The sequence below is a fragment of the Hymenobacter sp. M1-2 genome, from assembly GCF_057808495.1.
This window is the reverse complement of record NZ_JBTYZO010000005.1, coordinates 1-57671: the sequence shown is the minus strand read 5'-3', so window position 1 is coordinate 57671 and position 57671 is coordinate 1. Positions and strand designations below refer to the sequence as shown.

General features: G+C 56.7%; 43 protein-coding genes and 2 pseudogenes. 27 read left to right on the top strand and 18 right to left on the bottom strand.

The features are described from left to right. Positions 1–48: 48 nt before the first annotated feature. Positions 49–5007 (top strand): anti-phage protein ProA, encoded by a 4959-nt coding sequence (gene proA, locus ACYSMN_RS06450; protein WP_488923036.1) that lies wholly within the window; start codon positions 49–51, stop codon positions 5005–5007. Between the two features lie 426 nt (positions 5008–5433). After that, positions 5434–5889: a transposase gene (locus tag ACYSMN_RS06445; RefSeq protein ID WP_488923035.1), complete on the top strand. Its 456-nt coding sequence runs from the start codon at positions 5434–5436 to the stop codon at positions 5887–5889. A gap of 252 nt (positions 5890–6141) precedes the next feature. On the opposite strand, the gene ACYSMN_RS06440 is transcribed toward ACYSMN_RS06445, so the two are convergent. Further along, entirely contained in the window at positions 6142–6636 is a 495-nt protein-coding gene (locus ACYSMN_RS06440; protein WP_488923034.1) for a GNAT family N-acetyltransferase, read from the bottom strand. 436 nt (positions 6637–7072) lie between these two features. On the opposite strand from ACYSMN_RS06440, the gene ACYSMN_RS06435 reads away from it, so the two are divergent. Continuing rightward, on the top strand, positions 7073–8623 hold the full coding sequence (locus tag ACYSMN_RS06435; protein WP_488923033.1) for a B12-binding domain-containing radical SAM protein: 1551 nt from the start codon (positions 7073–7075) through the stop codon (positions 8621–8623). Positions 8624–9040: 417 nt separating this feature from the next. On the opposite strand, the gene ACYSMN_RS06430 is transcribed toward ACYSMN_RS06435, so the two are convergent. Together ACYSMN_RS06430 and dusB are read right to left on the bottom strand one after the other, a co-directional pair. After that, complete coding sequence (locus ACYSMN_RS06430; RefSeq protein ID WP_488923032.1) at positions 9041–9997, bottom strand: DMT family transporter; 957 nt, start codon at positions 9995–9997, stop codon at positions 9041–9043. A gap of 117 nt (positions 9998–10114) precedes the next feature. Then, positions 10115–11104 carry a tRNA dihydrouridine synthase DusB gene (gene dusB / locus ACYSMN_RS06425; RefSeq protein WP_488923031.1) on the bottom strand — a complete coding sequence of 330 codons (990 nt, stop codon included), beginning with the start codon at positions 11102–11104 and terminating at the stop codon, positions 10115–10117. Positions 11105–11278: 174 nt separating this feature from the next. On the opposite strand from dusB, the gene ACYSMN_RS06420 reads away from it, so the two are divergent. From ACYSMN_RS06420 to ACYSMN_RS06405, 4 genes are all read left to right on the top strand, one after another. Beyond that, positions 11279–12322, top strand: a complete 1044-nt coding sequence (locus ACYSMN_RS06420; protein ID WP_488923030.1) for a CPBP family intramembrane glutamic endopeptidase — start codon at positions 11279–11281, stop codon at positions 12320–12322. Between the two features lie 136 nt (positions 12323–12458). Further along, entirely contained in the window at positions 12459–13400 is a 942-nt protein-coding gene (locus tag ACYSMN_RS06415) for a phosphatidate cytidylyltransferase (protein WP_488923029.1), read from the top strand. Positions 13401–14088: 688 nt separating this feature from the next. Next, complete coding sequence (locus ACYSMN_RS06410; protein ID WP_488923028.1) at positions 14089–15378, top strand: Glu/Leu/Phe/Val family dehydrogenase; 1290 nt, start codon at positions 14089–14091, stop codon at positions 15376–15378. A 235-nt stretch (positions 15379–15613) separates the two neighbouring features. After that, positions 15614–16294 (top strand): phosphatidylserine decarboxylase family protein, encoded by a 681-nt coding sequence (locus ACYSMN_RS06405; protein WP_488923027.1) that lies wholly within the window; start codon positions 15614–15616, stop codon positions 16292–16294. A gap of 133 nt (positions 16295–16427) precedes the next feature. On the opposite strand, the gene ACYSMN_RS06400 is transcribed toward ACYSMN_RS06405, so the two are convergent. From ACYSMN_RS06400 to ribD, 3 genes are all read right to left on the bottom strand, one after another. Continuing rightward, positions 16428–16829 (bottom strand): GxxExxY protein, encoded by a 402-nt coding sequence (locus ACYSMN_RS06400; RefSeq protein ID WP_488923026.1) that lies wholly within the window; start codon positions 16827–16829, stop codon positions 16428–16430. 178 nt (positions 16830–17007) lie between these two features. Next, on the bottom strand, positions 17008–17490 hold the full coding sequence (locus ACYSMN_RS06395) for a GAF domain-containing protein (RefSeq protein ID WP_488923025.1): 483 nt from the start codon (positions 17488–17490) through the stop codon (positions 17008–17010). Positions 17491–17638: 148 nt separating this feature from the next. Further along, a complete protein-coding gene (gene ribD, locus ACYSMN_RS06390) occupies positions 17639–18676 on the bottom strand; it encodes a bifunctional diaminohydroxyphosphoribosylaminopyrimidine deaminase/5-amino-6-(5-phosphoribosylamino)uracil reductase RibD (RefSeq protein WP_488923024.1) in 1038 nt (345 codons plus the stop codon). A 141-nt stretch (positions 18677–18817) separates the two neighbouring features. Here ribD and prmC point away from each other — a divergent pair, with 141 nt between their 5' ends. From prmC to rfbA, 8 genes are all read left to right on the top strand, one after another. Further along, positions 18818–19678 carry a peptide chain release factor N(5)-glutamine methyltransferase gene (gene prmC, locus ACYSMN_RS06385; protein ID WP_488923023.1) on the top strand — a complete coding sequence of 287 codons (861 nt, stop codon included), beginning with the start codon at positions 18818–18820 and terminating at the stop codon, positions 19676–19678. Positions 19679–19913: 235 nt separating this feature from the next. After that, entirely contained in the window at positions 19914–20507 is a 594-nt protein-coding gene (locus tag ACYSMN_RS06380) for an acyltransferase (protein WP_488923022.1), read from the top strand. Positions 20508–20574: 67 nt separating this feature from the next. Next, positions 20575–21870: a nucleotide sugar dehydrogenase gene (locus ACYSMN_RS06375; RefSeq protein ID WP_488923021.1), complete on the top strand. Its 1296-nt coding sequence runs from the start codon at positions 20575–20577 to the stop codon at positions 21868–21870. Between the two features lie 98 nt (positions 21871–21968). Next, positions 21969–22994 carry a UDP-glucose 4-epimerase GalE gene (gene galE, locus ACYSMN_RS06370; RefSeq protein ID WP_488923020.1) on the top strand — a complete coding sequence of 342 codons (1026 nt, stop codon included), beginning with the start codon at positions 21969–21971 and terminating at the stop codon, positions 22992–22994. Positions 22995–23080: 86 nt separating this feature from the next. Continuing rightward, on the top strand, positions 23081–24133 hold the full coding sequence (rfbB, locus tag ACYSMN_RS06365; RefSeq protein WP_488923019.1) for a dTDP-glucose 4,6-dehydratase: 1053 nt from the start codon (positions 23081–23083) through the stop codon (positions 24131–24133). Between the two features lie 108 nt (positions 24134–24241). Continuing rightward, positions 24242–25249 (top strand): SDR family oxidoreductase, encoded by a 1008-nt coding sequence (locus ACYSMN_RS06360; protein WP_488923018.1) that lies wholly within the window; start codon positions 24242–24244, stop codon positions 25247–25249. A gap of 41 nt (positions 25250–25290) precedes the next feature. Beyond that, the gene (locus ACYSMN_RS06355; protein ID WP_488923017.1) at positions 25291–25647 is read left to right on the top strand and encodes a DUF4259 domain-containing protein; all 357 of its coding nucleotides are present in this window, start codon (positions 25291–25293) and stop codon (positions 25645–25647) included. Positions 25648–25709: 62 nt separating this feature from the next. Beyond that, the gene (gene rfbA, locus ACYSMN_RS06350) at positions 25710–26582 is read left to right on the top strand and encodes a glucose-1-phosphate thymidylyltransferase RfbA (RefSeq protein ID WP_488923016.1); all 873 of its coding nucleotides are present in this window, start codon (positions 25710–25712) and stop codon (positions 26580–26582) included. A 90-nt stretch (positions 26583–26672) separates the two neighbouring features. Here the strand turns inward: rfbA and chrA are convergent, their stop codons facing one another. Beyond that, positions 26673–27935: a chromate efflux transporter gene (gene chrA, locus ACYSMN_RS06345; protein ID WP_488923015.1), complete on the bottom strand. Its 1263-nt coding sequence runs from the start codon at positions 27933–27935 to the stop codon at positions 26673–26675. 128 nt (positions 27936–28063) lie between these two features. Beyond that, positions 28064–29041, bottom strand: coding sequence for an isopenicillin N synthase family dioxygenase (locus tag ACYSMN_RS06340; RefSeq protein ID WP_488923014.1), 978 nt, complete (start codon positions 29039–29041; stop codon positions 28064–28066). A gap of 133 nt (positions 29042–29174) precedes the next feature. Between ACYSMN_RS06340 and ACYSMN_RS06335 the strand changes: the two genes are divergently transcribed. Both ACYSMN_RS06335 and ACYSMN_RS06330 read left to right on the top strand, forming a co-directional pair. Further along, positions 29175–29999 (top strand): hypothetical protein, encoded by an 825-nt coding sequence (locus ACYSMN_RS06335; RefSeq protein WP_488923013.1) that lies wholly within the window; start codon positions 29175–29177, stop codon positions 29997–29999. Positions 30000–30376: 377 nt separating this feature from the next. Beyond that, complete coding sequence (locus ACYSMN_RS06330; RefSeq protein WP_488923012.1) at positions 30377–32419, top strand: OmpA family protein; 2043 nt, start codon at positions 30377–30379, stop codon at positions 32417–32419. Between the two features lie 200 nt (positions 32420–32619). Here the strand turns inward: ACYSMN_RS06330 and floA are convergent, their stop codons facing one another. Further along, on the bottom strand, positions 32620–33621 hold the full coding sequence (gene floA / locus ACYSMN_RS06325) for a flotillin-like protein FloA (RefSeq protein WP_488923011.1): 1002 nt from the start codon (positions 33619–33621) through the stop codon (positions 32620–32622). Between the two features lie 255 nt (positions 33622–33876). Further along, positions 33877–34359, bottom strand: a complete 483-nt coding sequence (locus tag ACYSMN_RS06320) for an NfeD family protein (protein ID WP_488923010.1) — start codon at positions 34357–34359, stop codon at positions 33877–33879. Between the two features lie 271 nt (positions 34360–34630). Here ACYSMN_RS06320 and ACYSMN_RS06315 point away from each other — a divergent pair, with 271 nt between their 5' ends. Continuing rightward, the gene (locus ACYSMN_RS06315) at positions 34631–34879 is read left to right on the top strand and encodes a hypothetical protein (protein WP_488923009.1); all 249 of its coding nucleotides are present in this window, start codon (positions 34631–34633) and stop codon (positions 34877–34879) included. A gap of 112 nt (positions 34880–34991) precedes the next feature. On the opposite strand, the gene proS is transcribed toward ACYSMN_RS06315, so the two are convergent. After that, positions 34992–36467, bottom strand: a complete 1476-nt coding sequence (proS, locus tag ACYSMN_RS06310; RefSeq protein ID WP_488923008.1) for a proline--tRNA ligase — start codon at positions 36465–36467, stop codon at positions 34992–34994. Between the two features lie 196 nt (positions 36468–36663). Here proS and ACYSMN_RS06305 point away from each other — a divergent pair, with 196 nt between their 5' ends. Next, positions 36664–38064, top strand: coding sequence for a hypothetical protein (locus ACYSMN_RS06305; protein ID WP_488923007.1), 1401 nt, complete (start codon positions 36664–36666; stop codon positions 38062–38064). A gap of 62 nt (positions 38065–38126) precedes the next feature. Beyond that, positions 38127–39632: an OmpP1/FadL family transporter gene (locus ACYSMN_RS06300; RefSeq protein WP_488923006.1), complete on the top strand. Its 1506-nt coding sequence runs from the start codon at positions 38127–38129 to the stop codon at positions 39630–39632. 114 nt (positions 39633–39746) lie between these two features. Here ACYSMN_RS06300 and ACYSMN_RS06295 read toward each other — a convergent pair whose 3' ends face one another. From ACYSMN_RS06295 to ACYSMN_RS06285, 3 genes are all read right to left on the bottom strand, one after another. Beyond that, positions 39747–40811 (bottom strand): alpha/beta fold hydrolase, encoded by a 1065-nt coding sequence (locus tag ACYSMN_RS06295; RefSeq protein ID WP_488923005.1) that lies wholly within the window; start codon positions 40809–40811, stop codon positions 39747–39749. Positions 40812–40823: 12 nt separating this feature from the next. After that, positions 40824–41774 (bottom strand): AraC family transcriptional regulator ligand-binding domain-containing protein, encoded by a 951-nt coding sequence (locus ACYSMN_RS06290; RefSeq protein WP_488923004.1) that lies wholly within the window; start codon positions 41772–41774, stop codon positions 40824–40826. A 189-nt stretch (positions 41775–41963) separates the two neighbouring features. Beyond that, a complete protein-coding gene (locus ACYSMN_RS06285; protein WP_488923003.1) occupies positions 41964–42923 on the bottom strand; it encodes a hypothetical protein in 960 nt (319 codons plus the stop codon). A gap of 125 nt (positions 42924–43048) precedes the next feature. Here ACYSMN_RS06285 and ACYSMN_RS06280 point away from each other — a divergent pair, with 125 nt between their 5' ends. The 3 genes from ACYSMN_RS06280 (at position 43049) to ACYSMN_RS06270 (ending at position 47689) form a co-directional block, all read left to right on the top strand. After that, positions 43049–45274 carry a S9 family peptidase gene (locus tag ACYSMN_RS06280; RefSeq protein ID WP_488923002.1) on the top strand — a complete coding sequence of 742 codons (2226 nt, stop codon included), beginning with the start codon at positions 43049–43051 and terminating at the stop codon, positions 45272–45274. Positions 45275–45563: 289 nt separating this feature from the next. Next, on the top strand, positions 45564–47066 hold the full coding sequence (locus ACYSMN_RS06275) for an energy transducer TonB (protein ID WP_488923001.1): 1503 nt from the start codon (positions 45564–45566) through the stop codon (positions 47064–47066). A 41-nt stretch (positions 47067–47107) separates the two neighbouring features. Then, positions 47108–47689, top strand: coding sequence for a Uma2 family endonuclease (locus ACYSMN_RS06270; protein ID WP_488923000.1), 582 nt, complete (start codon positions 47108–47110; stop codon positions 47687–47689). Positions 47690–47744: 55 nt separating this feature from the next. Here the strand turns inward: ACYSMN_RS06270 and ACYSMN_RS06265 are convergent, their stop codons facing one another. Beyond that, positions 47745–49187, bottom strand: a complete 1443-nt coding sequence (locus ACYSMN_RS06265) for an aldehyde dehydrogenase (RefSeq protein WP_488922999.1) — start codon at positions 49185–49187, stop codon at positions 47745–47747. 122 nt (positions 49188–49309) lie between these two features. Between ACYSMN_RS06265 and ACYSMN_RS06260 the strand changes: the two genes are divergently transcribed. Then, positions 49310–51058, top strand: a complete 1749-nt coding sequence (locus ACYSMN_RS06260; RefSeq protein WP_488922998.1) for a DUF6311 domain-containing protein — start codon at positions 49310–49312, stop codon at positions 51056–51058. Between the two features lie 28 nt (positions 51059–51086). On the opposite strand, the gene ACYSMN_RS06255 is transcribed toward ACYSMN_RS06260, so the two are convergent. Together ACYSMN_RS06255 and ACYSMN_RS06250 are read right to left on the bottom strand one after the other, a co-directional pair. Beyond that, positions 51087–52043 (bottom strand): glycosyltransferase family 2 protein, encoded by a 957-nt coding sequence (locus ACYSMN_RS06255; RefSeq protein WP_488922997.1) that lies wholly within the window; start codon positions 52041–52043, stop codon positions 51087–51089. Between the two features lie 404 nt (positions 52044–52447). Beyond that, positions 52448–53557 (bottom strand): annotated as a pseudogene (locus ACYSMN_RS06250) (IS3 family transposase). 214 nt (positions 53558–53771) lie between these two features. On the opposite strand from ACYSMN_RS06250, the gene ACYSMN_RS06245 reads away from it, so the two are divergent. The 3 genes from ACYSMN_RS06245 to ACYSMN_RS06235 all read left to right on the top strand — a co-directional run bounded on the left by ACYSMN_RS06245 (position 53772) and on the right by ACYSMN_RS06235 (position 57330). Beyond that, positions 53772–55100 carry a hypothetical protein gene (locus ACYSMN_RS06245; protein ID WP_488922996.1) on the top strand — a complete coding sequence of 443 codons (1329 nt, stop codon included), beginning with the start codon at positions 53772–53774 and terminating at the stop codon, positions 55098–55100. Between the two features lie 45 nt (positions 55101–55145). After that, a complete protein-coding gene (locus ACYSMN_RS06240) occupies positions 55146–55685 on the top strand; it encodes a carbohydrate binding domain-containing protein (protein WP_488922995.1) in 540 nt (179 codons plus the stop codon). A 337-nt stretch (positions 55686–56022) separates the two neighbouring features. Next, positions 56023–57330, top strand: a complete 1308-nt coding sequence (locus ACYSMN_RS06235) for a hypothetical protein (RefSeq protein ID WP_488922994.1) — start codon at positions 56023–56025, stop codon at positions 57328–57330. A 180-nt stretch (positions 57331–57510) separates the two neighbouring features. Here ACYSMN_RS06235 and ACYSMN_RS06230 read toward each other — a convergent pair. Then, positions 57511–57671, bottom strand: a pseudogene (locus ACYSMN_RS06230) (glycosyltransferase family 2 protein); the annotation flags it as partial.

Genomic DNA, 57671 nt, shown 5'->3' with positions numbered 1-57671 from the left:
TTGTCCTTCTATATTCGGGCTACGGACTGAAGTCCGTGCCACACACTCATGCCTACTGACTTAACTGCCCGCCTCGACGCTTCTCGCCAGGAGCTGCTGGATCTGGGCCTGCGCAACCCACTGCTCAACTACCGACCCTCGCCGGCGCGGGGCGTGAGCATCGTGGGAGAGGAGTCGGCGGCGGTGTATGAATTGCTGGTGCGCCAGGGCAAGACCATGTATTTTCTGGCGGCTCCCGAGGCGAAGAAGACAGCAAGAAGCAACCAGAGCATCGTCGCAGAAGCCACCGTTTCGGAAACGGCTACGCCCGCCGCCCAAGCAGACGCGCCATTGCCCGTTCTATCTGCAAAAGAAGGCGAGTCGACGGCACTTGTCGCGTCAGCAGAACCCGCTTCCACGGAGCTTTCGGAGGCGGAGCGCCAGGTCTTGCTCACCGACAACAAGCTGCAAACCGCCGAGCCGCTGGCTAAGCTCGAAAGTCGGCTGCTCAACACCTACTACACCGCCCGCACCAGCTTAGAAGAGCACGGTGTCAATATTCTGTATCTGGCGCTGGGCCAATTGACTTGGTACGAAACGGCCAGCAGCGAAGAGCCGCGCCGGGCGCCGCTAGTGCTGGTGCCGGTGCTGCTGGAGCGCGGCACCGCCGCCGAGCGGTTCAAACTGCGCCACACCGGGGCCGAAGTAGAAGGCAACCTTTCGTTGCAGGCTAAACTACGGGTTAGTTTCGGGCTAAGCCTGCCGCTGCCCGAGCCTGATGAGGAATCTAGTATAGCTGGCTACCTAGCTGCCGTAGCGGCGGCCGTGGCCGGACTGCCGCACTGGGAAGTAGCTCCCAACGCTATTGCGCTGGGCCTCTTTTCCTTCGGTAAGTTCCTGCTCTACCGCGACCTGGACCCCGCGACCTGGCCCGCCGATGCGTCCCTGCTCGACCACCCCGCCATTGCCGCGCTGCTCGGCACCGACACCGGCTTCCAGGACGCTCCGCCCACTATCGGCGACACGGCTTTTCTGGATACCGAAAGCCCCGCCCACGAACTGCACCAGGTGCTCGATGCCGATTCGTCGCAGCTGCTGGCGCTGCTGGCCGTGCACGAGGGGCACAACCTAGTGGTGCAGGGGCCACCCGGTACCGGTAAGTCGCAGACCATTGCTAACCTGCTGGCCGAGGCGATTGGAGCGGGTAAAAAAGTGCTATTCGTGGCCGAGAAGATGGCCGCGCTGGAAGTAGTGAAACGCCGCCTTGACAGCCTAGGCCTGGGGGCGGCCTGCCTAGAACTGCACAGCCACAAAGCCAACAAAAAAGCCCTGCACGACGAGCTAAAAGCCACGCTGAGCTTGGGTAAGCCCGCTCCCGCTACGGCCGTGGAAGACCAAGTGGCCCAACTGCCACGCTACCGCACCGCTCTCAACGCCTATGCTCTGGCGGTAAACGCTCCCATCGCCCGTAGCCGCCGCACAGCCCAGCAGGTGGCAGGAGAACTGCTGCGTCTGCGCACCGAACGGAGCGAGGTAGAGCTGCCGCGCATCCCGTTCCCAGCGCTGGCCACCTGGACCGATGCCGATGCGGCGCATGCCGAAAGTCTGGCCGCCCGACTGCAAGCCACGCTCCAGAAAACCGGCGTGCCGCAACGGCTGCTGTTCTGGGGCAGCGAGTTGCTGGTGCTGCTACCAGCCGAACAAGACGCGCTTCCCGGCCAGCTACGTGCCGCCAGCACGGCCGTAGCCGCGCTGCAAGCTGCCGCCCAGGCGTTGGCTGGTCACCTGGGTTTACCCATTCCGTTGGATCGGGCAGCGGCGGAAAGGCTGCTGCCTGCCGCCCGGCACGCGCAACTGGCCCCGTCTCTGCGCGGTGCGGCCGTGTCGGACGCCAGCTGGCAGCAGGCCGCGCGTCTCACCGAAATCTTGCAGGCGGGCGCCGTGTACAACGCGCTCCATCAGCAACACGATGCGGCGTTGCTGCCCGAAGCATGGAACCAGCAGCTTTTGCCGGAGCGGGCGGCGCTGCTTTCGTACGGCGGCAAGTGGTGGAATTTCCTCATCGGCGACTACCGCCGGGCCCGCCAGCGCCTGCAACGTTTGTGGCGCCACGAGCTGCCCCAAGACGCCGCAGCTCTGGTGCCGGTTATCGACGCCATTCACGAAGTGGCCCGCCACACGCAAACCATAACCGAAGCCGCGCCGCTAGGCCAGCAGTTGTTTAGCGCGGCTTGGCAAGGAGTGCGTTCCGATTGGGCAGTGCTGACCAAGACGCAGGAGTATCTCACGCTCACCCACCAGCGCATAGCCCGCGGCGAGCTGCCCGCCGCGCTGCTGAAGTACCTGGAACAGAGTGCTACTACGGACCAGTCTTCTATATTATCTGGCAGTCCTAGTCAGATGAACGTCAAGCGGACCGGGGCTGATTTTCTGGCGACGGCGAATGATTTTCGCTTGGAAGACAATGAGGATGGAGCGGCTATTTCGGAACAGCGGAGCCTCCCTGAACTGCTAGCGCCGCTTGAAATTGCTCTGACCCAGCAGCGCACCGCCGTGCAAGCCGTGGCGGAGGCGTTGCGCCTGAACGAGCCCCGTCGCTTCGGCCCCGAGGGGCGGCTCCAGTTTCAGTCCTTCGAGCAGCAGCAAGCCATCCTAGCCGCCTGGACTGCCGACATCCCCGCTCTGCGCCTCATCACCGAATGGAACAACGTAGCCGCCACCGTGCAGGCCGATGGACTGCCGGAGCTGCTCACGCTAGCGGAACGCTGGGAGCTGGCCGCTCAGCTCCTGACGGCGGCTGTGCGCCAAACCTGGCTGGAGTTTTTGCAGAAGCAGGCCTATGAGCAGCATCCGGCTCTGCGTCAGTTTGAGCGAGCTAGTCACGAAGAAACCGTCGCCCGTTTCCGTCAGGCCGATCTGGACTCGTTGCGCCTTAACCGGGTGCGGGCCATGCGCCGACACTTCGAGCAATTGCCCAACCCGCAGGCCGGCGGCCAGATGCTGCTGCTGCGCAATGAATTCGCCAAGAAGACCCGCCACTTACCGCTGCGCCGCCTCATGGAACAGGCCGGGCGGGCGGTGCAGGCCATCAAGCCGGTGTTTATGATGTCGCCGCTGTCGGTGGCGAGCTTCCTGCCGCCGGGGGCCGTGGAGTTTGATTTGGTGGTGTTCGATGAGGCCAGCCAGGTGAAGCCCGTAGACGCGCTGGGCGCCATTGCCCGTGGCCGGCAGTTGGTGGTAGTCGGGGATTCCAAGCAGCTGCCGCCCACTTCCTTCTTCGACTCGCTGACCGGCACCGGCGAAGAAGCCGACGAGGAAAACGTAACGGCCGACATCCCAAGCATTCTGGAACTGTGTAAGGCTCGCCAGATGCCCGAGCGGATGTTGCGCTGGCACTACCGTAGTCTGCATCAATCGTTGATTGCGGCGTCCAATCACCTGTTTTACGAAGACAAGCTGGTCATTTTTCCGAGCCCCGGCGGGCAGGGACAGCTGGGATTGGTCTATCATCATCTCCCTGAAACCAATTACGAACGAGGCACCACCCGCACCAACCCGCTAGAAGCACGGGCGGTAGCCGAAGCCGTGCTGCACCACGCCCGCACCAGTCCGCGCCTCACCCTGGGCGTGGTGGCCTTTAGCACGGCACAGCGCCAAGCCATTCAGGACGCGCTGGAAACGCTCCGCAAGCAGCACCCCGAAACCGAAGCCTTTTTCAACCGCCACGCGCACGAGCCGTTCTTCGTGAAAAACCTCGAAAACGTGCAGGGCGACGAGCGCGACGTCATTCTCATCAGCATCGGCTACGGGCGTACCAAGGACGGTTTGCTCACCATGAGCTTCGGGCCGCTGAACGGCGAAGGTGGGGAGCGGCGTCTCAACGTGCTCATCACCCGCGCCAAGCAGCGCTGCGAAATCTTTACCAACCTCACCGCCCCCGACCTCGATCTGAGCCGCACCCGCGCGAAAGGCGTGGCCGCACTCAAAACCTTCCTCGAATTCGCCCAGCACGGCCGTCTAAACCAGGGTGAGCAAACCAGCCTGGCCGTAGAATCGGCGTTTGAAGAAGCAGTGTACCGTGCCCTTACGGCCCGTGGTTACCAAGTGCGCCCGCAAATTGGGAGCCAAGGCTTCTACCTCGATCTGGCCGTAGTAGACCCCGACCAGCCCGGCCGCTACGTGCTCGGCATCGAGTGCGACGGGGCCATGTACCACGCCGCCCGCTCGGCCCGCGACCGGGACCGGCTGCGCCAGCAGGTGCTCGAAGCCGTGGGCTGGCGGCTGCACCGCATCTGGAGCACCGACTGGTTCCGCGACCCCGCCCGCGAGACGGAGCGCGCCGTGCAGGCCATCGAAGAAGCCCGCCGCCGCGCCGCCCTCGATGAGCCCGACGAGCCGGAAGAAGTGGCACTGGCGAAGCCAGAAACGGAACTCGTGGGCATCATGCGGGAGGAAGCATCGGCTACTCCTAGTATGATAGCGGAGCCTTACCAAGTGGCGCAACTGCCGGCTGCCGTGGGGCATAGGGAACTGCATCAGCACAGCTTGGGCCAATTAGCCAACTGGCTCACGGCCGTGGTGCGCATCGAAAGCCCCATTCATATTGAGGAAGCCACGCGCCGGCTGGCCCAGGCCAGCGGGGCCACGCAGATGGGAGCCCGGATCCGCAAAACCGGGCAGGATGCCGCGCTGCTGGCCCAGAACCTGCGCCACCTGCGCCGTCAAGGCGACTTTCTTTGGGAAAACACCATGCAGCAGCCCCCTATCCGGGACCGAAGCAACCTGCCCGCCATTTCCCGCAAGCTCACCTTCATCGCCCCCGAAGAGCTGACCCGCGCCCTGCGCACCGTGGTAGAGCAGAGTTTTGCCCTGCCCCGCGAGGACGCCTATTTGCCCACCGTGCGCCTGCTAGGCTTCAGCCGTCTCTCCGACGACATGCGCCAACAGCTAGACGCAGTACTGGCCGGCTTGCTGGAGCGCAACGAGCTAGAAGAAGTGAATGGGGTTTTGCGGGGCCTCACCCCCTAGCCCCCTTTCCTCGCTTGATGCGCGACATTGTGGAGAGGAGGAACTAGCTGTGGAGTAGCGTATTCTAGCTTTCTCCATAACTACCCTAAGTTGCAAAGAATCAAGCCCCAGCGGGGCGACATATCGGTAGTCAGGATATTTGCGTGCCTTTTTAAAGCCCCAGCGGGGCGACACGTGCGTTGCCGGGTGTCGCCCCGCTGGGGCTTTGTTCGACATTGGAGTTATTTTTTCTACCAATATGTCGCCCCGCTGGGGCTTCGATTCTTCGCCACTTGGGTTAACTCCTGATACATATGCTGCCGGCTGGTGAAACTGTCTTGCTTACTCTACGCCTAGCGGGCTCCATCGGCGCGGGCGGGGCGGGAGCTGCATGCGCGGCGAGTAGCGGATCAGGAGGCCGCCCGCACCACGGAGGCAGATCAGCCCTTGGCGCGGCGTCGCCTTGAAAAGAAGTTCTTCGTGGAGTTCGATGCGCTGCTGGATGCTCGAACGGTGGGGCCAAACTATCTGGAAAAGGAGAAGATTGCCGAGGCCGTGGCCGGGGAGCTGCTGATGCTGGAGGAGCAGGGCTTGCGGGTGCCGTGCTTCGTGCTGCTGCCCAATCACCTGCACGCGGTGGCGCATTTGCCGGCGAGAGCATCGTTGTCGCTCTACAAGGCGCTGGAGCTGCTGCACCAGCGCACCTCCGCACAGGCCCGCCGCATATTGCGGGGCCAGCTCCCACCCGAGACCGATTTCTGGCAAACGGGCTTCCACGAGCTGCCCGTAGTAGATGCCGCTGAGCTAGTCCGCATCCGGGCCTACCTGCTGGCCCACCCCGTCCACCTCAACCTGCCCGAGCGGTTTCACGACTGGCCTTACGTGCACGCTGGCTCGCTGTAGCGCTGCCTCGTAGTAAGTCACCGCAACTGTTAGAACGTCCTGCTTGGTTTAGCGTCCGTCAGATCAAGTAAGACGTCCAATCACAACCCCTAAATAGCCTGAGCTTATTTGTAGTACACCCATCTTTTTTTATTCGAGTGTACTACAACTTTGTAGTACACTCCTAAATAATTTTTGGCAGGTACTACACATGCTGCTTTCTTTGAGTCTAGACGATTGCAAATGCTGGGGCGAGAATAGAGAAAGAGCCTTCTACAACGAATAGTGCATTGTCTCCTCATCGAAATATTGGCCTTCCCATTTGATGGCACAGGGCTCCAAGCCAATAGTTTCGAAGCCTTCGGAGGCGTAGAGGCCGCGGGCGTTAGCGTTGGTAGCTACCACGGTCAGGAGCACGTGTTCCAGGCCGGGCACGGTGCGGGCAAACGTTACGGCAGCTTGCAGCAGTTGCCGACCCATACCTCGGCCGCTGTACTCGGCTGCCACGTACATTCCCCAGATCAAGCCTTTATGCCGCATCTTTTCCCGCTGCTCCCGGTCGAAGCCCACGATGCCTACCAGCCTCGCATTGTCGAAAGCGCCGAATATAGCTTGGTCTGCATGTTGGGCGTAAGCGGGGAGTTGGCGCGGCGCGGCGGCATCGTCGGCGGCCGTGATGCGGAAGCCAGTTGGGACGCGCTGTAGGCCGTCGAGGCGCAGGGCGCGGTAGGCGGCTTCATCAGCGGGAAACTCAAGGCGACGAATCATGGGATGGCAGGGCGAAATTAAGCCCGAAAGGTAGTCGAGAAAACGAGATGGAAGCTTTGCCGCAGCAAGTGCAACTCTAGGCCCAAGAGCAACCCGAAGGCAGCCGGTAGAATGCATGTCGCAAGCTCTGCTGCAAGCTCTACACGCTGCCAGCGAATGACGTGCGCCGCGTGGTACTCCGTGGCACCTTGGGCTTGGGGCTTGAGAGAACACGGTTGAAAATTTCTGGCGTCCGAACATCCCCGAAGTTCTGGGGCGCGCACTCTCAGATGGGCCCAATGGAGAGTGCTGGTTGCTTTTTGAGGATCTGTTGCCTTGTTTGGCATAGACGAGCCTAACAAATATAAAGGCTCCCGGCTTGTCTTCGCGGCCGTTGGCTGCCGTTTAAAAGGTTAGCTTGCCGAACAGGATACTAACCCTTCCCATTCTAAACTACATGGCACGATTGAAAATAGGCGTTATTGATCTGGTTTGTAAAGGACCGACCACAACGCTGTGGGCCCGCACGATGCACGCGAATCTGGCCAGTATTATGCCGCAGGTGGTAGCCACCTGGTGCGAGCAGGAAGGCCACGAGGTAACGCTCGTGTGCTATACCGGACTAGAAGATCTGCGCAAAGAACTGCCCAAGGGCGTCGACCTGGTCTTCATCAGTGCTTTCACCGAAGCCGCGCTGCTGGGCTACGCGCTCAGCAACTACTTCCGCAGCCAAGGCGCCGTTACGGTGCTCGGCGGTCCGCACGCCCGCTGCTACCCCGACGATGCCGTGCAGTACTTCGACTACGTGCTGGGGTTCACCAACCAAGGCACCATCCAGGAGGTGCTGAACAATTGCATGCCGCATCGGCCCGAAGGAAAACAGCTGTCGGCGGGCAAGCAGCCGAGCCACTTGCCGGGCGTGCGGGAGCGGTGGAAGTTCATCGAGCCTACGCTGAAAAAAGCGCCGGTGCTGCAAATGGTGCCCATGATTGGCAGCGTGGGCTGCCCTTACACCTGCGCCTTCTGCATCGATGCCACGGTGGACTACCAGCCCATGAGCGTGGAAATCATCAAGGAAGACCTGCGCTTCCTGCTCACCAAGTTCAAAAGGCCCGTTGTTGGCTGGCACGACCCCAACTTCGGGGTGCGGTTCGGGGAAACCATGGACGCTATTGCGGAAGCGGCCCCGCTCAAAAGCTTCCGCTTCCTGGCCGAAAGCAGCTTGTCCATTCTCACCGAGGAGCACCTGAAAGTGCTGCAACACCACGGCTTCGAGGCTCTGTTGCCGGGTATTGAGTCGTGGTACGAGTTGGGCAATAAGTCCCGCACTTCGCGCTTTGCGGGCGAGGAAAAGGTGAAGCGCATTGCCGAGCACGTGAACCTGATGTTCAAGTACGTGCCCTATGTGCAAACCAACTTCGTGCTGGGCCTCGACAGTGATGCCGGTGATGAGCCGTTCGAACTAACCAAGCGGTTTGTGGACCTGGCGCCGGCGGCTTTCCCCGGCTACTCGCTGCTGAGCGCCTTCGGCCAGGCGGCCCCACTCAACCTAGATTACCAGCGCAACAACCGAGTGCTGCCGTTTCCTTTCCACTTTCTCAACAACCACCTGGCCATGAACGTGAAGCCCGCCAACTACGAGTGGGTGGACTTCTACGACAAGGTCATCGACCTGACCTCGTACACGTTCTCGAAGAAAGCCATTTATCGGCGCTTCATGGCCTCACCCTCACGCGCCTCGAAGTGGATGAACACCATGCGGGCGGTGTCGTCGGAAGGCTACGGACGGATCCGTTTCTTCAAGCAAGTGCGCGAGAATCTGGTCCACGACCGGGCCTTCCGCCAATACTTCGAAGGCGAATCGCAGGAGCTGCCGGCTTTCTACAAGCAAATCGTGCAGAAGGACCTAGGCATGTGGTGGGAGTGGCTGCCGAAGGGCGCCATGGAGCACAACCAGAACGCCTACCTGCACAAAAAAGAAGGCACCCCCACGGCGCTATCAGCGTAGCTTTTGATGTGCTGATGTGCTGATGTGCTGATGTGCTGATGTGCTGATGTTAGCACTTACGCCCACCAGTTCGGTTGAAGCCCCGGAGGGGCGATATATCGGTAGTCATCCGTTGCTGTAACGACCTAAAGCCCCGTAGGGGCGACACTTTCAGACCACCTCAACAGGTGTTGTGTCGCCCCTACGGGGCTTGGTTCTTCAGTGTCAGTGTTTTACTACCGATATGTCGCCCCTCCGGGGCTTTTAATAGCCGTTCCGCTATGTGTATGTGTAAGACCTTGATGTGTTGACGTATTGAAGCGGTATAATATGGATTGATATGCCGTTTGAGCAATTACACTCCAATCAGCCCCTCAACCCATCAGCACATTAAACAATCAGCACATCAGCACATCAACTAATCAGCACATCAAAAAATCACCTAGCCCGGTGAATGATGGCTACGCTGACTAGAATAATAGCCATGCCGAGCAGGTGCCAGAGGTTGAACTCTTCGCCATCGAGCAGTCCCCAACCCAGCGCCACTATGGGCACGAGGTAAGTATTGGAGGCCGCGAAGAGGGCCGTGGAATTTTGGATGAGCTTGTTGAAAAGCACCATCGCCACGGCCGTGCTCATGGTAGCCAGCAGCGCAATGTAGCCGAAGGCCGGCCAAGCGCCGGGCACGGTGGCAAGCTTGTGCACAAACTCGGTACCCAACAGCAAAAACAGCAACGCCGGAACACCCACAAAAAGCAGCAGTAGACTCGTAACGGCCACGGCTTGGATGCCTTGAAAATGGTGCTTGATAATGTTGATGCTCACCCCATATCCCAAAGTAGCGAGCACAATATACAGACCGTACCAAGCATTGCCTTCGCCGGAAGGTGTGGCCTCACCACCGCTGCCGCCTAGCTGCATCAGCACCACCGTGCCTACTAGGCCGAGCGTAATACCAAGCACCCGCAGGCGCGTGAGTTTCTGCCCAAAAAGCGCGGCCCCCACCACCAGCGTAAACACCACCGTAAGCGCGTTGAGCACCCCCGCCAGCCCCGATGCCAGCCGGGTTTCGGCGTAGGCAAACAGAAAGGCTGGGAGCAGGGTACCCACCACGCCGCTCAGCAGCAGCCACTTGAAGCGGCCCCGGTCTACTTTGCCCAGGTGCCGCACCGCAAACGGCAGTAACAGCAGCGCCGCCACGCTCACCCGCGCCGCGCCCAGCTCCAGCGCCGAAAACACCAGCAGCCCCTTCTTCATCAGAATAAAAGACGTGCCCCAAATACTGGCCAGCACCAGCAACAGCACCCAGGCCGAGGCCGGAATACGGTGCGGCGGGGGCGCGACGGTGGAAGGAGCAGGAGCCACGGTAACAGCCGGGGTAGGGGAGGTGGGCATAAAGGAGAGTAGCGCGAAGCTCCGGCTTCGCGCATCGTTGAACGACAAGCGTTGCAGCCTCATGCGAGTCGTTCAACCTCAGCAACGAGGCGCGAAGCTGGAGCTTCGCGCTACAACTTAGCCTACCAGCACGGGCTCGGCGGCAATGATTTCGTTGAGGATGTCGTGCACTTCGTCCACCGAATCAGTTTCGACGAGGCGCATGCGCCAGTTTTTGGCGCCTTCGAGGCCGCGGAAATATTGGGCGTAGTGGCGGCGCATCTCGAAGATGCCCACGCGCTGGCCTTTCCACTCAATGCTCTTCTCGAAGTGCATACGGCACATGTTCACGCGCTCCTCCACGGTGGGCGGGGCCAGCAGCTCGCCGGTCGCCACGTAATGCTTCACCTCTCGGAAAATCCAGGGGTAGCCGATGCTGGCGCGGCCTATCATCACGCCATCCACGCCGTAGCGGTTCTTGTATTCCAGGGCTTTCTGGGGCGTGTCGATGTCGCCGTTGCCGAAGATGGGAATGCGGATGCGCGGGTTTTCCTTGATTTTGGCAATGAGGCGCCAATCGGCGTCGCCCTTGTACATCTGCACGCGGGTGCGGCCGTGTACCGTGAGAGCCTCGATGCCGATGTCTTGCAGGCGCTCGGCCACTTCCTCTACGTTCTTGGTTTCGTCGTCCCAACCGAGGCGAGTTTTGACGGTCACGGGCAAGTGGGTGGCGCGGACTACGGCGCTGGTCATGGCCACCATCTTGGGAATGTCGCGCAGCAGGGCCGCGCCGGCACCGCGGCAGGCCACTTGCTTCACCGGGCAGCCGTAGTTGATGTCGATAAGGTCGGGGCCGGCCAGGGTGCTGATGCGGGCACACTCGCCCATCGTTTCCACGTCGGACCCGAAAAGCTGAATGCCGATGGGCCGCTCGTAGTCGAACACGTCGAGCTTCTTGCGGCTTTTGGCGGCGTCGCGGATGAGGCCTTCCGAGGAGATGAACTCGGTGTACATCAAATCGGCCCCGTTGGCCTTGCACACGGCCCGGAACGGCGGGTCCGACACGTCCTCCATGGGCGCGAGCAGCAACGGGAAATCGGGCAAAGCAATGTCGCGGATGTGTACCACGGATGGGAGGGGTTAGCAGATTTTACGCAAATTTACGTCGCTTACTTAGTATTGAGTAGTTGGTAGTGAGTACTGAGACGAAAGGTTGTCTACGGGATGCCACTTACTCTCATCTGTGGTACTTAGTAGCGCAGTACTCACTACTACATACTCGGTACTCAATACTCAAAAAGCATGAAAGGTTTCGTTTCTAGCCGCTTGCACCCATTTGCCAATTTGCTGCTGCTGGCGGGGCTGCTGCTGCTGGCAATGTGCTTAGCCGGCTTTCTGATGGGCGCGCTCGGCAACCTGTTTTTCGGCGTGGGCCTGCTCGAAATCGGCAACGTGACCAATGAGCCCGCCGCGCATCCCAACGGCTGGGGCGTATCGATGCTGGCGCAGGGCGTGCTGCTGTTCGTGGGCTTTGGTGGCGCGGCGCTGGCGCTACCGCGGCTCACGGGCTACTCCTGGGTCAACTATTTTGCTCCCCGCCGTCCGGTGCCAACGGTATGGCTGCTAGCAGCGGCGGGCCTTATTATTCTCAGCGTCCCGTTTATGTCGGGCTTGATTGAGTGGAACGCCAAGGCACATTTTCCCGGTTTCCTGCAAGGTCTTGAGGCGCAGGCCCGCGAAATGGAAAACCGAGCCCAGGACCTCACCCGCTACCTCACGCAATTCAGCTCGCCGCCGCGGTTTTTGGTGGGGCTGCTCGTCATTGCCGTGGTGCCAGCCATCAGCGAGGAATTGGTGTTCCGGGGCGTAGTGCAGCGCAACCTCGTGCAGTGGACCGGCTCCCGGCACGTGGGGATATGGCTGGCAGCGGCCACGTTCAGTGCTATTCACTTCCAGTTTTTCGGCTTTGTACCGCGCTTTGTGCTGGGTTTGCTGCTGGGCTACTTGTATGAATGGGGCCGTAATATCCTAGTACCGATGGCGGCGCACTTCACCCAAAACGCCTTTCAACTTGGGTTGCTCTACGCGCAGCAGCGGGGTGCTTTTGGCGTGTCCTCCTTCGACCCTGAATCGACGCAGGCCCTGCCGTGGTGGTGGCAGCTTTTCTCGCTGGTCCTGACCGGCGCCGGACTGTGGCTGCTCTACCAACGTACCCAGGCCCCCACCACCGAGCCGCTGCCCACCGAAATACGCATTATTGGGGGCCGTGGCGCAGCTGTTGCGAAAACCATTGCCGCGCGGCGCACGGGCCGGACGCTCAACCACGACGGGATAGATGTGTCGTAATTGCACAGACGGGAACAGTGCATTCACCAATGTGAACGATTCTCGTTAAGTACTTTTTACATTCGTCCAGCGAAGTGGGGGCGTAGTATAGGCCCCTATTCCAACCCCGGACCCGTTCCCAATCTACCGCTCTACTTTGTCTGATACTGCTCCCGCCGCTGCTTCCAAACCCGTCACGCCGGGCAAAAAGCCCATGTCCAACCTCGCGCAGCGCATCATCTTCGCCGTAATTGGTGCGGTGCTGTTGCTGGGCAGCGTGTGGTACAGCGTCTGGACGTTCGCGCTGTTCTTCGGGTTGGTGCAGGCCAAGATGCTGATGGAGTTTTACCGCATGATGCGGACGGTGGGCTATAAGCCCGCAGGACTGCTGGGCGTAGTGATGAGCCTTGTACTGTTTGCCAGCATCCTGGTCCTGATGCACTTCTATAGTCTGGCAACGGAAGCTGTGCCGGTGATGGTGAATACTTTCCGGCAGTTGGGCTTCTCCGCAGTCGGCATTATTATTCTGTTGCCAGTAGTTCTGTTGCTGCGGGAAATGTATGCGTGGCCCCGGAAGAAGCAGCCGTTTTCGCCTTTTGCCAACGTTGGCGTGGCCCTACTTGGGCTCTTCTACATCAGCTTGCCTATGAGCCTGCTCAACGTAGTAGCGTTTAGTGTGCAAGGCTACGACTACCGCCGCGTATTCGCGCTGCTCTTTCTGGTGTGGTGTTCCGATATTGGCGCCTATGCTGCCGGCAAAACTTTCGGTAAGCACAAACTGGCTCCTAGTATTTCGCCCGGCAAAACCTGGGAAGGGGCCATCGGCGGCTTTCTGCTGACGCTCGGTATGGGCTGGGCCCTTGGCTACCTGCTGCCCGATATCCCCCTGAATTACCGCCTCGTAGTAGCCGCCGTGGTAGCCGTGTTTGGCCCGCTCGGCGACCTGGCAGAGTCCATGCTCAAGCGTAGCGTGGGCGTGAAGGATTCTGGCCGCATCATGCCCGGCCACGGCGGCCTGCTCGATAGGTTCGATGCCTTCCTGTTCATTCTGCCGGTGCTGGCGCTACTCAAGCTTCTAGCTAGCTTTCGAGGCTGGTAGTAAAACGGCCGACAGTCTTGCGTTGACCAGCACTGGCGCAGCACTGGCGGCAGTCTTCAGCCGACGCAGTCGGCGCGGACTGCCAGCCACGAAGCCCGGCAAGTCTTCAGACTTGCGAAATCAGACAGCACAAGGGCTATTTACGCTCCTGCGTTCGGCTTGCGAAACCAGGTAGGCTCGTATCGTCAGTCTGAAGACTGACTTGGCTTTTGCGGCTGGCAGTCGCGCCGACTGCGTCGGCTGAAGACTGCCGCCAGGCTGCCTGGCGACAGGTTACACTAGTACACAGTACACAAAGGGCATCCTGCGTGCGGGAAGAGGCTTGCGGATGTCCGCAAAGGCTTCCCCGCGTGCAGGATGCCCTTTGTGCATGTCCGCAAATGCCTCCCCGCGTGCAGGATATGGTTTGCGGACATCCGCAAGCCTTCCCCCGCACGCAGGATGCCGTTTGCGGACATCCGCAGACCTCAAAATGGGAACGGGAGGCAGTTTGCGGAGGTGAAGAGCGGAAAGAAGCGGCTCGTGGCGGCCAGCGTCTGATGGCACGAATAGTACTGCGCATCGGCTGCCTGCTTATTTGCTAAACCCACTACCTTTGGGCCCCCAAGTTCCCTGCGCGCAGTTCTGGCTTCCCCCCGCTGGCGGCTGCGTTTCGTTTCAACTCCCACCCCCCAAACCTCTTACCCGTATGGCTGCTACCACGGTGTACAAAGAACCGGCTCCCCGCGTCGATGCCGAAAATCCCCTGGAATCTATGATGTCGCGCTTCAACGTGGCTACGGAAATCCTGGGCCTCGATGAAGAAACCTACGACGTGCTCAAAGCACCCGACAAGCAGGTTATCGTGCACATTCCCGTTACGATGGACAACGGCAAAGTGCACGTATTCGAAGGCTACCGCGTGGTGCACAACACCATCCTGGGCCCCTCGAAAGGAGGCATTCGCTACGACAAAAACGTGCACCTCGACGAGGTGAAGGCCCTCGCCGCCTGGATGACCTGGAAGTGCGCCGTGGTTGACTTGCCCTACGGAGGAGCCAAAGGTGGTATCATCTGCGACCCAACTTCCATGAGTGCCGGCGAAATAGAGCGTCTCACCCGGGGCTATACCATGGCCCTGAAAGACGTATTCGGCCCTGATAAAGACATTCCGGCCCCCGACATGGGTACCGGTCCGCGCGAAATGGCGTGGCTGATGGACGAATTCTCGAAGACGGTAGGCGCCACCTCCCCGGCCGTCGTGACGGGCAAGCCGCTGGTAATGGGCGGCTCGCTGGGCCGCACCGAAGCTACGGGCCGCGGTGTAATGGTGTCGGCGCTGGCCGCACTGAAGAAGCTTGGGCTGGAGCCTAGCGAAGTATCGGCGGCGGTGCAGGGTTTTGGCAACGTGGGTTCCTGGGCCGCTAAGCTGCTCTCTGAGCAAGGCGTGAAAATCAAAGCCGTGTCCGACGTGAGCGGCGCGTACTGGAACGAGGAAGGCATCAACATCGACGAGGCCATCAGCTACAAAAACGCCCACAAAGGCCGCCTCGACGGATTCCAAGGCGCCAAGCTCATGGACAACGCCAACGACCTGCTGCTGGCCGACGTGGACGTGCTGGTGCCCGCCGCCGTGGAGGACGTTATCACGGAGCACAACGCCCACGACATCAAGGCCAAGCTCATCGTAGAAGGCGCCAACGGCCCTACTTCCGCCTCTGCCGACCCCATCATCAACGAGAAAGGCATCATGGTGGTGCCCGACATTCTGGCCAACTCGGGCGGCGTTACGGTGTCGTACTTCGAGTGGGTGCAAAACCGCCAGGGCTTCAAGTGGACCGAGGAAATGGTGACCGAGCGCGCCGACCGGATCATGTCCGACGCCTTCGAGAAAGTGTACGCCACCAGTCAGAAATACAACGTGCCGATGCGCATCGCTGCCTACGTGGTAGCCATCGACAAAGTGGCCCAGACCTACCGTTTCCGCGGCGGCTTCTAGCAGCTGCGCTGCTCGATTTGCTTTGGCGGCGGCTTGCGGAAGCGAATGTTAATCTGGGCAATGTGCCCGAACTAGCTATATTTGTTGTCGATAGCCCGGGCCGGTGGCTCGGGCTATCTTTGTGTAGTCTGGACAGGCACGTTCTGCTTCTGGAATTACTTGCCTACTGTTCTCTGTTTCTGAAAAAGGTGTCTGAACCCGCGCACACAGCGTAGGCAGCGCAAATCAGTGCTCTATGAAGATCCACAAAGAAGGACGACGTATCCTGTTCTTTACGCTGCTGGCCCTGTTGGCCCTCAATCTGCTGCTGTTTCGCGTGAATGCGCGCAACGTGTTATTCAACCAGATTTTCGCGGGCGCATCGGTCGTTGCGTTTTTGCTGTTGCTGCAATTTTTCCGCAGCCCGGCCCGCCGCCTGTTCACTAATGAAGACCTCTTGGTGGCGCCGGCCGACGGCAAAGTGGTGGTAATCGAGGACGTACACGAGCCGGAGTATTTCGACGATGTACGCAAGCAGATCAGCATTTTCATGTCGCCGATCAACGTGCACATCACTCGCAATCCTATTTCGGGTATCGTGCGCTACTTCAAGTACCATCCTGGCAACTACCTCGTGGCCTGGCACCCCAAAAGCAGCACCAAAAACGAGCGGACTACCGTGGTAGTAGAGTCCGAGGCCGGCCCGTTTGTGCTCTTCCGGCAGATTGCGGGGGCCATGGCCCGCCGCATCGTGTGGTACGTGAACGAAGGCGACGAAGTGAGCCAGGGTGAGGAGTTTGGCTTCATCAAGTTCGGCTCCCGCGTCGACATTTTCGTGCCCGTGGATACAGACGTGAAAGTGCAGATTGGCGAGAAGGTGAAAGGCGGCCAAACCGTCATTGCCCAGCTCAAGACGGAAACGCCTAGTCTTTTCTGAATCGCGGATTTTGCGGAGGATAGGATTACGCGGATTTTGGTGATGAGAGGGCGGCCGAAGGCTGCCTTCTTTATTTTGCCTCCTCCTCTTGAACGAAGTATGTGGGGGAGAAGAATAGCGGGTCCTTTTGTTTTTACTCCGTTTTCTTGCGGCTTTGCTGGCTTTTGACGAATCGTTTTATGCGCAGGCTAGGTTCGCCAAAATTTAGTAGCAAGCCTACTTCAAGCTGATAAGCGTTGAGATAGTTGATGATTTGGGCATGATGACTGCCATTAATTTCTGTTAAAGCTTTTAGCTCAACCAGTACATTATCTTCCACTAGAAAGTCTACCCGCCGTAGGCCAACTTCGTGGCCGTCGTAAAACAACGGCATCTCTATTTCACGGACGAAAAGCAGCCCGCTTTTTTCCATCTCTATAGCTAGGCAACGCTGGTAAATGACTTCCTGAAAACCGCTACCCATGCTTCGATGAACCTGCAAAGCGGCCCCAATAATCTTTTCGGTGATGGGCGTAAATCGACTATCCAGTGGCATAGTATGAGTAGTTTTAAGAATATTATTCAACTAAAATATCATCAATAGGCAATAACCATGCGCTGTCAGGAGAAAAAAATCAAACGGAATATCTAATAGATGAAAAGCAAAAGGCGACCAAAGGCCGCCTTCTCATCACCAAAATCCGCGTAATCCTACCCTCCGCAAAATCCGCGATTCAGAACCAAGTTGCTGCTAACTGCATCAGTTGCTCCAGGGCCTGCTGATCGTCGTGGTCGAAGTCGTTGAGTTGGTCGCTGTCTACGTCGAGTACGGCTACTACTTGGCCTTCTTTCAGCACCGGCACCACTATTTCCGACTTCGATTCAGAGCTGCACGCAATGTGACCGGGAAACTGCTCTACATCGGGCACGAGCAGCGTTTCGGCCCGCTCCCAGCTGCTGCCGCACACGCCCTTGCCGCGCCGGATACGGGTGCAGGCAATAGGCCCCTGGAACGGTCCAAGTACGAGTTCGTCACCTTTCACTAAATAGAAGCCCACCCAAAAAAAGCCGAAGGCTTGACGAAGCGCGGCGGTAGTGTTAGCGAGGTTGGCCGTCAAGTCTGGCTCGCCGGTGGTTAGGGCCTCAATCTGGGGCAAGAGTTGGCGGTATTGCTCTGCTTTCGTGAGCGTAGTGTCAAGGGTGAGTTCTTCGGCCATTTTAGTAAGGTGATGAGGTAACAGGTAACACGTGACAAGTAACAGGTGAGGAGGTGAAAAGGCCAGGATAAGCGAAGATGCCTGCTAGAAACAAGCATACTACCTGCCATTTGGCACGTGTTACCTCCTCACCTGTCACTTGTTACCTCTAATTTATATACACGAATAACTCGTCGTCGCCGAGGCGGGAATGTTCGCGTAGGCCGCTGAGGCCGGGCCGGGGTGCTGCTACGCCGCCGCCTATTCGGTGAGGGCTGCGTAGCACTCGGATTTCGTCCCAGAGGCCATCTTTCAGCAGCGAGTTGAGCACCGTGGGGCCGCCTTCCACCAGCACCGACTGCACGTTACGCAGGTAGAGGTTATTGAAAATCTGCGGAAATAAGTCTTCGGCCTCTGAGAGCATCACGTAGCCTACGTTGTCGCGGGTGGCCCGCTCGCGGTACGTGTACACCACCGTGGGCTGCTTGCCATCGAAGAGGTGATGGGTGGGCGGCAAACTCAGGTTTTTGTCAATGACAATGCGGGTTGGGTTGGGGCCGGGCCACTCGCGTACCGTCAGGTGCGGGTTGTCGTGCAGGGCGGTCCGGGTGCCTACCAGAATGGTCTGCTCCTCGGCGCGCCATTGGTGTACAGCCACGCGGGCCAGCTCCCCGCTGATTGACACCGTCTGAAAGTAAGGACCAGCCAGGTAGCCATCCGCCGTTTCGGCCCACTTGAGCACCACGTAAGGGCGCTTTTTCTCCTGAAACGTGAAGAAGCGCCGGTTCAGCCAACGTCCTTCGGCCTCCAGCACCCCAGTCTCGACTTGCACGCCCGCCGCCCGTAGCTTTTCTAGGCCCCGGCCCGCCACCAGCGGGTTAGGGTCGAGGTTACAGACAACGACTTCGGGAATGCCTTTTTCGATGAGCAAATCGGCGCAGGGCGGCGTTTTACCGTGGTGGGCGCAAGGCTCCAAGGTCACGTAGGCGCGACTGTGGGGCAAAAGCGCCGGATCGGCTACGGCGGCTACGGCATTCACTTCGGCGTGCGGACCGCCGTACTGCCGGTGCCAGCCTTCACCAATAATGCGGCCTTCGTGGGTGATAACGCAGCCGACCAGCGGGTTGGGCCGGGTATAGCCAGTGCCGAGCCGAGCCAGGTCGAGGGCGCGGCGCATCATCAGTAAGTCAAAGTCGGGCGGGAGCATGAGCGAAAGTAATCCGAAAGTCCGTTCCGCGCACATCTTCCCCCAAGCAGATCAAGTATGTAACGACGCACCTAAGGTCTGGCTACGTAGGAATTCATCAGCAGCTCGTAGTAACACTGGTTTCCGCGCTACTTTCGCCCTATGCCTACGCTCCGCCAGCACACCACTAACCTTGCCACCGCTTTGGAAACCGTGTACCCGTCGCCGGAAGCAGCCAGCATAGCCGGGTTGGTACTGGAGCATCTGCTGGGCCTCACGCCGCTGCAACGCCGCATGCAAGCCGCCGAAGAAGTGCCCGCGCCGGTGGCAGCTCGACTCTGCGAAATTCAGGAGCGGCTGCTGCGCCACGAGCCGGTACAATACGTGCTAGGCGTGGCGCACTTTGCCGGAATGGAGCTGGAAGTAACGCCCGCCACGCTCATCCCGCGGCCCGAAACCGAAGAGCTAGTGCAACTCATTGTGCGGGAGCAACGGGCGCGGCCGGCGCTGTCGGTGCTGGATGTGGGCACGGGCAGCGGCTGCATTCCGCTGGCGCTCTGCCAGGAATTGCAGCCCACCCGCGTCATAGCCGTCGACGTTTCGGCAGAGGCGCTGAAAGTAGCGCGGCGCAATGCCATCCGCTACGGCTGCGAAATCGACTTCCAGAGACTCGACATTCTGACGCAGGCTCCATCTGGACTTCTAGCGCAGACTTTGGATGTACTGGTGAGCAATCCGCCCTACGTGTTGGAAAATGAGCGGCCTTTGATGCGCCCCAACGTGCTGAACTACGAGCCCGCCACCGCATTGTTCGTGCCCAACCAGGACCCGCTGCTGTTCTACCGCCGCATTGCCGCGCTAGGCACCACGCTGTTGCGGCCGGGTGGAGCGCTTTACTTTGAAGTCAACGAGCAATACGCGGCCGAAGTGGTAGCGCTGCTGACTGCCCTAGGCTACGCCGGAGCTGCGGCTCAGCAGGATATGTTTGGGAAATACCGCATGGTGCGGGCCACAGCGTCGTAGTTAAGGCACTGCTGACAGTAGCGCGAAGCTCCAGCTTCGCGCCTCGTTGAACGACAAGCGTTAGTGCGGCGCAGTTACGTTCGTTCAACCTCAGCAACGACGCGCGAAGCCAGAGCTTCGCGCTACACTCTGCGCCAGCCGGTGTAACAACCCGAATCTGGCTGGCGACCCTGGCTGAAGCATATGCTACATAGGCCAAAAGCCCTACCTTTGCCGCCTGAACTGCCTGCCCTTCATGATTGACGCTCCTGCCTACTTCGCGCACCCAACCGCCGTCCTCGACGAAGGGTGCCGCATCGGCGCCGGCTGCCGGATCTGGCACTTCAGCCACCTCAGCCCCAGCTGCGAGCTAGGCGAAGGCTGTAGTCTGGGCCAGAACGTATTTGTGGCCGATGGCGTCCGGCTGGGCTGCAACGTGAAGGTGCAAAACAACGTGAGTCTCTACAGCGGTGTGGAATGCCACGACGACGTCTTCATCGGGCCGTCGGCGGTGTTTACCAACGTGCTCAATCCCCGCTCGGCCGTAATGCGCCGCCACGAATACCAGCCTACGGTGCTGGAGCGTGGCGTCAGTATCGGAGCCAACGCGACTATTGTGTGCGGCGTGCGGCTCGGCGAGTATGCCTTCGTGGGAGCCGGCTCCGTCGTCACGAAAGACGTGCTGCCGTACGCGCTGGTGTACGGTAATCCGGCCCGCCAACAGGGTTGGATGAGTGCCCACGGCCACCGGCTGGCTTTTGATGAAGCCGGCCGGGCCGCTTGTGTTGAGAGCGGCGTGCAGTATCAGTTAACTGACGGGCGTGTTTCCCGTATCAGCACCGAATCGTAAAGTTTCTAGTCTCTGGTAGTAACGTATCAGCCCAGACCTCAAGCCTAAAGTCCCCAAGCCCCCCATCGTGTACGAGCAACTACTTCGCAAAGAGGCCAAGCTGGCCGTTATCGGCCTCGGTTACGTGGGCTTGCCCATTGCCCTCGCGTTTGCCCGCAAAACTCAGGTCATCGGCTTCGACATCAATGCCCAGCGCGTGGAGTTGATGCGCAACCACGTAGACCCCAGCGGTGAGCTGGAAACTAAGGACTTCGAAGGCTGCGACATCACCTTTACCGACTCCCTAGAGGCGTTGCGCGAAGCCCGTTTCTACATCGTGGCCGTGCCTACGCCCATTGACGAGCACGCGCAGCCCGACCTCAAGCCGCTTCTCGGTGCTTCCACTACGGTGGGCAAAGTCATCAAGAAGGGCGACTACGTGGTGTTTGAAAGCACCGTCTACCCTGGCTGCACCGAAGACGACTGCATTCCGGTGATAGAAAAACTGTCAGGCCTGAAATTTCCCGAGGACTTCAAAGTAGGCTACTCGCCCGAGCGCATCAACCCCGGCGATAAGGAGCACACGCTTTCCAGCATCGTGAAGGTGGTAGCCGGCTGCGACGAGGAGTCGCTCGACGTTATCGCTAAAACTTATGAATTGGTGGTCGATGCGGGCGTGCACCGCGCCAGTTCCATTAAAGTAGCCGAGGCCGCCAAAATCATCGAAAACACGCAACGCGACGTGAACATCGCGCTGATGAACGAGTTGTCGATGATTTTCGACCGGATGAGCATCAACACCTACGAGGTGCTCGAAGCCGCCGGTACGAAGTGGAACTTCCTCAAATTCTCGCCCGGTCTCGTTGGCGGCCACTGCATCGGCGTCGATCCGTATTACCTCACCTACAAAGCCAAGGAGCTAGGCTATGATGCCAAGGTGATACTCTCGGGCCGCACCACCAACGACAACATGGGAGCTTACATCGCGCGCAAAACCGTGCAGATGATGATTAAAAAGGGCAAGGACGTGGCCCGGAGCCGGGTGCTGGTGATGGGCGCTACCTTCAAGGAAAACGTGGAAGATATCCGCAACTCCAAAGTGGCCGACGTAATTCAGGAACTGAGAAATTTCTCCGTGAACGTCGACATCGTGGACCCGCACGCCGATTCTGACGAGTTGCACCACGAATACGGCTTCCGCCTGACTCCCGCCAGCGAGCTGCGCAACGACTACGACGCCGTGATTGTCGCCGTCAGCCACCAGCCCTACACCCAGCACGACGAAGCCTACTTCCAGTCCATCACCTCCGACAACGCCGTACTGGTCGACATCAAAGGCCTGTTCCGCGGCAAAGTGCAGGAAATGCAGTACTGGAGCCTGTAAGTTGAATTGTTGCATTGCTTAATGGTTAAATGGTTGGTCGTTCAACGAGTGGTCAGAACGACCAACCATTTAATCATTAAGCCATTAAACCATTAACCATGGAACGCACGAAAATACTTGTAACCGGCGGCGCGGGCTATATTGGTTCGCACGCGGTAGTTGAGCTGTACGAGGCCGGTTTTCAGCCGGTTATTGTTGATAATTTCAGCAATTCGCAGGAGTCGGTGCTGGATGGTATCGAGGCCATTCTGGGCGCGAAAGTGCCGGCGCACCGCATCGACTGCAACGATGTAGAAGCCTTGCGCGCGGTGTTTGCTGAGGAAGGCAACCTGCGCGGGGTTATTCACTTCGCCGCTTTTAAAGCCGTGGGCGAGTCGGTGCAGAAGCCGCTGGAATACTACCAGAACAACGTGGGCTCCCTAATTGCCTTGCTGACGGTGATGCGCGAGTTTGGGGTGGAGGCGCTGGTGTTTTCCTCATCGTGCACCGTGTATGGCATTCCTGACCAGCTGCCCGTTACGGAGCAGACGCCGACCAAGAAAGCTACCTCACCGTACGGCGCCACCAAGCAGATGTGCGAAGACATCCTCAACGATGTGGCCGTCGCGCCGGGCAATAAGCTGCGCACCATTCTGCTGCGCTATTTCAACCCGATTGGGGCCCACGCTTCGGCCCGTATTGGAGAGTTGCCGCTGGGAGTGCCCAACAATCTGGTGCCGTTTATTACTCAGACGGCCGCTGGTATTCGGGAGCAAATCACGGTGTACGGCAACGACTACGACACGCCCGACGGCTCCTGCGTCCGCGACTATGTACATGTTGTAGACCTGGCAAAAGCCCACGTGGTAGCCGTACAGCGGCTGCTCGATGGTAACGGCGCGGCCGTGGAAACCTTCAACGTCGGTACAGGTCGGGGCAACACGGTGCTGGAAGTGATTCACACTTTCGAGGAAGCCACCGGCCAAAAGCTCAATTACCAAATTGGGCCCCGCCGCGCCGGCGACGTGCCCGCCATCTACGCCGACGTCACCAAGTCGACGAACGAGCTAGGTTTCAAAACCACCGCTACCTTAGCTGAAGCATTGGCCAGCTCCTGGAAGTGGCAACAGTCGTTGAATGGCTAAATGGCTGAAGTGTTAAATGGTTGATTGTTCAATGAGTAACAGAACGATCAGCCATTTAACCATTAAGCAATGCAACACTTGAACAAATGAAAATTATCATCACCGGCGGGGCCGGCTTCATCGGGTCGCACGTGGTGCGCCTGTTCGTCACGAAGTACCCAGAGTATCAGATTCTGAACCTGGACGCGCTGACCTACGCCGGCAACCTCGAAAACCTGCGCGACATTGAAGATGCGCCAAACTACCGCTTGGTAAAAGGCGACATCACCGACCAGGCTTTCGTGGACCAGCTCTTTGCCCACGAAGAGCCCGACGCCGTGATTCACCTGGCCGCCGAGTCGCACGTGGACCGTTCGATTACGGACCCGTTGGCTTTCGTGAAGACCAACGTGCTAGGTACGGTGCACCTGCTGAATGCCGCCAAGAACCTGTGGAAGCCGCTGGGCTACGAAGGCAAAACCTTCTACCACGTGAGCACCGACGAGGTGTACGGCTCCCTGGAAATGGGCCCGGAGATGTTCACGGAAGAAACGGCCTACGATCCTCGCTCCCCGTATTCGGCCTCAAAAGCAGCTTCCGACCATTTTGTGCGGGCTTGGTACCACACCTACCACATGCCGGTGAAGCTGAGCAACTGCTCCAATAACTACGGCCCCAACCACTTCCCCGAAAAGCTGATTCCGCTGGCCATTCACCGCATCCGCACCGGCCAGCCCGTGCCCGTGTACGGCAAAGGCGAAAACGTGCGCGACTGGCTATTCGTGAAAGACCACGCCACCGCCATTGACGCCGTTTTCCACCAAGGCAAAGTGGGCGAGACCTACAACATTGGGGGCGTGAACGAGTGGAAGAACCTCGATCTTATTCACCTGCTTTGCGACACGCTGGACCAAAAAACCGGCCAGCCGCAGGGCACCTCGCGCAAGCTCATCACCTTCGTCGCGGACCGCGCCGGCCACGACCTACGTTACGCTATCGACTCCAGCAAAATCATGAACGAGCTGGGCTGGAAACCGTCTGTAACGTTCGAGGAAGGCCTTTCGCAAACCGTAGACTGGTACCTCGAAAACACGGAGTGGCTGGAGCACGTGACCAGCGGCGCCTACCAGAGCTACTACCAGCAGCAGTACGGTAATTGATGTGTTGATTGGGTGATGTGCTCATGTGCTGATGTCGTCCTCAATCAGCGAACCAGCACATCACCCAACCAGCACATGAGCACATCAATCAATCAGCACATCAACTAAGTGTACAACACTCCATTTCACGACCAGCCGCTCGATAATCTGGCTTTTCTGGTGACCGGCGGGGCCGGCTTCATTGGTTCCAATCTGGTGGAATATCTGCTCAAGTACGGTGCCAAAGAAGTACGCGTGCTCGATAACTTTTCCAATGGCTTCCGCAAGAACGTGGCGCTGTTTGAAAGCAACCCAGCTCTGCGCGTCATCGAAGGCGACATCCGGGACCGGCAGGCCTGCGTGGATGCTTGCCAGGGAATTGATGTGGTGCTGCACCAGGCCGCGTTAGGTTCTGTGCCACGTTCCATCAACGACCCCATCACGAGCAACGACGTGAACGTGGGCGGTTTCGTGAATATGTTGGTAGGCGCGAAGGAAGCCGGTGTGAAGCGCTTCGTGTACGCCGCTTCCAGCTCTACTTACGGCGACCATCCGGCCCTGCCCAAAGTGGAAGACCAAATTGGCAAACCCCTCTCGCCCTACGCCGTCACGAAGTACGCCAATGAGCTGTACGCTGATGTGTTTGGCAGGACTTATGGCATGGAAATCATTGGGCTGCGCTACTTCAATATCTTCGGCCCGCGCCAAGACCCAAATGGTGCCTACGCCGCCGTGATTCCGCTTTTTATTGATGCCGTGCTGGAAGGCAAGCCCCCGCGTATGAATGGTGACGGTGGCCAGACCCGTGACTTCACTTTCGTAGAGAACTGCGTGCAGGCCAACATCAAAGCCGCCTTGGTGCAGAACCCCGCCGCCGTAAACCAGGTCTACAACATTGCCGTGGCCGACCGTACGTCGCTCAACGATCTGTTCAACATCCTCAAGGAAGAAGCCGGCTCCAACATCACCCCCGAGTACGGCCCCGACCGTCCCGGCGACATCCGCGACTCCCTGGCTGACATCAGTAAAGCTCAAACACTGCTCGGCTACAACCCGCAGATCCGTATCCGGGAAGGCTTGCAACAGACGCTGAGTTGGTTTCGGGCCAATGAGGAGTTTATTGCCGAACGTAATTAATCGTTGCGCAAAAGCATCAACAGCCACTCAGACGGAGCTTAATGGGAACTTGGGGCAGCGGCAATTTTGATAGTGATGACGCGCTTGACTACTTAGGCCACATTGCCAACCCTTTGGTAGAAAAGCTACTGGAAGTAGTAGAAAATCCGGAGCTAGCGGAGGCCGATGAAGAAAGCAACCGATGTATGGCAGCAGTAGAAATTCTAACTATACTGAGCCAGCACTATTGTGATAAGCGACTCAACCCTCAACTAGTCATGGATTGCCGACACACGGTGCTGACTCAATGGGACGAAACTATTGATGAGCTGGACCCCGACCCAGAATACAAAGTTGCGCGACGCCAGGTTATGGAGCAATCATTCGACAAGTTGCTGGCAGTTGTGAAACGCTGGTAGGATTGCTAGACACTCTACACCAGTTTCTTCTAATCTCCACTTTCCATCCCTCATCCTCAACCATGAAAGGCATTATTCTCGCCGGCGGCTCCGGCACTCGCTTGCACCCGCTCACGCTGGCCGTCAGCAAGCAGCTCATGCCGGTGTACGATAAGCCGATGATTTATTACCCGTTGTCGATTCTGATGATGGCGGGCATCAAGGACATCCTCATCATCACGACGCCCCACGACCAGGCGCAGTTTCAGAAGCTGCTCGGCGATGGCAAGAGCTTAGGTTGCAACTTTCAATACACCATTCAGGAAGTGCCCAACGGACTGGCGCAGGCTTTCGTACTCGGAGCCGACTTCATCGGGCAGGATAAAGTAGCCTTGGTACTCGGCGACAACATCTTTCACGGCGAAGGCATGCAAGAGCTGCTCAAAGCCAATAACAATCCTGACGGCGGTGTGGTCTATGCCTACCACGTACAGGACCCGGAACGCTACGGTGTAGTTGAGTTCGACGGCGACAACAAGGCCCTCAGCATTGAGGAAAAGCCTGCTCAGCCCAAGAGCAACTACGCCGTGCCGGGCCTCTATTTCTACGACAACGAAGTGGTGGAAATTGCCCGCAACCTAAAGCCGAGCTCCCGCGGCGAATACGAAATAACCGATGTGAACCAAGAGTACCTGCGCCGCGGTAAGCTGAAAGTAGGCATCCTGGGCCGCGGCACCGCTTGGCTCGATACGGGTACTTTCGAGAGCCTGATGCAAGCTGGTGAATTTGTGCGGGTGCTGGAGCAGCGCCAAGGACTGAAAGTGGGTTCCATCGAAGAAGTTGCCTACCGTCAAGGCTTCATCGACGCTGACCAGCTGCGCCGAATTGCGGAGCCACTGCGCAAAAGTGGCTATGGAGACTACCTCATGCGTCTGCCTGAGCAGTTGCTGTTTTGAGTATATAGTGCCTGGTACATAGTGCTTGGTGCTTAGACCACACTTAGACACTTAGATGTAGTCTAAGCACCAAGCACTATGCACTCAGCTCTAAAACAGAGCCCCAGCCAGCAAACCAGCCATCACAATTAGATAGGAGGGTATCTTCTCCGAGAGCAACACCAAGAAGGTAGCGCCGATAAGCGTCAGGTTGATGGGCGTATCGGGGAGAGGATGGTAGAGCAGGAACACGGCCGCGCACACCAACCCCGCCGATACGGCATTCACACCTTCCAACGAAGCTTTTACCACGCGGTACTGCTTGAGTTGGTCCCAGAACCGAATCAGGAAAAAGATAAGCAGCGTACCAGGCATGAAAATACCCGCCGCCGCTACTAAGGCTCCCACCACTTGCCCGCCGAGCCCGTATTCGCGCATAGCCAGCGCCCCAATGTAGGAGGCAAAGGCGAAATTGGGCCCCGGCAAAGCCTGCGTAAGCCCATAGCCCGACAGGAATTCGGAGGCCGACAAATACTTCTTGAACTCTACAAACTCGGCGAAAAGCAGCGGCGCCAGTACCTGCCCGCCACCAAACACCAAGCTGCCGTTGCGGTAGAAATTCTCGAACAGCAAGATGGGCAGCTTGCGCGTGTAGTGGCCTAGCACGGCAGCCCCCACAAACACCCCGCCCCAAAGCATAAAGTTGGCCCACTCGATACGGAGCGGCTGTTTGTCGGCAATGGAGGCGTGCTTGCGGTAGCGAAACGTGGTGATAAGGCCACCGCTTAGCAGCAGCAACGGCAGCACCGAGGGCAACTGAAACCGGTAGGCTAGCATGGCCGCGCCCACCATCAGCGCCACCGACGTTTTGGTGTGAATCACCTTCTCGGCAATCTTGTAGGCCGAGTACGCCACGAACCCCACTGCAATGGGCTGAATAAACTGCACCAGATGCATGACCTGCTCCCGGTTGAGGTAGCTCATAGCTAGGCCGGCGGAAGTCATGAGGAGTACGGCCGGCAACGCCCAGATCAGCAGCGTAAGGTAAGCCAGGTTGGGCCCGCCTAGCCGGAAACCGATGGCCGTAATAGTTTGCGTGGAGGTGGGGCCGGGCAGCAATTGGCAGAGCGCCATGATTTCTAGCAACTCCGCCGAGGTAAGGTAGCGGCGTTTGTCTACAAGCAGGCGCAGCATCATGGCCGTGTGCGCCTGCGGGCCACCAAAAGCCGTGACGCTCAACGCCGCCACGTCTTTCAGAAAGATGATGCCCCGCACCCGCCGCGTCCGAACCCCTTTCCGGCGCGGAGGAGGCGCAAGCTGTACGGGCGGTGGGGTTTCGAGCACCGGCTTACTGGTTTCTGGTTTAGGCCACATGGGTAAGTACGCAAAAAACGGCTAGTTCCCCCAGGAAACCAGCCGTTTTTTACAATAAAATCGGGAGTAGTGTTTTTGACTAGCTACTTGAATCTCAACTAGAAGCCGGCAGCCAATGCCTTGAAAACCTACTTCTTCTTTAGTCCCAGCTCAATGAGCCGCTCATTGAGAAACTCGCCTGCCGTAATATCGGCCTGCTGCTTGGGGTTGTCGGTTGTAACGCAGCTTTCCAGCGCGGCCAGACTCATTTCGGAGCGCGGGTGCATAAAGAACGGTACCGAAAAGCGCGACGAGTTCATCTTTTCGCGCGGCGGGTTCACTACGCGGTGAATGGTGCTTTTGAGCACGCCGTTGGTGAGGCGTTGCAGCATATCGCCCACGTTCACTACAATTTGGTCGGGGAGGGCCGTAATCGGAATCCAGTGGCCGTCGCGGCGGAGCACTTGCAGGCCGTCGGCGGAGGCACCCATGAGCAGCGTAATCAAGTTAATGTCGCCGTGCTCGGCGGCGCGCACGGCATCAGCCGGTACCGCGTCGGGGTTTTCGATGGGGAAATAATGGATGGGGCGCAGGATGCTGTTGCCGTTGCGCACCTTGTCGTCGAAGTAGTTTTCGGGCAGGTTCAGGTACAGTGCGATGGCGCGCAACACATCTTTGCCGGCCGCTTCGAGGGTTTTGTAGGTGGTAAAGGTGCTTTGTTGGAAACCGGGCACTTCGGCCGGCCAAATATTGTCGGGGTATTCGGCGCCGATGGGGTCATTGGCATCGTCTACTTCCTGGCCCACGTGGTAGAATTCTTTCAGGTCGCCGGTGTTGCGGCCCTTGGCGTGCTCCTTGCCTTTGCCGGTGTAGCCGCGCTGCCCGGCTAAGGCGGGGTTCTCGTAGCGCTGCTTTACATCGTCGGGCAAGGAGAAGAAAGCTTTCACATCGGCGTAGAGAGCGGCCGTCTGCTCATCGGTGAGGCCGTGGTTTTTGAGCGCCACGAAGCCGATGTTCTGATAGGCTTCGCCGAGCTGCTGTACGAACTGGGCCTTACGCGCCGGGTCGCCGGAACGGAAGTCGGCGAGGTCGAGGGAGGGAATTTCTTCCAGCAGTTTGTCTTCCATCTTGGAAACTTACTATACTTTTGGACAATGAATGCGTACTGCGCAAGGTACTCAAAAAACCAACGTTTTGCCGGAGCCAGTGCGTGTTGCGCCCCTACCTGTTCCGGCTTTCTCCCGTCTATTTCCCCTCTTCATGAAATCATTTACTCTCCTGCTCGGGTCGGCTGTAGTGTTGAGCCTGGCCGCCTGCGACGCCGCCAAGCAGCAGTCGGATGCCACTAGCTCCGCCACCGCCGAGGTAACGACCACCACCCCGGCAACTCAGGAAAAGAACGGCATTCGGGTTACGCCCTTCAGCGACTCCCCCAAATTCCCGGAGGCGCAGCTTACGCTTCGGACCCCTGCCGCTGGCTCCTCGGTGCCTAGTGGCGCCGTGGCTTTTGACTATAGCCTAACGAATTTTCAGCTTACCAAAATGACCGGCGGCGCGCACGCCGAACACCTGGCTAATTCGCAGAAAGGGCAGCACATCCACAACATCGTGGACAATGAGCCTTACACGGCCCACTACGAAACCAAGTTCACCAAGAACATCGTCGATGGCCAGCACGTGGTGCTCTCCTTCTTGTCGCGCTCCTACCACGAGAGCCTCAAGCACCGCGGTGCCTACGACCTGCGCGTCGTGACGGTGGGCCAGGCGGCTCCCGGCACGCCCACCTTCGACCCGAAAGCGCCGCATCTGTTCTACAGCCGACCCAAAGACACTTACACCGGCAAAGATGCCGCCCGTGTGATGCTGGACTTCTACCTCGTCAACGCGACGCTGGAACCAGGCGGCACGCAAGTCCGGGCTACCATCAACGGCTCCGAATTCATGCTCGACCAGTGGGCTCCCTACATGATGGAAGGTTTGCCGATGGGCGAAAACACCGTGAAGCTCGAACTCGTGGATGCCAGCGGTAATTTGATTCCTGGTCCCTTCAACTCCGTGACGCGCACTTTCTCGTTGCAGCCCTAACAGCTCAAGAAGTCGGCGTCAAGTCTAAAGCCAACTGCCCGTTTTCCGTTTACCGGAAAGCGGGCAGTTGGCTTTAGAGAAGCCTGCCGCTGAAGACGGAAACGGGGAACTCTCGACGGTCAGAATTCTCTTCATATAGGACGAAAGCGGTACGGAGGGCGCAAAGAAGGGGCTTCGTCTGGACAGGAGCCGCAATGGACAGGATATTTCCTGTATTCGTCAAAAATTAAACAGCTCAGTTTACGGGTATGCGTACCTTTGAAATTCTTGCGGCAGGCTACCGAAACTTCGGGGCCTTAGCTAACGTCTCAAGCTGGTCGGGAACGTGTTTTGGGCTTGGGCGGGAGTCGCAAGCTGTTAGTTTTTCCAGTCAGCTTATGCGTATTCAAAAACTATTAGTGTCGGCAGGTTTGGTTCTTGGCCTTGCGGCAAGCGCACAGGCACAGCACGCCGTATGGGCCGCCAAAGTAACTGCCGTTTCGTCGCAGAAGGCAGAAGGTAAAGCCGATTTTTCGCCCGATAAAGTGCTGGGCGAGCCCAACGCGCGGCCGTTAGGCCAAGTCAGCAACGAGGCGTGGATTCCGCGCAAGGAAAGCAGCGATGAGTATATCGAAGTGCGCTTCGTGAAGTCGCTGATAGCCCGGCAGGTAACGGTGGTGGAGAATTTTAACCCGGGTTCCGTGTCCAGCATCGAGTTGATTGATACGCGCGGGCAGAAGCACCAAGTGTACGAAAACGAAAATCCTGGCCCTATTCCAGAGCAGTTTCGCACGCTACAGGTTACGTTTTCGCCGGGTACCTACCGCACCATTGGCGTGCTCGTGACCATGAACACCAAAGCCGTAGACGGCGTGAACCAGATTGACGCCATTGGCATTGCCGACGTGGCCGAGGAGATGGTGAAGAAGGAGTTCAAGACCCAGAAAAATGGCCCGAAGTACGACTCGACCATGGTGAACCTGGGGCCGACGGTCAACTCCCGGTACGTCGATACGCACCCAGTTATTTCGCCCGATGGCCGCACGCTATTTTTTGCCCGGCAGGAAAGTCCACAAAACTCCGGCGGCTCCGAAGACGTGCAGGATGTGTGGTACAGCACGCTGGCCAATGCTAAAACCAAGGCTTGGAATCCAGCCAAAAACATCGGCAGCCCCGTTAATACGCCCGGTCCGAACGGCTTGGCTTCGGTATCGTCGGACGGTAATACGGCGGTGCTCATCAACGTCTACAACGAGGACGGCTCGTTGGACCCGAAGGGACTGAGCATGACCAAGCGTACTAAATCGGGGTGGAGCCGGCCGCAGCAGATCAAGATTGATGATTTCTACAACGACGACCCCGAAAACGTCGATTATTTCTTGGGTACTTCGGGCAAGGTGCTACTGATGGCGGTGCAGCGCAAAGACGGGCAGGGCGAGCAAGACTTATTCGTGAGCTTCATCAACAGGGATGGCAAGTCGTGGACCAAGCCGCGCAATCTGGGTCCCATCATCAACACCAAAAAGCCGGAGTTTGCGCCCTTCCTCGCCGCCGACGGCAAAACGCTGTACTTCGCTTCGGAAGGCCACGGCGGCTATGGTAAGAGCGACGTTTTCTGCGCGAAGCGCCTCGACAACACTTGGACCAACTGGACCAAGCCGCGCAACCTGGGCCCAAACGTCAACTCCACTGACTTCGATGCTTACTACGTGGTGTCGGCGGCCGGGGAAGATGCATACTTGGTATCGGCACGTAACGGGACGGACGGCTCGAAAGACATTTTCCGCATTGGCCTCACGCCGCAATTCAAACCCGAAGTAGTAACGCTGGTGCGCGGGCGGGTGTTAGATGCTTCAACTAAGAAGCCAGTGCCAGCCACCATCAGGTACGAAAACCTACTGACAGGTGAGGAAATTGGCGTGGCCGAAACCAACCCCGTGGATGGCACTTACACCATCGTGCTGCCTTCAGGCATTCAGTACGGCTACCGCGCCGAAGCACCGAACTATCTGGCTGAAGCCGACAACCTCGACGTGACGGACCGCCAGAAGTATTCCGAAGTAACGCAGGACTTGTTCCTGGTGCCCTTCGCCGTGGGCCAGACCATCAAGCTCAACAACATCTTCTTCGCGCAGAGCAAGTATTTCCTGCGCGAGAATTCCTTTCCCGAATTGCAACGCCTAGTGCGCACAATGAAAGACTACCCCACGGTAGAAATCAAGCTGGAAGGCCACACCGACAACCAAGGCGACCCGGCTCTTAACCTCAAACTCAGCCAGGACCGCGTAAATGAGGTGAAGAAATATCTCGTGCAGAAAGGCGTTAACAGTGCCCGCATCACTACCGAAGGCTTCGGCGACACCAAACCCGTAGCCAGCAACGACCAGGAAGACACCCGCAAACTCAACCGCCGCGTAGAATTCCGCATCACGAAGAAATAGCCGCCTGTCATTGCGAGGAGGCACGACATTCCGCGCATCAAGCGGCGTCAATCCTTCCTCTCAAAGCTGAAAACTTACGGAAGCGCAAAGCCCTCTGGCGTTAGGTTAGCAACCTATTTCCAGAGGGCTTATCTGTTAGGGTCGCTTGTCTCGCAGAGAGGAAAGATTGCTTCGTCGTGCCTCCTCGCAATGACAAGAGGTTACGACAGTCGGGTTTCGTCGCGGCCGGGTTTGCTGCTGCTGCTTTGGTTGCCGGGGTTGGCTATGGCGTCGCGCATGTCGGTGTCGGACTGAATGTTGCGCATTTTGTAGTAGTCCATGATGCCTAGGTTGCCGGAGCGGAAGGCTTCGGCCATAGCCTTTGGGATTTCGGCTTCAGCGTCTACCACGCGGGCTTTGGCTTCCTGCGTTTTGGCGCGGTTTTCCTGCTCCACGGCCACAGCCATAGCACGGCGCTCTTCGGCTTTGGCTTCGGCTACTTTCAAGTCGGCGGTGGCTTGGTCTATTTGCAGCTTGGCGCCAATGTTTTCTCCGATGTCGATGTCGGCAATATCAATGCTGAGGATTTCGAAGGCCGTGCCCGCGTCAAGGCCTTTGTGCAACACCAGCTTCGAGATTTGATCGGGATTTTCGAGCACTTCTTTGTGCGACTTCGACGAGCCAATGCTGGTCACGATACCCTCGCCAACGCGAGCGAGAATGGTTTCTTCACCGGCGCCGCCCACAAGCTGCGCAATGTTAGCACGCACTGTTACGCGGGCTTTGGCAATGAGCTGAATACCATCTTGCGCCACGGCCGCCACATTGGGCGTATTAATAACCTTCGGGTTAACGGAGGTAGTAACGGCTTCGAATACGTCGCGCCCGGCGAGGTCGATGGCGGTGGCTTGCTTGAAAGAAAGCGGAATGTTGGCTTTATCAGCCGAAATCAGAGCTTTAATGACGCTTGGGACATTACCACCGGCCAGGTAGTGCGTTTCCAAGTCGTTAGCCGACATCTCTAGTCCCGCTTTGGTGGCTGTAATAAGCGAGTTGACGATAAGAGAAGGCGGCACCTTGCGCACCCGCATAAACGCCAGTTGGAACAGGCTCACCCGCACTCCCGAAAACAACGCCGTAATCCAGAGGCTGATGGGGAAGAAGTACAGAAACACCAGCAGCGCAATGGCCCCGATGGCAAGAGGGAAGAGGGGGAAGTTCATGCCGGAAGATAGTGATTTATTGATGTGCTGAGTGGTTGATGTGCTTATATGCTGATTCGGGGCTGTATGCGTGGAGGCAACTGTTCCAGCAGCCTATCCAAGCAGTGAAAACGCTTGAAAATTAAGTAGGAAGTCAAAGGCGTTATGCTTCGATACGCCTAGCATAACCGCCCAGTATGCGCTGGCCGACTTTCTGAATAGCGTCAGTTACTAGGTGCCGTGACAATCAGACCACTCAATCAGCACATGAGCACATCAACTCGTCAGCACATTATCGCTCCTTTCCACCACTATCCGATTCTGCTCGATCTTCAGCACCCGTACCTCGGCCCCCGCTGGTACAAATTCGCCACGGGTCGTGACTTCGCGCCGGTCGTCTTCAAACAGCACGGTGCCAGCTGGGCGCAAGGCAGAAAGCGTACGGCCAGTGGTGCCGGGCTGCACGTCCGGGCGCCGGACATCACGCACGCGGCTGTCATTCACATCAGTAAGGGCCACACGGGCGAGGTTTTTGGGCCGGAGTCCAATGTAAACTAGCAGCGCCGTAACGGCCAGCGACGAGACCAGCAGCACGTGGCCGGTGTTGGAGCCTAGGTCGCGGTAGGCAAACCAGACACCGGCCGCCAGCAGCCCAAATCCTACCAAGCCTACCACCGTGGTACCAGGAATAAAGATGACTTCGGCCGCCAAGAACACCAAGCCAAAAAGCAAAAGCAGCGCAACGGTAAGCCAGTCCATATAAGTGAGAGGTTAGGTTGGGAAAAGATACGCAGAAAGCCAGCTTCGCAGACATCACCAGCTCTGAGTTGCCGCGCCCTTGCTACATTTTCTACAGAAGGCAGCTCCTAGCTTTTGGTTTGCTGAAACCACAATAAGGCCATATACAACCTGCTATGCGTGAAGCAATGAGCGCAGCATGATGCGGCAGTGGGCCCGGGAGGGCAAGGATAATTTGCACGCAACCCCTGTTTTTGGCTGCCTATTAGATAGGGGCCTCGTATGCAGCACTATGATGCAACAACGCGAAGTAACCGACAACAAAAACACCATCTGGACGTGCGTGCAAGCCTATACTGGCGGCCTAGCTAGCAATGCCACCGAGCAAGCCGCTAAGCGCGCCGAAACCGACGAAGGAACGGTAACGGTGGTCTGCACGCCTAGCGGTGGCGCGCAAACCGTACGCCTAGAACTGGAAAGCAACTGGCTGGAAAACCTTTCGGACGAGGAACTAGCCAACGCTATTCAAGCCGAGCAGTGAGTTTAACCCGCAAAAAGCGTAAATGCGGTCTGCTTTAATAGGCGATAATACAACGAGGCCCCGACTACACTAGTCGGGGCCTCTCGCTCTCACTTATGCGCCGTTCTGCCGTCTAATAGGCTCTGGCAAAGTATACGCGGCGCTTGGAGGGTTTGCCGGTCAGTATGTCCACGCCGTCCTCGTCGGCTTCGTTGAGGGCCATGCAGCGGATGGTGGCTTTGGTTTCCTCTTTGATTCGTTCTTCAGTTTCGGAAGTGCCATCCCAGTGCGCCACCACGAAGCCGCCTTCGCCTTCCAGCGCCTGCTTGAACTCCTCGTAGGTATCAACGCGGGTGGTGTGGGTTTCGCGGAAGTGCAGCGCCCGGCGGTAGATGCTGCTCTGGATATCGTCGAGTAGCGCGGCCACGCTGTTCACGATGTCGTTCAGGGGCAGATTCATTTTCTCCTTGGTGTCGCGGCGAGCTACTTCCACGGTGCCGGCGTCGAGGTCGCGCATACCCACGGCCAAGCGGACGGGTACGCCTTTCAACTCCCATTCCGCAAACTTGAAACCTGGGCGCTCGGTGTCCCGGTCGTCTATCTTCACCGAGATGCCCCGTTCTGCCAAGCCTAGCTGCATCGGGCGGATTCGCTCCAGCAACTCATCTAGCTGGCCGGTTTTGTAGATGGGCACAATAACCACCTGAATAGGAGCCAGCTTGGGCGGCAGCACCAGGCCTTCGTCGTCGGAGTGGGCCATAACGAGGGCACCCATGAGGCGCGTGCTCACGCCCCAGCTCGTGCCCCATACGTACTCCAAACCGCCTTCTTTGTTGGCAAACTGCACGTCAAAAGCCTTGGCGAAGTTCTGGCCGAGAAAGTGCGAAGTGCCAGCTTGCAGCGCCTTGCCATCCTGCATCAGCCCTTCGATGCAATACGTGTCTTCGGCCCCAGCGAAACGCTCGTTCTCCGTCTTCACGCCCTTCACGACGGGCAGCGCCATCCATTCTTCCGCGAACTGCGCGTATACGTCCAGCATCTGGCGGGTTTCGGCCACGGCTTCATCGGCGGTGGCGTGGGCCGTGTGGCCTTCCTGCCACAGAAACTCGGCGGTGCGCAGAAACAAGCGGGTACGCATTTCCCAGCGCACCACGTTAGCCCACTGGTTGATGAGCAGCGGCAAGTCGCGGTAACTCTGCACCCAGTTTTTATACGTGCTCCAGATGATGGCTTCCGAGGTCGGGCGCACCACTAACTCTTCTTCCAACTTGGCGTTGGGGTCGACGCGCAGCTTGCCGGGCTGATCGGGGTCGGCCTGGAGGCGGTAGTGCGTTACGACGGCGCACTCTTTGGCGAAGCCTTCGGCGTTTTTTTCCTCGGCCTCAAACAAGCTTTTGGGCACGAACAGCGGGAAATAAGCATTCTGGTGGCCCGTGCGCTTAAACATATCATCGAGAGTGCGCTGCATCTTTTCCCAGATGGCGTAGCCATAGGGCTTGATAACCATGCAGCCGCGCACGGCCGAGTTTTCGGCCAGGCCAGCGCGTTTCACCAACTCATTGTACCACAGGGAATAGTCATCTTCCCGCTTGGGCAAACTTTTGCTCATGTTTCAAGTATCTTTGGTAAGATTGAAAAGTTCCGGGTTTGGCCTAAAATTTGTCTAGAGAAATCCGGCACCGTTTCGGCGTCAAATTACGTTATTAAACCGGAGCCTGCCGCCACAGTCTGTCTATTCGCGTAGGCAAGGCTTTCGCAGCTCATACGCTCTTCACTTTGCCAGCCTTTCTTTTGCCTTAGCCGCCATGAAAAACTACTTTCCCACTTTACTGCCGGCCCTGGCCCTGCTCACGCTGGGTAGCTGCGCCGGCACCGCCGCTCTTTCCTCCACGGAAAACGACGGAGTGTACTATTCTTCCCAAGACCGCACCACGCAGAACGCGCAAGCAGTAGCTTCCACTACTCAGCCAGCTGAATCTGCTACCGGCGACGATATCACCAACCCGGAGTACAACGGCCAAGGCAACTCGTCTTCGTCATCGGCGGGTAGCACAGAGTATTACGACGACGATTATGCGTATTCGTCGCGGATTCGGCGGTTTCACCAGCCCTATTACCGCGGCTTTGGTTATGGCTACAACGACTTTATCTACGCCGACCCTTTCTGGTACGGGGGCCCAGCCTACTACTCGGCCTGGGGACCAAGCTATGACTACTACTACCCGTTCTGGGGGCCGAGCTACTATGGCGGCAGCTACGTGAACATCAACATCGGCTTTGGCAATCCTTACTGGGGCCGCCCGTGGGGCTGGAACCGCTATGGCTACGGCTATAACCGTGGCTTCTATGATGGCTTCTACGGTAGCCCATATGGTGGATATGGTGGTGGCTACGGTTATGGTGGCGGTGGCTATTACGGCGGTGGTTACGGCGGTGGCGGTTACTATGGCGGTGGCAACTATAATGGCGGCACGGTACGTAACGTACGGTATGGTCCTCGCACTAGCCGCAGCGCTGAAGCCACTACGGCAGGCCGCACTTCCACTAACGGCACAACTCCCAGCGGCGGACGGGGTCGCGTAAACCAGGGCGGCATTGTTGCGCCAGGTGGCACCAGCACTACAAATGGGGTAGTAGGCACCACGCCGAACACCGTAGGCCGGAGCAGCGACCGTGTAGTAGATGCCGCTCCAGCCCCTTCTGCTCCAGCCACCCGAGGAGGCCGGGGCCGTATGCAGGCTGCTGACCAAGCTACCGACCAAATCACTGGTAACCAAAGCAACCCAGCTATTCGTTCTCAGCGTCTGCAGGATGCCGCTACCGAAACTCCCGCTCCTACCCCAACGCGCGCCAATGAACCCCGCCGCTGGCGGGTAGCGCAGGACGTTGGCACTAGCGACCAATCGGCTCCTGCTCCCGACTACTCGCAACCTCGTCGGAGCCGCAGCATTTTCAACTCCGAGCAGAGCCAGAGCAGCGGCCAAAGCGCTGAACAGCCTGGACGCCGTCAAGAGCAGCAACGCACGTATGAAGCGCCCACGCGTAGTTACGAGGCTCCTCAGCGCACATACGAAGCTCCTCAACGCAGCTACGAGCAGCCAAGTCGTTCCTCCGAGCCTTCCCGGAGCTATTCGCCCCCATCGGGCGGTGGTGACAATGGTGGAAGCAGAGGCGGTGGAGGTGGCGGCCGTGGCCGCGGCAACTAATGCCCTTTGATCGGAAACTGAATCAGTGACGGGCCGCATGGCGGCCGCCTTCCTTTCCTAAAATGAAAAACCTGAAATACTGGCTTGCCGTGGCTTTTATGAGCCAGGCTAGCTACAGCTTTGCCCAATACGAAGTAGATGCGCTTCGTTTTTCACAGACCCAACCCAGCGGCACGGCTCGTACCTTAGGCATCGGCGGGGCCAATGTGGCTGTCGGTGCTGACCTTAGCAGCTTGGTAACCAACCCCGCCGGCTTAGGGCTGTATCAACGTTCGGAGTTTAGCTTCACGCCGGGCTTAGGGCTAGGCAGCACGGAAAGTCGTGTTTTCGGTAGCACCAACACCGATTCGCGAAACAGCCTACACGTGGCCAGCTTGGGTGCTGCCTTCGTGAATCGTCGGCCTGACTCCGACGGCAATACGTGGCGGGGTGGTACGCTAGCTATTGGGCTCACGCGCATCAACGATTTCAATAACAGCTTCCGCTACCGGGGCACGCCACCTACAAGCCAAGATGTACTCACGCGCCTCGGCCAAGACCGAGGTACCGACCTTGATGATTTAGCTTACGAAGTGTATCTGACGGAGCGGGACAACCAGGGCACTTACGTACCAGCCGATTACGAAGCGACTGGTCCGTTAAACCAGTCAGAAACCGTGCTAACTACGGGCTCACAAACGCAATTCGACATTGGGTACGGAGCCAGCTATCGCGACCGGCTGTACTTGGGTGGAGCTATTGGCATTGTCGGTACTCGCTACAATTCCACTAGCACCCTCACGGCTACCGATCCTGCGCCGGCCGCACCGAACACGCCTGGCACAGCATTTAGCAGCTTCACTTACCGCGAGCTTTTAGAAACTCGGGGCAGCGGCATCAACGCTCGGATTGGTGCTATCTACCGGGCGAATGATGCTTTGCGCCTAGGAGTTTCGGTGCAAACACCAACTTATATGCAATTGTCGGAAACGTATAATTCATCTATCAATGCCACTTACGATTCGCCTATTCAACCCAATGGACCAAATACCACATCGTATACTTCGGCCAGCGCAAGTTCTGACCCTGGTGAGTTTGATTACGTGCTCACCTCTCCGTTTCGAGCTTCGGGTGGCGTAGCGGTAGTAGTAGGTAAACGCGGTTTCCTGACCGGCGACGTAGAATATGTGAATTATGGTCAAGCTCGCCTCAGCAACACCAACGCTAATGATGGTAGTAATGCTAGCCGGGATTTTGGCCCCGACAACGACGCGGTACGTAACCTGTATCAATCGACGGTGAACCTACGAGCGGGTGGTGAACTGCGCTTTGATATTTTCCGTGTACGCGCAGGCTACGCCCGCTACGGCGATCCATACAAGCAGAACGACTTCAACCGCACGCAGAACTACTTCACGGGTGGCGCGGGCCTACGGCAAAAGAATTTCTTTCTTGATGCAGCAGTAGTATATGGCACCAACAAGCGTTTCTATAGCCCATATACTCTTGATAATGCCAGTGATACACCGGTAGTCAATGTAGATGGCGACCGGTACACTACCAGCATCACGGCAGGTTTCCTCTTCTAATGGAGTCCGCTGTAAAAGAAAATGGCCGCCTCACATCAGGGCGGCCATTTTTTATTTAATTACAAAGTCTTATAATATTCGAATAGTAGGCCAAGAATAACCGCGTCATATTGTCTACGAGACTTTGCTAGCCGGTGTTATGGACTTCCACAGCCGACGGGCTTCCTCGGCAATGACTTCCGGATACTCTTCAGGGAAGAACAGCTTTCCTTGTTCAATTCGCCGGACTCCCCGCGAGTTGGGCAAAACGTCCGCCAAATAGGCGGCGCTGCTTGAGGAAAACAGCACGTCGCTCATTCCCCATACGATGCGCGTGGGGATGGTGCAGCGGCGTAGCTGTGCTTCGATGCCTTCCAAGGGGTTCGGCACCAAGCTGGCCGCATAAGCATTGATTAAATCTTTCCGCTCTTGCGAGCCAACGAGCGGACCCAGGTAGTAATCTGCGGCCGCATCGGTGAGCAGTGCCGGGTTGCTGTAACACAAGCCGCCCAGGCCGTCGGCGGCACGGAGCGACTCCTTGTCCGCAAGCCAGGGCATCAGCACCCCGTCCGCAAACGCTCCATTGCCTGCCAATTCGATTATTGGCACCAAAGCAGCAGGCGGGGAATCAGGCTCCACATCCCCGTTGGTGAGCAGCATGGTCCGCACACGCTCGGGGTACGCAAGGGCAAAGAGTTGGGCAATGCCCGTACTGCTGTCGTTGGCTACCAAATCGACTGCCGGCAAGGAAAGCCGGTCTAATAGCTGGGCAATCATCTCTGTTTGTGCCTGCAAGGTGAGGGCTTGGCCCGAAGCCACGCGGGTGTGACCCATCGCCAGCAGGTCCGGCGCGATGCAACGCCTTTCGCCTGCCAAAAGGTTGATTACACCTCGCCACTGAAAGCTGTTGAGGGGAAACCCGTGCAGAAAGAGCGCTGCTTCGCCTTGACCAGCTTCGTGGTAGGCAATCTCGCCGCTTGGGGTAGTTGCGTATTTTCTTGCCGCGTTGTACTGCTCTACGTAGTGGACGTCGGAGACGGGATGAATCGAGTTTTTCATGCTGCTTGTGCTTTGTGGCGGTGTTTTAACTGCTTTTAAGTGCAGCAAAACTAGCTTGGCCACAAGCAGCACAATTGCTATTTTACGACAATCTTTGTCTGGGTTAATTGCGCAGATCAAGGGGCCCAGGAGCTGTGGCAAAACCGCAGAGGCTTACCCAACGCGTTCGGTGAATGGGTGCTGCGCCACATCGCGCTTTTCCCAGCTCTGCAAGGCGTGCAGAAACGAACTAGAGCTTGTATAGCCGAGCAGGTGGGCCAAGTCCTTCGTCCTGAGCCTTACCCCTTTACTTAAACACCAGTGAAGCTCTTGTTTGATGGCGTTGGTAATGTCCCGGAAAGTAAGGCCCTCTTGCTCTAGCCTTCGCTGCAAGGTGCGCTCAGTCATGGCAAACTGGGCCGCCACTTGGCTTAAACTAGGAAGCTCCGGAGTACACATTCCCAACGTCATCCTCCTCACCCGCGCCGTAAAGGCGCGGTGGGTTATTTGAGGGCGCTCTAGGAGCTGTAGGAATGCGGGTAGCAAGAGGGCAAGTTCGGCTTTGCTGTTTTTATTGATCCGGGCCATGGTGATGGCGGCCGGGAAGACAAAGCTATGCGTTGCCCCCCGGCGAACTGGTGGGGCGTACCATTTCTGGTACTCGGCCAGTTGCTCATACGGCAGCCTAATTTCCACGAGCTGGGGTCCAACCATCAACTGCAATTCCCGGTGAACGAAAGTGAAGAATGTATCCAGGACCTGCCTGCGCAAGGCCGGAATGCTGATGGCGCAGTCTACTACCAAGACCAAGCCGTCGTCTTCGAATTGCTCTTGAAAGGTGAGCAGCGGAAAATTACGGGTGGCGTAAGCCGACCACAGTGCTATGGCTTGGTGCACTCGGGTGGTGGCCAAGGACACCTCGTATACCGAGCCCAATGCTTGTAGATTTAAGAAGGCCCCGAAGTGCAATCCCAGGAACGGGTCCTCAGTTTGCACAAGAAGCTGTTCGTAAGCGCTGAGGTATTCGCTTGCCGAAGCGAAAGTGCCGCGTTGCGGCCGGGTGGCTTGAACAGAGACGCCTTTACAGGTGGCGTACTCGAGTAGGTTGATGAGGTGGTCGGCCAATACTTGCATGAGTTAAAGCTATGCAGCAACCGTTGCGAGGTCTCAACCGCTGCCCTTTGTGTTCTTGCCGCTTTGCCTCGTCTTGCCGGCGCGAACTTCCTGCCCGTGCCTACCAGATGGCGCGCTTATTAGCCCCTGCATTGCATCACCCGTTGCCAGTCCATAACAGGGTCTAGACAGAGAGTTGCGCTATTTAGTTACGCGGACCTGCATCTGGACGGCCGTAGTAGGAGCCGTCAGGAAACTCTCCACGAGCATAACCCCTACTTTGCCATCGGCGGTGCGAAAAGCTACTACCTGGTTCTGCGTAAGAGAATTAGTACGAGTGCCTGTTGGGAAAGCCGCGCCACCATCGAAGGCCGCCTGCAATTCCGCTTGGGTGTCGATGGCCGCAAAGCCCATTGCGTTAGTAGTAGTGCTGCGTAGTTCCGTCACGCGGCGGGTAGCCCAGCTAGCAAGGGCTAGGAGTGGGTCGTTGGGAGAAGCTAGAGCAGGCCGCAGGCCACTTATGGGCACGTATACTAAGTCGATTAGTTCCCGGTTTGCGACTGTGCCCGGACCTAGTGAGGATGCCGGTAACGCTAAACCCGACGCCAGCGAAGCAAAGCTGCGCGCTCCACGGCTTAGAGGGGCCTGCAAGCGGAGCGTGTAACTATGGTAAATCCGCAATGAATCGTTGTTGCGGAGCGTGAGTTGGTAGCCGCGCTTATTGGAGCGGTTTTCCTCGTCTTCCACCTGAAATTCCCACCGTTCGCTGCCCGACGTGCTGCGCGTCACGGCTCGGAACTGAAACGCTACAGCTCGCGTACCGGGCGCTAGTACCGAGTCGAGGTACACGAGCTGAGAGGGTTCAGGACGAGTGAAGGGGTCGGTAATAACAGCTGGGTATACGATGGGGCTGAGGCCGGGCGAATAATCGACCACGATGCGCAGGCGGGTAAGTGCAGGGGCCGAAGCACTGCGGGTTTCGGCGTACACGCGCGTCGTGAAGGTGTCGGCGGGAACCGTGCTTGTTCGGTTGGCCGATATGAGAGCTGGTGAGGTACTGCCTACCAGATCGATGCGCGGACCCGGATTTGGCTCGGGATTACAGCCAGCCACCAAGAGCAGTAGGGGAGAAAAAAGCAGCAGAATCGGGCGAATACGCATAGTGCGGGCAAAGATCAACGTTTTGAGTGGGATGCGGAGCGGCACATTTCGCGCCAAATCCTGCGTAACCGTGGGCGCACATCCCGTACCTTAACGGTTCCATTGTCCTGACATTTCCTTTCCGCATGAAATTTCGCTCTTTCGGGCTGGCTGTGTGGCTGGCCACTGCCGGCCCGGTGCTAGTGCCGGCCTGCGCGCCCACTGCTGTTGCGCAGCAAAAACAGAATATTACCCTCGAAGACATCTGGCAGAAAGGCACGTTCACGGCCCGCTCGGTGCCCGGCTTCGATTGGATGAACGACGGCCGCTACTATGCCTCCCTCGACCAAGGCAGCCTCGTGCAGCACGACGTGACGACCGGCCAAGTCGTGCAAACCCTCGTGGCCGCCGCCGATTTGAAACTGCCTGACCAAGCGCAGCCGCTGGCCGTTGATGGTTACAGTTTCAATGCTGATGAGCAGCAGATCTTGTTCAGCACTGCTACCGAGCCCGTTTATCGTCGTTCCAGCAAGTCGTACTTCTTCATCTACAACCGCGGCGCCAAAACCCTCACCCCGCTGAGCAAAGTGGCTGGCAAACAACTCTACGCCACTTTCTCCCCGGATGGCAAACGCGTGGCCTTCGTGCGCGACAACAACTTGTTCGTGACGGACCTAGCAACCATGCAGGAAACGGCCGTGACAACGGACGGCGTCTTCAACAAGATCATTAACGGCGGCACCGATTGGGTATACGAGGAGGAGTTTGAGTTTGCCCAGGGCTTTCAATGGTCGCCGGATTCGCGGCAGCTGGCTTTCTACACGTTTGATGAAAGCGCGGTGCCGGAGTATAATATGCAGGAGTGGGGCCCACTCTATCCCAAAGACTATCGCTACAAATACCCGAAAGCCGGCGAGAAAAACTCCTTGGTCAGCATCTCCACCTACGACGTAGCGGCGGCCAAAACCACGAAGATGGACGTGGGCCCGGAGCCCGACCAGTACATTCCGCGCATTCTCTGGACGCAGACGCCTAATCTGCTCAGCATCCGGCGCCTCAATCGGCTGCAAAACAAGCTCGAAATTTTGCACGCCGACGCTGCCACTGGCAAAAGCCAAGTTGTGCTCACGGACACCGATAAGGCTTACGTAGAAGTAAACGACGATTTGCGCTACCTCGAAGGCGGCAAGCAATTTCTATTCAGTAGTGAGAAAGACGGCTACCGCCACCTTTACCTCTATGATCTGAAAGGCAAACTGGTGCGCCAACTCACGAAAGGTCCCTGGGAAATTACGGAAATCAACGGCTTCGACGAGGAGAAAGGTCTAGTGTACTACACCAGCACTGAAGTCTCGCCGCTGGAACGCCACCTCTACCGCGTCGATCTGAAAGGCAAAGGCAAGACCCGACTCAGCGAAGCGGGCCGCGGCACCGACGTGGTAAACATGAGCCCAGACACTCGCTACTTCCTCAATTACCACTCGCAGGCCGGCGAGCCGCAAACCGTAACCGTGCGAAACGGCCAGAATGGCAAGCAGGTGAAAGTGCTGGAAGACAATGCCAAACTGCGTCAGAAACTAAGCGAGTATACCCTGAGTAAGCTCGAATTCATCAGCTTCAAGACCACAGAAGGTACGTTGCTGAATGGCTCGATGATAAAGCCTGCCAACTTCGATGCCAGCAAGAAATACCCCGTGCTCATGTACGTGTACGGCGGACCCGGCTCCCAAACCGTGAAAGACGACGCGGGCGGCGGCGTGGCTTTCACCAACTATCTCTGGCACCAGATGTTGGCTCAACAAGGCTATATCGTAGTGTCGGTGGACAACCGCGGCACCGGGGCGCGCGGGGCAGCCTTCAAGAAAAGCACCTATGCCAACCTCGGCAAGCTCGAAACCGCGGATCAAGGCGAAGGCGCCAAGTATCTCGCCACGCTGCCCTACGTCGACAAGAGCCGTATTGGTATCTGGGGCTGGAGCTTCGGTGGCTACATGACGGCGCTGGCGCTCACTAAAAACGCCGACCTGTTTAAGATGGGTATTTCGGTGGCGCCCGTCACCAATTGGCGCTACTACGACACCGTGTACACTGAGCGGTTCCTGAAAACACCCCAGGAAAACCCTCAAGGCTACGACGATAACTCGCCCGTGCAATACGCCGATAAGCTGCGCGGTAAGTTGCTGCTCGTGCACGGCACCGGCGACGATAACGTGCATTTTCAGAACTCGGTGGCTTTCACCGATGCCATGATTAAGGCCAACAAAGACTACCAAACGCTCTATTATCCCAACCGCAACCACGGCATTAGCGGCGGTAACACCCGTTTGCACCTCTACCGCCAGATGACGGAGTTCGTGCTGAAGAATCTATAGAATAAGGAAGTCCCCCTGTTTTTGAGTTGAAGCAACTGCCCCCAAGTTATTTCAGTCGCACAGCTGGAATGGCTTGGGGGCAGTTTGATTGGAAGATAGCGGAGTATAGATTTAAGCAGTCGGACTTGAGTAGCACCCTAGGCTCTTGTTGGTAAGGGTTGAAAACCTACGCCTGTCTCACTTCTCATGTCACACTGTCTCATGTCTCACTTAGACAAAATATTATTGATTTAGTATAGAAACGGATGTATTGAAGCAGCCCTTCTGATATTTTCCCGTAGTTTGCCGCATGCTCACGCTACGGACACTCCGATTGTTTTTACTAGGGGCAAGTCTGCTGACTGCGGCCTGCCAACCCGACAAGAAGCCCGCCCGCACCGAGCGGCAGACCCCGACCCTGGTTGATTCTCTCAATCTCGACAGCCTTGCAGACCCCGTCGGCGCCGCAGACACTACCCCGGTGCGCCGCGACTGGCACCGTCTCACGCAGCGCACCAGCCGCAAAGCTCCGCTCATCGTGTATCGCAGCGTGCGGCGCGCCCCCGCCGGCCTCGATATGAGCCCGCCGCCCGGCGAAGCCACGCTCTTCGATGTAGCGCGAAAAGCCAGTGAATATTTTCAGATAGACCCCACTAAAGCCGCGGAAGTGCGCGGCCGCGATGGTACCGTGGTGCGCATCAGTGCGGGCACGCTGGTAGATGCCCGGCAGCGCCCCGCTACTGGCCCCGTGTGGGTGGAGCTGAAAGAATGCTTGACGCCCGCCGAAATGTTGCTCACCAACCTCAGCACGCTCACCACCGACGGCAAACTGCTGCAAACGGCCGGCATGGTGCTCGTGAAGGCCACTGCGGGCGGCCAACCCTTGCAGGTGGCGGCGGGCCGCACGTTGCGCCTGGAGATGCCCGCGGCCGGTGGCCGTCCATTGCCCAACATGCGGCTCTATTACGGCCAGCCCACCACACCAGTGCGTTGGGAAGTTGCCCCCGAAACGGCTGCCCCCGCCAGTGAAGCCATCGAAACCATCTACACCGACGCCCGTCCCATGCCGACCTACGGCAATGGTCCCGCGGATATCAACCGGCTTATTCGCTATCCGCGCGAAGCCATTGCCAGTCGGGCAGAAGGTATTGTGTTTGCGTCGTTTGTGATAGACGAGAGCGGCCGAGTGTTGCAGCCCAAAATCCTGCGCGGCCTCGGCTACGGCTGCGACGAGGAAGTACTGCGGGTGCTGCGCCAAACTTCCGGTCACTGGACTCCCGGCCAGCGTAATGGAGAGTTTGTGAAGGTGAAAATGACCTTGCCCGTACGTTTCTCTTTCCAGGAAGGCATGCTCTCTGTGCCCAATAACCCGCCAGACCTCAGCGAGACAGAAACCCCAGTAGTGGCCGCCGCTGCTACTTCTACGAACTCGGAAGACGCCACCGAACCCGACCCAACCGACCGATATGTATTCCACTGCTCGCAACTAGGGTGGTTCAACGCGGACCGGCCCCTATCCGGTGCGGGGGCGTCGTTGGTGGTTGCTTCCACGCAAACCGATGATGCTACGGCGGTGCGGCTGGTGCTACGCGGCAGTACGCCCACCGTGCTGCCCGGGCAACCTACGGAAGGCGGTTATCAGTTTGAAAACGTGCCCGCGGGCCGCCGGGCCGTGCTAGTGGGCCTGCGCTACGAAGGCGGCACTCCGTATCTGGCCTGGCAGGAAACCACCACGGGCCAAGAGTTCAGTACCCCGCTGGAATTTCAGGAAACCACGTTAGATGAGCTAGAAAAGCGGCTGGAGCGGCTGTAGAAAGCGTATCTTGTTGTCTATCTTTTTAATCTTGAATCACAATGGAAGCCCCTGCCGAACTGTTCACTTTCGTTTCACCGGAAGAGTACCTGCAAACAGAGCGCGACGCCGAAGCAAAGCACGAATACTGGAACGGGGAGATACGCGCCATGTCCGGCGCAAGCTTCGCTCACAACCAGATAGCAGCTAATCTTACCATTGAGCTTGGGGGACAGCTGAAAGGCAAAAGCTGCACAATAGTAGGCAGCGACCAGCGGGTACAAGTGTTAAGCGAATCTACTTTCGTCTATCCTGATCTGACGGTGGTTTGTGGAAAACGAGAATTCCAGGACAAAGCCAAACCCGATACCCTACTCAACCCTACGCTGCTGGTAGAGGTACTTTCGCCGTCCACGAAAAGCAACGATCGGGGCGAAAAGTTTTTCCTCTACCGCCAGATCCCCAGCCTGCGCCAATACCTACTCCTGGATTCGCAGACCGTTCACGCGGAGCTATACACCCGCGACGAACTGGGCCGCTGGATTCTCACCGAGACTTCCGACGTGGCGGCCGTGCTGGATTTAGAAAGTATAGGCTGCCGGGTTCCGTTGGCCGACGCCTACGCAGATGTAGAACTGAGCTAACGCACCCGCCGCAAGCTGCTGGGTGCCAGAGGGAATGGAATACTGCCTGTAGCTTCTACAACTTCACCGTAATACTTTGCGGCTCAGTAAAGAAACGTAGCGCCTCCAAGCCTCCTTCACGGCCGACACCGGAGTTTTTCATGCCTCCGAAAGGTGTCCGTAGGTCGCGGTGCAGCCAGGTATTGATCCAGACAATGCCGCTGTGCAGAGCGTGGGCTACCCGGTGGGCGCGGTTCAGGTCGAGGGTCCAGATGGTGGCGGCGAGGCCGTATTCGGTGCTATTAGCCCATTGAAGCACTTCTTTCTCCGTTTCGAAAGGGGTGAGTGTAACTACGGGGCCAAAGATTTCCTCTTGGTTCACTCGGCAGTTGGGTGCTAAGCCCTCGAACACAGTGGGCTGTAGAAAATAGCCTTCCGCGCAACGGCCGTCCAGCGTTACGCGCTGCCCACCTGCTAGCAGAAGACCGCCTTCTTTATGGGCCAGAGCTATGTAACGCAGCACCTTTTGCAAATGGGCTTCGCTCACTAGCGCGCCTTGTCGGCTAGCTTCCAGCTGCGGGTCGCCAACGGTAAGATCTGCCACGCCGCATAAAAAATCTTCCTTGAACTGCTCGTAAATAGGCCTTTCCACAAAGATGCGGGAGCCGCACAAGCAAATCTGGCCTTGATTGCTGAAGGAGCTACGCAGGCTGGTGCGTACGGCCTCGGCTAGGTCGCAGTCGGCGAAAATAATGTTGGGGTTCTTGCCCCCTAGTTCCAAGGAAAGTTTTTTGAACATGGGGGCGGCGGTTCGGGCAATATGTTCGCCCGTTCTAGTGCCACCCGTAAAGCTGATGGCCTTAATGACCGGGTGTTCAATGATCGGCTGGCCCGCGCTTGGCCCCGTACCGTGCACGATGTTGAGTACTCCGGCTGGCAATCCAGCTTCTATGCACAATTCGCTTAGCAGGAACGCCGTGTACGGCGTGATTTCTGAAGGCTTTGCCACCACGCAGCACCCCGCTGCTAGTGCCGGCGCAATCTTCCAAGTAAACAAGTACAGCGGCAGATTCCATGGAGATATGCAGCCCACTACGCCCAGCGGATGCCGCACGGTATAATTCAGGGCCACGCCTTCCTGAAAGTGGGTTTCGGACGCGAAATGCTGGGCGGCGGTACCAAAAAAAGCGAAGTTGCTGGCTGCGCGCGGAATGTCTACTGTGCGAGCCAGACTTACCGGCTTGCCATTATCCTGGCTTTCGGCTCGGGCCAGGCGTTCTACATCTCGCTCTATCAACTCCGAAACGCGTACCAGCAACTTACCTCGTTCCTCGGCGGGCAGCCCGCGCCAGGTAGGCAGAGCGGCTTCGGCTGCTTGCGTGGCGCGGGCTACGTCCTCCGCATTTGAGTCGGGAATCTGCGAGTACACGTGGCCAGTGGCCGGCTCAATATTAGGCAAATAGCGACCCGCAGCCGGTGGCACGAGTTGGCCATTGATGTAGTTCTGAAGCAAGAGCATGGTGGGGTAGGAGAGATGCGGATAGCAAGGTAAAGCTAGCCGGCTTGAATGGCTACTTTTGTTGCTGGTAGCTCTTGCCACCACTCTACACTCTTCCTGGCCAACGCTCAATCTTTTTTTCTATGAGGCACTGGCTACGCCTGATTCTGGTCACAGGCTTCTATGCTCTGCTGTTCGTCGTGTTTACCTGGCCGCTGGCAACTCAGTTTAGCACAGCCTTTCCCACCGTGCCGGGTCACGATTCCCTTCTCTACCCCTGGGGTTTCTGGCATTTCCGCCAAGCCATATTGCACGGACAAAATCCGTTCTACACCGATTGGTTGCTGTATCCAAGGGGGACGTCGCTGATTATGCACGGCTACATGCCCCTATTGGGAGTGTTAAACCTTGCCCTGAACAACGAGGCGCTTACCATCAACATCGGGCTGCTGGCGAGCTGCGCGCTGTCGGGTACTGGGGCGTATCTGCTATGCTGCCGGTGGGTGCGCAACCCGGTGCTGTGCCTGCTGGCGGGAGTAATCTTTGCTTATTCGCCTTACAAGCTCATTCGCTTACCCGAGCACTATACACTGGTGCTAACAGCGACCGTGCCCTTCTACGTGCTAGCTTTTCTACATGCTTTTGCGTTCGAAGCTGGTCGTTTTATGCCTCGCGTACGAAGCCGTCGAGCAGTGGCCTGGTGCTTGATGCTGGGCTTTATTACTCTCCTTCTCGACTATTACGTAACGTTTGGGCTGCTCTATTTTTCGCTGGCTTACGCGCTTTGGTATTGGCTGCGTTTAGGTCACCTCAACTGGCGACGCAGGCAAACATGGTTGCGTTTGGCGCTGGTGCTCCTGGGCAGCCACATCATTATCAAGCAACTCCGCAACCTTGATGTACCCGACAACGGCGGGCTCTGGTGGGGCGGCGACGTGGTAAGCTACCTCATGCCGCCTCCTACGAGTCGCTTCCTGGATTTTGATTGGGCCCAGCGGCTGTATCTGAATCCGAGAGTTTTTGAACTACCAGGCTCGCTAGAAATTATTGTGTTTATGGGTTATTCGTTACTGCTACTCGGGCTGCTCATAGCCTTGTGGCCGAGCCGGCCGGTTTCCGCGCGCCGATTTGATGAAGCTGGCCGGCCGCTGGCCTGGGTATTATTGTTCTTCGTGATGCAGACGCTGCCCACGTTGCGCGTCTATGGCAAGCAGATGCTCAATCTACCCACGAGCCTGCTTCATTTCATTCCATTCATCAACAATATTCGTTGCCCCACGCGCTATGTGATGATGGTGAGTTTGTTGCTACCTGTAGTATTGTTTAGTGCCCTGGAGGCCCTTTGGCAAGCCCGACTGAGGTCAATGCTGCAAACTCTAGCAAGTGTGCTGTTACTATGCGTAGTGCTAGCTGAGTATTGGCCAAAGCCTATGCACCTCACTTCCACCGGTAGTGTGCCGGCTGTTTACAATGAGGTTGCGCAGTTGCCGGGCACTACCTTATTTCCTATTCCTTTCGGCCTGATGGATGGCTACCGGAAGGTGGGCGGAGTGCAAACCGAGCAATTCTTCTACCAGAAATATCATCGGAAGAAGCTGCCCATTGCCTATTTGTCCCGTATCCGTCCCGAGCTTTTTGCAGCGTTTCAACAAGACACTGTGGTGCGCCGTCTGCTTTCGTTGCAAGTCCAACCAAGCGCAACACCACCAGCTCCACCCACGCCGGCTCAAATACAGACGTTTCTGCATACTTACCAGCCAGCCGCCTTCGTAATAGACCCCGCCTATCGTAATCAGCCCGTTCACCGCTATCTACGTGAGACGTTGCGGCCCTACGGTTACAGGGAGAGACTTGTACACGGATACGTATTGTTAAGCCCTTCAACCAAGTAAAAGCTGGCGTATTGTTAATTGCCTGTTATTATGGGCGCTTCTCAGACGCATGTGGCTCTTTCTTAGTGATATTAGTATTGGAGATGATATAGAGTGGCCGCTGCCGCACGTTAGCTGAAAGCCTGGCAATGTACTCGCCAATAATACCCACAGCAATAAGCTGCACGCCACCTAAAAACAGAATGCTTATCATCAAGGATGCCCAACCTGGCTCGTAGTCATGGCTTATAAAGCGCGAGTACAAGGTGTAGAGCATCACTAAAAACGCTATTCCTGATACCGTAAATCCACTAATTGTGGCTGCCTTAAGTGGAGCATCAGAAAAACCAGTGATTCCATCCAGCGCCAGCCGAATCATTTTACGGTAGGTATAGCCAGTTTCGCCACCTGCCCGCTCAGCTCGGTCGTATTCCACATACGTTTGGCGATACCCAATCCAGGAAATCTGGCCCCGGATAAATTTGTTTTGCTCGGGCATTGCTTTCAGCGCATCTATCACTTTGCGGGAAATGACGCGGAAATCACCAGTATCAACGGGAATAGAGATACTGGTAATGCTAGCTAGTAAGCGGTAGAATAGCTTAGCGGTAAGTTTTTTGGCAGCACTCTCTCCTTGCCGTGACTTTCGTTTGGCATACACCACCTCATATCCTTCTTGCAACTTCTGGTAGAGCGGCACAATCAATTCAGGCGGGTCTTGCAAGTCGGCATCAATGATAACAGCAGCGTCGCCAGATGCTAAGTCCAGCCCAGCCGTCACCGCAATTTGATGCCCGAAGTTGCGGCTAAAGTCAATGAACCGTACTCGCTCGTCGCGCATTGCCAATGTCTGCACCAATGTCAAGGACTGATCCCGCGAACCATCATTTATGAAAATGAACTCGTATCGAAGCTGCATTGGCTCGAGTACGTTTTGCAACCGCTCGTAAAGTGCAGGAATATTGGCTTCCTCGTTGTATATAGGGATGATGACGGAAAGGTCCACGAGAAGGAGGTGGTGAGGAAAGAGCTGCTTTAAAGTAATCCACAAAGATGCTGCGTTTCGACACGATAGCAATCTGAAGTGATGAGTTCCCGTTAGAGCACGAGCTAGCTCCGAGTTGGAATCGAGTTGCGCGCAACTCGAACAAGATCAAGTCCGCTTCCTACGTCATCCGCTATCTAGATGAGATGTAGTGATCCAAGCCAACCCGAGCTACCGCTGGCAGCGCAATTACTGATAAAGGTTATGCTCACGGAAAACCGAAATAACCTACTCCAATTAAATTTTAACAATTTTTAAGCTTCTGAGTACAATGTGTAAGCTCCCCCGTTCGGTGGGCCAGTGAAAAGTAGAGATCAGGCGGCTTTGACCTCCTCCCATTTACTGGACCGCTTAGAAGTAGAGTATCAGGCGTTCTGAAGCTCGACCGTAGCAGCGGCAGCGGCTACTTCATCGGGCGTTAAATTCTGTAACGAGCTGTGCGGCCGAAAGCCGTTGTATTCCTGTCGCCAGTGCTCGATTTTTCTCCTGCGCATCGGTCAGCGACAGGAACCAGTGTACGTTCAGGCACTCGTCCCGGAAGCTACCGCTAAAGGATTCAATGTACGGATTGTCAGTTGGTTTTCCTGGCCGGGAGAAGTCCAGCGTTACGTGCTGGTCGTAGGCCCAGCGGTCAAGCGCCTTGCTGATAAACTCGCTGCCATTATCGACCTGGATACGCTCGGGCACGAGGCCTAGCCCCTGCTGCAGGCGCGTCATCACGGCTACGACATCTTCGCCCTTGAGCGACTGGCCGACGTGAATCGCTAGGCACTGGCGACTAAAATTATCGACTATCGCTAAGGCGCGGATTTTGCGGCCGTCGAAAAGGTTGTCCGCCACGAAGTCCATGCTCCAGCACTGGTGCGGACGACCTGTTGGGAGCCGTTCTAATCGGTGCGCCGCTGCCCGATTACGCCGCGGACGCTTGCTACGTAAGTTCAAGCCCTCCAGACAGTAGAGCCGATGCACGCGCTTGTGGTTGTCCGGCCAGCCCTCCCGACGCAACAGGGTATAGAGGCGCTGGCTTCCATAGCGGACCCGCACTTGGGCTAATTCGCGCAAGCGCTGGCGCAGGACGGTATCATCCCGGCCGTGCGCTTTATAGGCCCAACTTGCCCGTTGTAAGCGAATAACTCGGCAGGCCCGCCGGGCCGAGATGCGGTAGGCGTCGATGAGATACTGGGCCGCGTGGCGACGCTGCACGGGCCTTAAAACTTTTTTTTGAGCACATCCTGCAGCATCTGTTTGTCGAGGCTCAGGTCGGCCACGAGTTGCTTTACGTGCTGGTTTTCCTCTTCTAATTGCTTGAGTCGGCGTAGCTCAGGCACGCCTAAACCGCCGTACTTTTTCTTCCAGTTATAGTACGTAGCCTCACTGATGCCCATCTTGCGGCATACTTCGGCGACGGTTATGCCCGTGTCGGCCTGGCGCAGGGCGAACACGATTTGAGCCTCGGTAAACTTGGTCTTTTTCATGGCATTGTCTCTTGATTTTAAGGTACGACAAGTGCCTAATTTTCTCTACTATATGCTGGTCTAGTTTACTGGGAGGAGGTCAACACGAAGCTTGCTTCAAAGATAAGATGGCCTATAGTTAGGCGCCACCGCCTCAGCTATTGAGAAGAGTGAGTTTCGGGAAAAGGGGTAATATTGCCCCTTCAATTTTTTCTACATCACCTGGCTCTTTGCCATGCCTACTGGTTCTTCTGCTCGCGCGATTATTTGGGCACGCGTTGTTTTAGGAGCTTTCATAGCTGAACTATTCCTATTCACCTATGCTCGCAATATTGCCGGGCCATTTATCAGCCCGATTTTATATTCGAGTGCTTCATTATTATTCATTTTTGCAGCTTGGAAGGCATTACAGGGCCAGCAGTATGCCTGGCTGCAGCCTATGAATGCCATAAAACGGCGTAGTGGATGCTGGTGGTTGCTGGCAGCAGCCATGTTGCTTATTGCATTCTATCCCCGCTTGCAGGAAATATTGCGCAATTATCCGGTCGACATAAAAATGTCAGACGTATTGCCCGTAATAGAAGTCTACCTACGACGCTTTCAAAGAAGCGAACAAGTATATGCTCTTATCACGGACTTCGATTATGACCTTCCAGCAGGATATTTGCCGTTGATGTGGATGCCCTTCCTCATACCCGATGCACTAAATGTCGACTATCGTTGGGTAGGGTTTTGGATGTTCGGAATTGGAGTGCTTTTGTACGCTTATCGGCTCGGCAGCCTGCGGCCAGCTCTTTACCAAGGAGCTTTCCAACTGTGCTTGCCCTTTTTACTAATATTATTTCTGGTCGGCGCCGATACCCACATACTAGGGCTATCCATCGAGAGTTTGGTCATTGGTTACTATTTTGTATTGGTCGCTGGAATATTTAGCAAATCGCCGGTACTACGTGCCTTGGGTCTAGTGTTATGTTTGCTATCACGCTTTGCGCTGGTCTTTTGGATTCCACTGTACCTATGGCTGATTTACCGGCATGAGGGCAGGAACTCTGCTTTATGGGTGACCGGGCTCACATTAGCTGGTATATTAGGTATATATGTCATCCCGTTTTTATCAGCCGATTGGACCATGTTCGCACAGGGCCAATCGTATTATACCTCAAGCGCAGTAGCCGAGTGGCAATACAATCTAGACGACCAGGGCAACCCAGCACAACTATTTCGAGGCTTAGGGTTGGCCGTGTTTTTTTTCCAGCATGGCTCTGGTGATTTGACAGCTAGAATTAATTTACTACGCGCAGTACACGCAGCTGCCTCAATATTCTCAGTAGCTGGAGTAATGCTATGGTACTGGATGCGCCGCACACAATTAAACTTAGACCACCGCTATATTGCCTTGTTATCATTGAAACTGAACCTGACTATATTTTATGCTTTTATCCAAGTGCCCTACGACAACCTGCTCTTACTAGTACCCTTCCTATCCGTATGGGTTATTTTAGGACTAAGCTGGCCATTGCAAGAGTTAGCGTTTAAGAAAGAAAATCTGCAGTATAAAAGCTGATTCTCCTTATTTTTGAGCCTTGGAAATCTTTTTTCTCTTCATCTTATGAAAAAACTGTTTTACTCGCTACTGCTATTGAGCCTAACAGCTTGTGGCGATAAAGCTAAGAATCAGCCAGCTAATTTGCTGACTAGTAACGACTTTGATTCCATAGATGGTTGGGTTGGAGACAATACTCCCGTATCCTTGACCAAGGAAAAAGCTCACTCTGGAAGTTATTCTATCAAGGTAGATCCTTCCAATGAATACAGTTTGTCATACAGTAATATCTTCGGCAAACTCAGTGCAAGCAAAGTAAAAAGGATAAAGGTACGTGCCTGGGTATATATACCAAATGGCAAATCTGAATCTGTTTTAGTTACTCAAGTAATGGATCCTGCTACACCAAGCGCTAAACCCTTGCTGTGGGAGGGCGTAAAATTGAGCGACCAAGTAAAGTCTTATAACAAGTGGGTTGAAATTGAAAAAGAGGTGACTTTGCCCAATAACATTACATATAATCATAGATTTAGTACTTTTTTGTGGCGAACTAGTTCACCAGAAACAGTCTTCATGGATGATGTTTCTATTGAGAAGGTGGAGTAGGGGCAACCCTATTTTGGAGCTACTGTTGAGTGCGGACATATGCATGCTACCGCTTAGTGGTGCAAATAAATTACGGAGCTTGCTATGCATGGTCGCAATCAATTTTGATCAAGAGGCTTTGCTATGCAATCGTTGAAAATTTTAGGGTGAATCTTGCTGGTGTAATACTAGTTATAAAATCGTTGTTCGCTCCAGGTCTTTGATTGATAAAAATTATATAAAATCTTTCAAATCATCTTCAACAGTCTTAAGCATGAAACTTGTAAAATAGGGTTTCTAGTAGTTGCTCAACCTTGCTTCTACTAAGTAGGCCACAATTGCTTGTTGCTGTATTTTCATGAAATCAATAGCTTGTTATTTGCTCATTGTAACATTAGCATTAGCGGCTGTATTTCAAGCTCGTAAGTGGAATAGTCACGATGTTCTTGTGTGGGATATGGCGGGCTATTATCAATATTTATCCAGCCACTTTATTTACAATGATGTAGGGGATGGCTCATACACAGCGGCTGTACGGCAACAGTATCGTCCTGATCTTAATAGTCGTTATGGTTTAGTTCCTGCGCCCAATGGACAACAAGTAATGAAATACCCACTGGGTATGTCGTTGTTCTATGCACCTGCTTTCTTTTTGGCTCATTCCATAGCTCCTACAGTTGGTCTCCCAGCCGATGGCTACTCATCTATTTATCAAAAAATATTAACCTTAGTCTGCTTGGCGTATGCTATGGTAGGCTTGTGGATCTTGCGAGCGGTGCTACGCAGATTTTTTGAAGACACCACAGTGGCCCTGACGCTGTTAGCAGTAGGATTAGCCACCAATTTTTTTTGCTACGCTACCTATGAGGCACCGATGTCGCACGGTACGCTATTTATGCTAAACGCCACGTTGCTATTCCTCACTGTTCGCTGGCTAGCTACATTTCGATGGATTGATGCGGTCTTGTTAGGCATCATAATGGGACTGTTAGGATTGGTACGCGTGACAGAGTTGTGGATGATAGTAGTGCTTGCCTTATGGGGAATTACTTCCATGTCAGCAGTGCGTGAGCGGGTAGAGCAACTTTGGCAGCATTGGACACAAGTACTCGTCATGGCTAGTCTGACTATCGGGGTACTAGCCTTACAACCTTGGTTTTGGCATAGTGTAGGCGGCGCCTGGATTATCGATTCGTACCCCGGTGAGAAATTTGATTTTCGTCATCCTCATATATTGCTAGGCTTATTTAGCGCACGCAAAGGGTGGCTGATTTATACACCTATTATGACCCTGGCATTTATAGGTGTTTTCATGCTGCGCTCGCATATGCGGGCCGTTCTGCCCGTGCTTATCGTGCTGCTGCCGTTGGTGCTATATGTAACGTGGTCTTGGTGGGATTGGGGATATGGGGGAAGTTTTAGCTCCCGGCCCATGATAAGCCTGTACCCATTACTTGCTCTGCCCATAGCTAGCTTGTTCGACCGTTGCCGCCATTCAGATTGGACACTGCGAGGGCTCTCGTTCGTGCTGATACTGTGCATTCTCCTTAATCTAACACAAACGTGGCAGTACTATCGAGGTATTCTGAACTGTTGCGAAACCACGTGGCAATCGTATCGGAACCATTTTTTCTGGTTGGACTGGCACCCTGAGCCGCAAAGCTGAGCTTAGAAAAAGTGGCCTAAGATAAATCTTGATTTCGTCTAAGGTTGTTACACTAAACCGCATCAATCGTTGCTGCCACTACGATTAATGCCGTTTGGTTAAGAGCCGAATTTACTAGTTGAATCTTTCTCGCATGTTGCAAACAGACGGTAGATAATTTCCAAAGAGAACCGGCGAATACTACCCAAACAGTCCGTATTTGATGATGCAGTAGATGGCGCGAAAGCCGTCGCGCCAGCCGATCTTCTTGCCTTCGGCGTAGGTGCGGCCGTAGTAGCTAATGCCCACCTCGTAGATGCGCACATCCTTCACGCGTGACACCTTGGCCGTGACTTCCGGCT

Bases quoted from the DNA above. Each gene is read 5' to 3' on its own strand.
- ACYSMN_RS06305 (WP_488923007.1), top strand. From the start codon at position 36,664: ATGAAAAACTACTTTCCCACTTTACTGCCGGCCCTGGCCCTGCTCACG.
- ACYSMN_RS06410 (WP_488923028.1), top strand. From the start codon at position 14,089: ATGGCTGCTACCACGGTGTACAAAGAACCGGCTCCCCGCGTCGATGCC.
- ribD (WP_488923024.1), bottom strand. From the start codon at position 18,676: ATGCTCCCGCCCGACTTTGACTTACTGATGATGCGCCGCGCCCTCGAC.
- ACYSMN_RS06300 (WP_488923006.1), top strand. From the start codon at position 38,127: ATGAAAAACCTGAAATACTGGCTTGCCGTGGCTTTTATGAGCCAGGCT.
- ACYSMN_RS06320 (WP_488923010.1), bottom strand. From the start codon at position 34,359: ATGGACTGGCTTACCGTTGCGCTGCTTTTGCTTTTTGGCTTGGTGTTC.
- ACYSMN_RS06435 (WP_488923033.1), top strand. From the start codon at position 7,073: ATGGCACGATTGAAAATAGGCGTTATTGATCTGGTTTGTAAAGGACCG.
- ACYSMN_RS06355 (WP_488923017.1), top strand. From the start codon at position 25,291: ATGGGAACTTGGGGCAGCGGCAATTTTGATAGTGATGACGCGCTTGAC.
- ACYSMN_RS06280 (WP_488923002.1), top strand. From the start codon at position 43,049: ATGAAATTTCGCTCTTTCGGGCTGGCTGTGTGGCTGGCCACTGCCGGC.
- ACYSMN_RS06245 (WP_488922996.1), top strand. From the start codon at position 53,772: ATGCCTACTGGTTCTTCTGCTCGCGCGATTATTTGGGCACGCGTTGTT.
- rfbA (WP_488923016.1), top strand. From the start codon at position 25,710: ATGAAAGGCATTATTCTCGCCGGCGGCTCCGGCACTCGCTTGCACCCG.
- ACYSMN_RS06315 (WP_488923009.1), top strand. From the start codon at position 34,631: ATGATGCAACAACGCGAAGTAACCGACAACAAAAACACCATCTGGACG.
- ACYSMN_RS06440 (WP_488923034.1), bottom strand. From the start codon at position 6,636: ATGATTCGTCGCCTTGAGTTTCCCGCTGATGAAGCCGCCTACCGCGCC.
- galE (WP_488923020.1), top strand. From the start codon at position 21,969: ATGGAACGCACGAAAATACTTGTAACCGGCGGCGCGGGCTATATTGGT.
- floA (WP_488923011.1), bottom strand. From the start codon at position 33,621: ATGAACTTCCCCCTCTTCCCTCTTGCCATCGGGGCCATTGCGCTGCTG.
- ACYSMN_RS06405 (WP_488923027.1), top strand. From the start codon at position 15,614: ATGAAGATCCACAAAGAAGGACGACGTATCCTGTTCTTTACGCTGCTG.
- ACYSMN_RS06265 (WP_488922999.1), bottom strand. From the start codon at position 49,187: ATGCTCTTGCTTCAGAACTACATCAATGGCCAACTCGTGCCACCGGCT.
- ACYSMN_RS06285 (WP_488923003.1), bottom strand. From the start codon at position 42,923: ATGCGTATTCGCCCGATTCTGCTGCTTTTTTCTCCCCTACTGCTCTTG.
- ACYSMN_RS06275 (WP_488923001.1), top strand. From the start codon at position 45,564: ATGCTCACGCTACGGACACTCCGATTGTTTTTACTAGGGGCAAGTCTG.
- ACYSMN_RS06260 (WP_488922998.1), top strand. From the start codon at position 49,310: ATGAGGCACTGGCTACGCCTGATTCTGGTCACAGGCTTCTATGCTCTG.
- prmC (WP_488923023.1), top strand. From the start codon at position 18,818: ATGCCTACGCTCCGCCAGCACACCACTAACCTTGCCACCGCTTTGGAA.
- ACYSMN_RS06330 (WP_488923012.1), top strand. From the start codon at position 30,377: ATGCGTATTCAAAAACTATTAGTGTCGGCAGGTTTGGTTCTTGGCCTT.
- ACYSMN_RS06270 (WP_488923000.1), top strand. From the start codon at position 47,108: ATGGAAGCCCCTGCCGAACTGTTCACTTTCGTTTCACCGGAAGAGTAC.
- proS (WP_488923008.1), bottom strand. From the start codon at position 36,467: ATGAGCAAAAGTTTGCCCAAGCGGGAAGATGACTATTCCCTGTGGTAC.
- ACYSMN_RS06335 (WP_488923013.1), top strand. From the start codon at position 29,175: ATGAAATCATTTACTCTCCTGCTCGGGTCGGCTGTAGTGTTGAGCCTG.
- ACYSMN_RS06430 (WP_488923032.1), bottom strand. From the start codon at position 9,997: ATGCCCACCTCCCCTACCCCGGCTGTTACCGTGGCTCCTGCTCCTTCC.
- chrA (WP_488923015.1), bottom strand. From the start codon at position 27,935: ATGTGGCCTAAACCAGAAACCAGTAAGCCGGTGCTCGAAACCCCACCG.
- proA (WP_488923036.1), top strand. From the start codon at position 49: ATGCCTACTGACTTAACTGCCCGCCTCGACGCTTCTCGCCAGGAGCTG.
- ACYSMN_RS06240 (WP_488922995.1), top strand. From the start codon at position 55,146: ATGAAAAAACTGTTTTACTCGCTACTGCTATTGAGCCTAACAGCTTGT.
- ACYSMN_RS06420 (WP_488923030.1), top strand. From the start codon at position 11,279: ATGAAAGGTTTCGTTTCTAGCCGCTTGCACCCATTTGCCAATTTGCTG.
- ACYSMN_RS06395 (WP_488923025.1), bottom strand. From the start codon at position 17,490: ATGGCCGAAGAACTCACCCTTGACACTACGCTCACGAAAGCAGAGCAA.
- ACYSMN_RS06400 (WP_488923026.1), bottom strand. From the start codon at position 16,829: ATGCCACTGGATAGTCGATTTACGCCCATCACCGAAAAGATTATTGGG.
- ACYSMN_RS06380 (WP_488923022.1), top strand. From the start codon at position 19,914: ATGATTGACGCTCCTGCCTACTTCGCGCACCCAACCGCCGTCCTCGAC.
- ACYSMN_RS06235 (WP_488922994.1), top strand. From the start codon at position 56,023: ATGAAATCAATAGCTTGTTATTTGCTCATTGTAACATTAGCATTAGCG.
- rfbB (WP_488923019.1), top strand. From the start codon at position 23,081: ATGAAAATTATCATCACCGGCGGGGCCGGCTTCATCGGGTCGCACGTG.
- ACYSMN_RS06340 (WP_488923014.1), bottom strand. From the start codon at position 29,041: ATGGAAGACAAACTGCTGGAAGAAATTCCCTCCCTCGACCTCGCCGAC.